Consider the following 57298-nt stretch of genomic DNA (forward strand, 5'->3'; position numbering starts at 1 on the left):
GCCGACCTCACACCCACCCAGGGTCGGGTCTACGCCGACGAACTCGAGGGCCGCCGGTACGAACTCGAGCGGGGGCTGGCCGAGCCGCTGGTGGTCATCGACAACGGCGGCACGCTCTTGCTGGCCGATGGCCACCACCGCGTGCTGGCGGCCGACCGGCTGGACATCGACGAAATGGACGCCTACGTCATCGTCATCGATCACGAGATCGATCTGGGAATGGCCCGCACGGCGGAAAAGGAAGACTTGGAACGGATCGACGACATCGACGTCGTCGACTACGCGCGTCACCCGCTCGTCCAGACGACGAAGCGACTCCAGTCCGACGGCAGCGGAACGGACGACGAGCAATAGCGCGGGACTTAGCCCTCGAGTTCGGCCCGCAGCAGCTGGTTCACGTCGCCCGGATCCGCACTCCCGCCGGTCTTCTGCATGACCTGCCCGACCAGGAAGTTGATCGCGCCGTCGTCACCGCTCTCGTAGTCGTCGACGGCGTCGGGGTTCTCGTCGATGGCCTCGACGACCGCTTGCTGGACTTCGTCCTCGCCGGTCTTGCCAAGTCCCTCCTCGGCGACGACCTCGTCGGGGGTTCGGCCGTCGTCGAGCATCGACCGCAGGACGGTCTCGCGGGCGTTTTTCGCCGTGATCTCGTCCTCGGCGACGAGTTCGACCAGACGTTTGATCTCCTCGAGGCGGCCCTCGATCTCCGTAATTTCGATGTCGCGGTAGTTGAGTTCACCCAGCAGGTTGTCCGCGACCCACGTCGCCGCCAGATCGGGGTCGAACTCGCCGGCGACGTCCTCGTAGAAGTCCGCGACCTGCTTCGTGGAGGTGAGTTTGGAAGCGGCCTCCTCGCTCAGGCCGTACTCCGCCTGGAACCGTTCCCGGCGGGCCGAGGGAAGTTCCGGGATCTCGATCTCGTCTTTCCAGTCCGAGACCCGAAGCGGCGGCAGGTCGGCCTCCTCGAAGTAGCGGTAGTCCTTCTCCTCCTCTTTCGACCGCATCGAGACCGTAATGCCGCGGGACTCGTCCCAGTGACGGGTCTCCTGCTCGACCGCGCGGCCCCGTTGGATGGCGTTTTTCTGGCGCGTCTCCTCGTAGGCCAGGGCCTTCTCGGCGCCCTTGTGACTCGAGATGTTCTTGACCTCGGTTCGGTTAGCCGACTCGAGTGCGTCGATCCCGATCTCGTCGGTGTCGTCGCCCTCGATGTCTTCCTCGGGAATGATCGAGAGGTTGGCGTCGATCCGCAGGCTGCCGTCGCGCTCGGCGTCGAAGACGCCCAGGTACTCGAGGACTTCCTCGAGTTCCGCGAGGAAGGCCCGGACCTCGCCGGGGCTGCGGAAGTCCGGCGCGGTGACGATCTCCATCAGCGGCGTCCCGGCGCGGTTGTAGTCGACGAGGGTGTACTCCGCGGAGTCGATGCCGCCACCGCCGCCGACGTGCTGGAGGCTGCCGGGGTCTTCTTCCAAGTGGGCCCGTTCGATCGCGACGGTCCGACGCTGGCCCTCGACGGCGATCTCGAGCGCGCCGTCCTGACAGATCGGCTCGTCGTACTGGGTGATCTGGAAGTTCTTGGGGAGGTCGGGGTAGTAGTAGTTCTTCCGGTGGAACCGGGTCTCCTCGGGAATGTCGGCGTCGATCGCCTTGCCGATCTTGACCGCGGCTTCGACGGCCCCCTCGTTCAGCACCGGGAGCGCCCCCGGCAGGCCGAGACAGACCGGGCAGACGTTGTCGTTGGGCTCGTCGCTCGGCTCGGTCGAACAGCCACAGAAGATCTTCGTGTCGGTCTCCAGCTGGACGTGGACCTCGAGGCCGATGACGGTCACGAGGTCGCCCTGCTGGACGGTCTGGGCAGTCATTAGAGGCGATTCGGCCCCACAGGGGTAAAACGTAACGGGACGCGCTCGTTTCGTCGCCGCTCAAGTAGTGTGCCACCACACTATATTTGTGCCTTCAGCGACTAACATCGAGTATGAGTACCGATCGGGTCGACGCCGAAAGCAAGGTCTCCGGGAATCAGGCCAATATTCCCGCGCGAATCCGTCGACAACTCGATATCGATGACGGTGATCGACTTCGGTGGCACGTCGGAGATGACGGAACGGTCCGAGTGGAGGTCGTTCACCGCCGCGGTGGCTCGTTCGCTGATTTCACCGGATACGACGGTGACGAGGAGACCGACGCAACGACGGATCACGACGCCTGGGGAGTCGAATAGATGCCGCGTGCGGTCGTCGATACGTCGGTGCTGTTTGCCGCGAGTTACCGCCGAGACGGGGCACACGAAGCCGCACTTCCGATTCTTCGCGGGATCGACGATCAGTCCCTGCCCGAGGCGATCGTCCTCGATTACGTTCTCGCGGAGACGCTCAATGGACTGACGACACACGCTGGTCACGAGCCGGCCGTCGATTTTCTCGACCGTATAGAAGAAAACGCCAGATTTCACCTCGTTTCGATATCAGCTGATACGTTGGCGACAGCGAAATCGCTGTTTCGCCGGCATAGCGGCCTTTCGTTCGTCGACGTTTGTATTGTCGCGTATATGCAAGCCAACGATGTCGAATGCCTGTACGCGTTCGACGACGATTTCGATCGCGTCGACGAGATCACTCGACTCGGGACCGCGACGAATCCGTACGATCCGCGCTGACTACCGCGCGTCCTCGAGTTCCTCGAGCGCCGCCGGGTTCTCGATGCTGCTCATGTCGCCCAGGTCCTCGCCGGTGTAGGTGGCTTGGATGGCCCGACGAATGATCTTGCCCGACTGGGTCTTGGGGAACTCGTCGACGAACAGCACCTCGCGCGGGCGGAACGGTTTGCCCAGTTCCTCGCCGACCTGCGCGCGCAGTTCCTCGCGGAGGTCGTCGGTCTCCTCGTAGCCGTCCTCGAGGACGACGTAGGCGACGACGGCGGTGCCGGTGGTATCGTCGGGCGCGCCGATGGCGGCGGCCTGGTTGACCGCCGCGTGGTCGATGAGCGCGCCTTCGACCTCCGCGGGCCCGACCTTCCGGCCGGCCACGTTGAGGGTGTCGTCGGCCCGGCCGTGGAGGAACCAGAAGCCGTCCGCGTCCTTCTGGGCCCAGTCGCCGTGGTCCCACATGTCCTCGAAGGTCGACCAGTACTCGTTGAGGTAGCGCTCGTCGCCCGACCACAGCGATTTGGTCATCGAGGGACAGGAGTCACGCGCGACGAGGTAGCCGCGTTCGTTGTCCTCCTTGACCGAATTGCCCTCGCGATCGACGACGTCGATGTCCATCCCGAGGCCGGGCCCGCCGAGCGTACAGGGCTTGAGCGACTCGGTCGGCATCGGCATCAGGAAACAGCCACAGATCTCGGTGCCGCCGGAGATGTTGATGATCGGGGCCTCGCCGCCGCCCACGTTCTCGTGGAACCAGTGCCAGGACTCGGGATCCCACGGCTCGCCCGTCGAGCCCAGAATTCGCAGCGAGGAGAGGTCGTGGCCCTCGAGCCACTCGTCCCCGTGCTTGCGCAGCGCCCGAATGGCGGTCGGCGAGATGCCGAACTGGGTGAGCTTGTGGCGGTCGATCATCTCCCAGAACCGGTCGGGCTCGGGGTAGTCCGGCGCGCCCTCGTACATGAAGACGGTGCCGCCGAAGGTGTGGGTCCCGATCAGGCTCCAGGGGCCCATCATCCAGCCGATGTCGGAGACCCAGAAGAACCGGTCCGCGGGCTTGAGATCCATCCCGAAGTGGACCTCCTTGGGACACTGGACCTGCACGCCCGCGTGGGTGTGAACGATGCCCTTCGGTTTGCCCGTGGTGCCCGACGAGTACAGCAGCATCGACTCCTGACTCGAGGGCAGCGATTTCGTCTCGTAGTCGTCGGCGGCGGTTTCGACGGCGTCGGCCCACCACTCGTCGCGGTCGTCGTCCCAGGGGACTTGATGTTCGTTCCGCTCATCGCTCGAGCCCAATCGATCGAAGACGATCGTGGACTCGACATGGCCGGCCTCCTCGATCGCCTCGTCGGCGGCGGACTTGAGGAAGACCGGATCGCCGCGCCGGTAGAAGCCGTCGCCGGTAAAGAGGACCGAACACTCCGAATCCGCGATCCGGGTCGCGGCCGCGTCGACGCCGAAGCCCGAGAAGATCGGTACTGCGATCGCGCCGACCTTGAAACAGCCATAGAGGATCGAGACGACCTCCGGCACCATCGGCATGTAGAGCCCGACCGTGTCGCCGGTGCCGATGCCGCGTTCCTCGAGCGCGTTCGCGACCTGATTCGCTCCCCGGTGGAGTTCGTGGTACGTGACTTCGCGGACCTCGCCGTGTTCGCCTTCCCAGATCGTGGCGACCTTGTTCCGGCGCTCCTCGTCGAGGGCGGCGTGGCGGTCGACGACGTTGTGGGCGATGTTGAGTTCGCCGTCAGGGTACCAGTCGGTGAACTGCGGTCCCTCGCTGTCGTCCCGTACCTCGTCGTAGGGCTCGTAGAACTCGATCCCGAGGTAGTCGACCAGTTCGTCCCAGAACCACTCGACGCCGCTGTCGGGTTCGCCCTCGAGATCGGTCGTCGTCCGCTCGATGAGTTCCTCGTAGTCGTCGATCCCGTAGGTCTCCATGAACTCGGCGACGTTCGTCGACTCGACGAACTCCTGGCTCGGTTCGTGGGCGATCTCGTCGATGTCCTCAAGGCTTGGGCTCGTGTTCCCGGACATTGTCACTCGTAGGTTAGCGTCATGCCACCATCAAACAACAGGTCGCCGCCGTCCAGGTGCCGGCCGAGATCCGAGAAGCCGAGCAAAAAGAGGTTGGCGACGTCGATCGGTTCCATCATCTCCGTGACTCGAGACTGACCGAGCATCACGTCCTCGATCACCTCGTCGACCGAGATGCCGCGCTGTTCGGCGGTATCCTCGAGTTGAGCGGTCACCAGCGGCGTCTTCACGTAGCCGGTGCTGAGAGAGAACGCTCGGATCTGCCCCTCGCCCTCGGCGGCGATCGACTGGGTCAGTCCCCGCAGGCCGAACTTCGAGACGTTGTACGCGACCTTGTCGCTCGTGACGTAGTGACCGTGGACAGACGCCATGTTGCCGACACACCCCTGGCCGTCGTCGGTCTCTCGGAAGTGTGGGAGACACAGTTTCGAGAGATACAGCGGGGCCCGGAGCATGATTCGATGCATCAGGTCGTAGGTCTCCATCGGGAACTCGTCGATGGGGTCGATGTGTTGCATCCCGGCGACGTTCGCGAGGTACTTGAGATCGCCCAGCTGTGCGGCCTCGTCGACGATCCGCTCGATGTCGTCGTCGACCGTGAGATCGCCGGGGATCGCCTCGATCTCGCCCTCGAGGCCGAGGTCCTCGCCGCGAGCCACCGTCCCGTCGAGGCCGTCTTCGTCGACGTCGGTCGCCGCGACCGTGAGGCCGTTACCGGCGGCGGCCAGTGCGGTCGCTCGGCCGATACCGGAGGCTCCGCCAGTCACGAGACAGACGTTGCGGTCGGTAAACGAATCATCGGGGAACCGGTAGATCTCGTCGTCGTCGACCGTCGGTGCCGTGACTTTCGTCTGGGACATGTTTTCCGTCTGCCACTCACCGCGGACGGGCATAAAAGTATCCGCGGCCGCGGTTCGCTGGCCGCTCGCGCCGGCGAACGTCTTTTGCCGTTCTACGGCGTTCGACGTAGCATGAGTACCCGAGCCGGGACCGACGAGGGTGCCTTCTGGGGCGACGCCACCGACGACGTCGCGCTCGAGCGCTATCGGACGCTCGTCAACACGATCGACGACGCGATCTACCAGCTCGACACCGACGGTTGCTTCGTCGCGGTCAACGATGGCATCGTCGAGGCGACCGGCTACGCCCGCGAGGACCTCCTCGGCGAACACGTCTCGCTCGTCCTCGCCGACGACGACGTGGCCCGCGTCGAACGCGAGATCACGAACCGGATCGCCGCGAACGACGACGAGATCGCGACCTTCGAACTCGCCGTTCGAACTGCCGACGGCGACGCGATCCCCTTCGAACTCCGCGTCAACCTGCTGCTCGAGGACGGCGAGTTCCGGGGGACCATCGGCGTCGCCCGCGACCGCTCCGAGAAGCGCCGTCGACAGGACACGCTCGCGTCGGCGATCGCCTCCTACGAGTCGATCACGAGCGTCATCGACGGGGCCGACATCGGCGCCATCGTCCTCAACGAGCAGTGTGAGATCGAGTGGGCCGACGAGTCCGTCGAGGAGTACTTCGGCCTCGATCGCGCGAGTCTCATCGGACGGGACAACCGGACGGTCGTCGACGAAGTCCTCAAACACCGGGTCGACGATCCCGGGTGCTTCGCAGCGACCGTCCTGTCGTCGTACGACGACGAGCGCTACGTCGACGGGTTCGAGTGTCGGATCACTGGCGACGGCGACCACGAGGACCGCTGGCTGTCCTACCAGAGCAAACCGATCGAATCGGGAGAGTTCGCCGGCGGACGGGTCGAGTTCTACTACGATATCACCGATCAGAAGGAGTCGAAGGGTGCGCTCCGGGAGAGCGAAGCGGCGTTCCGGTCGCTGGTCGACGCCGTCGAGGAGTACGCCATTTTCCGGCTCGATACCGACGGACACGTCGTCAGCTGGAACGAGGGGGCGCGCCAGATCAAGGGCTACGAGCGCGCGGCGATCCTGGGCGAACACTTCTCGCAGTTTTACACCGACGCGGACCGGGCCGCGGGCGTTCCCGCACGGAACCTCGAGCGGGCCCTCGAGAACGGCTCCGTCGAGGACGAGGGGTGGCGCGTTCGTGCGGACGGGACGCGGTTCTGGGCGAACGTCACGATCACGTCGGTCCGGGACGACGACGGTACCCACCGGGGCTATCTGAAGGTGACGCGGGACATGACGGACCGCAGGGAGCGCGAGCGCGAACTCGAGAGCGAACTGCAGCGTATCCTCGGGCGGATCTCCGACGCTTTCTATGCGGTCGACGACGAGTTCCGGTTCACCCACGTCAACGATCGTGCGGCGGAGTTGCTGGAACGCTCCGAGGAGGAACTCCTCGGGGAACGCCTCTGGGACGTGTTTCCCGACCTCAACGAGATCGACGAGGTCTGGGACGCCTTCCATACGGCCCTGGAGTCCCAGGAGCCGACCAGCTACGAACTCTACTACGACACGCTCGATTTCCGGGTCGAGGCGAACCTCTATCCTTCCGAGACCGGGATCTCGGTCTACTTCCGGGACGTTACCGAACGGCGGGAACGGGAACGCGAACTCGAGCGGACCGAGCGGCGCTTCGAGGCTATCTTCGAGGACCCGAACATCCTCGTTGGACTGCTTGAGCCCGACGGGACGGTGATCGACGTCAACGGAACCGCCATGGAGTACGTCGACGCGGAGCTGACGGACGTGATCGGCGAGCAGTTCTGTGAGACGCCGTGGTGGGGCGGGGAGTCCGCGGACGTTCGAGAGGACGTCAGGGAGTGGACCGAACGAGCCGCCGCCGGCGAGTACGTCAACTTCGAGGCCGACCTCTCCAGACCGGACGGGGAGCGATACACCCTGAATGGTGTCTTCCGGCCGGTCACGAACGACGACGGCGACGTCGTCTCGATCGTCGTCTCGGACCGGGACATCACGGAGCGCAAGAAACGCGAGCGCGAACTCGAGGAGTCCGAACAGCGCTATCGCACGCTGGCCGAGAACTTCCCGAACGGCGTCGTCACGCTGTTCGACCACGACCTCGAGTACACGCTGGCGGCGGGCCAGGGCTTCGAGAAGATCCCGGTCGACCCGGCCGACATCGAGGGCAACCACTACGCGGACGCCTGGGACGCGGCGACCAGCGACGCGCTCGAGCCGGCGCTTCGGGGCGCGCTCGAGGGCGAGCAAGGGGCGGTCGAACTCGAGTACGCCGACCGCGAGTGGGTCGTCTACACGGTCCCGATCACCGATACCCGCGGCGACGTCTTCGCCGGCGTGACGATGGCCCACGACATCACCGAGCGCAAGGAGTACCAGCGCAGACTCGAGGAGACGGTCGAGCGCCTCGAAGAGTCGAACAAACGGCTCGAGCAGTTCGCCTACGCGGCCTCCCACGACCTGCAGGAACCCCTGCGGATGGTCTCGAGCTACCTCCAGCTGATCGAGGGCCGCTATGCCGATGCCCTCGACTCGGACGGACGGGAGTTCCTCGAGTACGCCGTCGACGGGGCCGAACGGATGCGCGACATGATCGACGGGCTGCTTGCCTACTCGCGAGTCGAAACCCAGGGCGAGCCGCTCGAGCCCGTCGCCCTCGAGACCGTCTTCGACGACGTCCTCGAGGACCTGCAGTTACGGCTCGAGGAGACCGACGCGGCGCTCGAGGTCGGGGAGTTGCCCCGCGTCGAGGGCGACGCCAGCCAGCTCCGGCAGGTGTTCCAGAACCTCCTGAGTAACGCCCTCGAGTACAGCGGCGACGAGCCGCCCCGCGTCCGCGTCGACGCCGAGCGCCGCGGCGAGGACTGGGTGGTCTCGGTCCACGACGAGGGGATCGGGATCGACCCCGACGATCAGGACCGCATCTTCGAGGTCTTCGAACGGCTGCACGGTCGCGAGGCCCACGCCGGCACCGGGATCGGGCTCGCGCTCTGTCAGCGCATCGTCGAACGCCACGGCGGCGAGATCCGCGTCGATTCCGAGCCGGGCGAAGGGGCAACGTTTTCGGTCGTGTTGCCCGCGGCGGACGCCGAGTGAGCGACTCAGCTTGCGTCCGCCCGCCGCCGCTCGAGCGTCCGTAACTGCTCGATCCGGGCCTCGGTCGACGGATGCGTCGCGGGCCGCCATCCGAGCAGCCGACGAACGGCTGCGACCGCCGGGCGGACGACGCGCACGTGGAGCCAGACCAGCCCCCGGTTCAGTCCGCGGGGATCGGCCGGCCCCTCGAGCGAGACCGGCGGCAGAAACCGTTCGACCCAGTGGTCCTCGCCGTCGTCATCGTCCGCCGAGACGGGCAATGGCCGCGACACGATCCCCAGCGTCGCGCTCGCGTGCAGTCGGGCGTCCCGTTTCGGGCGCGAGTCCGCGAGCGTCTCGAGGGCGCTCGCCAGCGCGGCCGGGTCGCCGATGAGTTGACTCGCGCCGCGGTCGGCGGCGTACTCGCGGGCCTTTGCAAACAGTCCGAGCGCGATCGCGTTCACGCCGAGCAGCGCCCGTGCGACCGCGCTCACGACGAGGTACACGACCCCGGTCACGAGGATCGGCACCGCGAGGATGAAAATACCGACCCCAGTGAAGAGACCGAGCATCACCGCGTTCTCGAGGACGCGACGAAGCAGCCGTTCGCGCTCGAGCAATCGATCGCCGATCGCGACGGTCGCCGCGACGGCCGTGACGACCGGGAGGTCCCGGTTCGCGATGTGTGCGACCTCGTGGGCGAGGGCCGCGTCGAGTTCGTCGTCGTCGAGTTCTGCGAGCAGCCCCCTCGTCACTACGATCGTCGGCGAGCGGCGGCTCCCGACGGTCAGACAGGTCGGTTCGGTACGGTCGGCGATGGCCACCGAGGGCACCGGGACGGCCGCTTGCGTCGCCAACCGCTGGACGCGTCCGGCAACGTTTCTCGGACCGTCGCCCTCGGGCACCGTCAACTCGAGCCCGGCGACGGCGGATCGCGAGCCGTATCGCGCCTGCAGGGCGACGAGACCGACCGCACCGAGGAGGACCGCACCGACGACGAACGGAACGCCGACGACGGCCGGGCGGGACCAGCCGCTGACCGCCGCCACGCGGAGCCCGCTCCAGACGAGGACCGAGAGGACGCCGACGTTGACGCCGACCACCAGCGCGAGGGCACCGACGATCCGGAACTGGAGCCGTCGATCCGGCGAGAGTGCCATACTGTCAGTTCGATACCGTGTTTCCAACAGTGTTGCGGTCGTCGTCGGACCGAGGGACGACCGGCGGCTTCTGGGGTCGGCCCACATATGAGATTCTAGATATGAGTCTGACGTACGTTTATGTGGCCGGCCGGGCCCCTAGTGGATATGTCGAACGATCGCGTCGAGCAGCTCGAATCGACGGTCGCGGAACTCGAGTCGACGGTAGAGGGCCTGACGGACGAACTCATCGAAGCCAAGGAGCGAATCCGGGTCCTCGAGGCCGAACTCGACGCCGAAACGCCGACACGGGTCCCCGATCGGCGGGGCGACGAGGCGGGAACGGTGGCGGGAGACGAGACGCCGGAGGCCGAACCCGACGAAGTCGCCGAGGCGGCGGCCGACGCCGAGGACGAGACGGAGACGGCCGACGAGGAAACGGAAGACTCAGGTAGCGACGACATCATCGTCGCATAACTGCAGCGGCGGCCGCGGTCGGGGAACGGACAACCCGGCAGACGGCCGCGTGTGTGACGGAGGGCTCGGATCAAGAATGTATATCAAGTCGATCGTTCTCGACGATTTCAAGAGCTTCGGCCGCAAGACGAAGATCCCGTTTTACGAGGACTTCACGGTCGTGACCGGGCCCAACGGCTCCGGCAAGTCAAATATCATCGACGCCGTATTGTTCGCGCTCGGGTTGGCCCGAACGCGGGGGATCCGCGCGGAGAAGCTGACCGACCTCATCTACAATCCCGGTCACGAGGACGGTGACGGCGACGCCGGCGGCTCCCGGGAGGCGACCGTCGAGGTCGTCCTCGACAACGCCGACGGGACGCTGACCCGCTCGCAGGTCGTCAACGCCGCGGGCAGCGAGGACGTCGGCGACGTCGACGAGATCCGCATTCGTCGCCGGGTCAAAGAGACCGAGGACAACTACTACTCCTACTACTATCTCAACGACCGCTCGGTCAACCTCTCCGACATCCAGGACCTGTTGGCTCAGGCAGGGATTACCCCTGAGGGGTACAACGTCGTCATGCAGGGCGACGTCACCGAAATCATCAACATGACTCCCCACGCCCGCCGGGAGATCATCGACGAAATCGCGGGCGTCGCCGAGTTCGATGCCAAGAAGGAAGACGCCTTCGAGGAACTCGAGACGGTCCAGGAACGGATCGACGAAGCCGAACTCCGCATCGAGGAGAAACGCGACCGGCTCGAGCAGCTTGCGGACGAGCGCCGCGAGGCGATGCGGTATCGCCGGCTCCGCCGCGAGAAAGAGGAGTACGAGGGCTACAAGAAAGCCAGCGAACTCGAGGAGAAACGCACGGACCTCGAGTCGGTCGAGGCGGAGATCGACGACCGCGAGGACGAACTCCGGGAACTGCAGCGCGAACTCGACGAACGCGAGGGCAAGGTCGTCCGGCTCGAGGAGGACCTCGCGGACATAAACGACGAGATCGAGCGCAAGGGCGAGGACGAACAGCTGCGGATCAAAAGCGAGATCGAGGAACTCAAAGGCGAGATCTCGCGACTCGAGGACAAGATCGAATCCAGCGAGGCCGAGATCGAGGCCGCCGAGGCCGACCGCCGCGAGGCCTTCGTCGAGATCGACCGCAAGCAAGAGCAGATCGACGACCTCGAAGACGAGATCCGCGAACACAAGCTGGAGAAAGCCTCGATCAAGACCGAGATTCAAGAGCGCGAGGCCGAACGCGACGACCTCGAGGCCGAGATCGAGGCTGTCGACACCGAGTTCGACGAACTCAAGGCCGACCTCGACGAGCGCAAGGACGACCTCGAGGCCGCCAAGACCGAGAAGAACGACCTTCAGCGCGAGCAGGACCGCCTGCTCGACGAGGCCCGGCGGCGCTCGACCACCATCGAGGAGACCGAGGAGACGATCGCGGAAAAGCAGGAGACGTTGCCCGAGATCGAGAACCAGCGGGCCGACTTAGAGCGGGAACTCGAGAAGGCCGAACAGAACCGGTCGAATATCGCCGCCGTCGTCGACGATCTGAAAGGCGAGAAACGCCGGCTCCAGTCGGACCTCGACGAACTCGACGACGACATTCAGGCCAAACAGCAGGAGTACGCCGAACTCGAGGCAAAGGCCGGCGAGAGCGGCGACTCCTCGTTTGGCCGTGCGGTGACGACGATCCTCAATTCGGGGATCAACGGCGTCCACGGTGCAGTCGCCCAACTCGGCACGGTGCCCGGCGAGTACGCCGTCGCCTGTGAGACCGCTGCCGGGGGTCGACTGGCGAACGTAGTCGTCGACGACGACGTCGTCGGCCAGCAGTGTATCGAACACCTCAAATCGCGCAACGCCGGTCGGGCGACCTTCCTGCCGCTGACCGATATGAGCCAGCGCCGGCTACCCAACGCCCCCAGCGATCCTGGCGTCGTGGACTTCGCGTACAACCTCGTCGACTTCGACGAGGAGTACGCCGGCGTCTTCTCGTACGTCCTCGGGGACACGCTGGTCGTCGAGGACATCGAGACCGCCCGCTCCTATATGGGCGACTACCGGATGGTCACCGTCGACGGCGACTTGGTCGAGAAAAGCGGCGCGATGACCGGCGGCTCCGGCGGCGGCTCCCGGTACTCCTTTACCGGCGGCGGCGAGGGCCAACTCGAGCGCGTCGCCAAGCAGATCACCGAACTGCAGGAGGAACGCGAGGAACTGCGCGAGGAACTGCGCGGCGTCGAGGAACGACTCGACGACGCCCGCGACCGTAAGACCGACGCCGCCGACGAGGTGCGCTCGATCGAGGCCGAACTCGAGGGACTCGACGAGAAACGCGAACGGGTCGAGAGCGATATCGACGACCTCGAGGCCGAACTCGAAGAGCTGCGGGCGGAACGGGAGTCGGTCGACGAGCGGATGAACGAGATCTCGGCGACGATCGACGAAAAGACGGCCGCGATCGAGGAGATCGAGGCCGAGATCGACGATCTCGAAACCGAACTCGCGGACTCGAAGATCCCCGAACTGACCGATCGGATCGAGGCCCTCGAGGCCGAGATCGACGAGCGCGAGGACCGCATCACCGAGATCGACAGCGAGATCAACGAACTCACCCTCGAGAAGGAGTACGCCGAGGACGCGATCGATGACCGCCACGACGACATCGAGGCGGCCCAGAACCGCAAGGCAGACCACGAGGAGCGAATCGAAGAGTACGAGGCCGAAATCGAGGGCAAGCGCGAGGGTCTCGAGGAGAAACGCGCGGCCGTCGCGGAACTCGAGGAGGAGCTGACGGAGCTGAAAGCCGATCGCAGCGACCTGAAGGAGGAACTCTCGGAAGCGCGGACGAAACGCGACCGACAACAGGATCGGGTCAACACCGTCGAGAGCAAACTCGAGGATGCCCGCGAGCGGGCCGACAGCCTCGAGTGGGAAATCGAGTCGCTTGAATCGGCGGTCGGCGACTACGACCCCGAGGACGTGCCCGACCACGAGACCGTCCTCGAGACCATCGAGTTGTTGCAGTCCGACATGGACGCGATGGAGCCGGTCAACATGCTCGCGATCGAGGAGTACGACGAGGTCCGGGACGATCTCGACGACCTCGAGGAGGGGAAGGCGACGCTTGTCGAAGAAGCGGAGGGTATCCGTGACCGGATCGAGCAGTACGAAACCCAGAAGAAACGGACGTTCATGGACGCCTACGAGGCGATCGCCGGCCACTTCACCGAGATCTTCGAGCAACTCTCGGAGGGGACCGGGAGCCTCCATCTCGAGAACGAGGACGACCCGTTCGACGGCGGACTGACGATGAAGGCCCAGCCGGGCGACAAGCCCATTCAGCGACTGGATGCGATGTCCGGCGGCGAGAAGTCCCTGACCGCACTCGCGTTCATCTTCGCGATCCAGCGACACAACCCCGCCCCCTTCTACGCGCTCGACGAGATCGACGCCTTCCTCGACGCGGTCAACGCCGAGCGAGTCGGTGAGATGGTCGAGGAACTGGCCGGCGAGGCGCAGTTCGTCGTCGTTTCCCACCGCTCGGCCATGCTCGATCGCTCCGAGCGGGCCATCGGCGTGACGATGCAACAGGACAACGTCAGCGCGGTGACCGGGATCGATCTCAGCGATAGCGACGACGGTGGTGAGGAGGTGCCCGTGAGTGACTAGCGAGTCGCCACGCGACTCGGATGATCTGAGCGGAGCGCGGCGCGACGCGCCGCGGAAAAGCGAACGGGGAGCGGAGCGATCCGTGAGCGGGGAACGAAGTGACCCGCGAGGTAGCGATCCGCCATGCGGCTCGGAGACGGAACGGGACCGCGACGAGTTCTATACCGACGGCGGGGACGAGATCCCCCTCGATATCACGGGCCACGAGGACCGCGAGCGGCCCGGGGACGCGGACTCGAGCGGTGACGACGAGACGAACGCCGGGAGCCACGCACCCAGAGCCGACGACTCCGTCCTCGAGTTCTCCGAGGACGAGGTGGACGCGGGGGCCGGAGACGACGAGGAGGTCGAACCCGTCGAACTGCTGGTCCAGCTCGCCGAAGAGGGCGAGATCGATCCCTGGGATATCGACGTCGTCCGGGTCACCGACAAGTTCCTCGAGGCGATCGAGGACGCGGACCTCCGGACGTCGGGCCGGGCGCTGTTCTACGCGAGCGTCCTCCTGCGGATGAAAAGCGACGAACTGTTCGCGACCGACGAGCCCGAGGAGGAGGAGGAACTCCCGCCGTGGGAGGCACCGTTCGCCGACGATCCCGCGATGGACGCCGAGGGCGAGGAGCGCCACCCGCAGGGATTCGATCCCGTCGAGAGCCTCGAGGCGGAGATGGAGCGTCGCCTCGAGCGCAAGCACGCCCGCGGGAAGCCGGAGACGTTGGACGAACTCGTTCGGGAACTGCGGACTGCCGAACGGGACACCCGGTGGAAGGAGTCGCGCAGTTACGACACGAGCGACTCGCCGTCGGGGTACGACCGCGGTATGCAGGAACTTGACTACCGCTCGGGCGACGATTTCCGGGTCGACGACGAACCGACCAGCGACGACGTCACCCACACCACCCACGAGGAGGACATCGAGGCGGTCATCGACGACGTCGAGGGCGAACTCGAGGTCCACTACGAGAACGGGCGCGAGGAGGTGCTGTTCGCCGAGATCGACGCGGCCGGTGGCTCGCGCGTGATGTCCTATCTGGCGCTGCTCTTTCTGGCCCATCGGGGCCGGATCGCGCTCGAGCAGGACGAACTGTTCGGCGACCTCTGGATCAGGGAGGCCGCGGTGGAAGCGGACGCGAGCGAGGCGATCGCCGACTGAGAGCGGGCCGTCTCGGCTCGAGGAAACGGGGAGTGAGGACGCGGGGGCATTCGGGCCCGACGCTCAGAGACTTCGCTCGATCGCCGTCCGGAGTCGCCGCTCGAGGTCGGACTCGTCACCCGGCCGGAGCGAGAGGCGCTCGTGTCGCTCGTCGGCGTCGAACTGTTCGGCGAGCAGGCCGCCGCGGCGGTCGATCTCGAGCAGCAGATCGAAGCCGTCGCCCTCGGGCAGCGTGACGACCTCGAGTTCGTCGAGGTCGTCCACGAAGGGGCCGGACCGGGGAACGAACTCGAGTTCCTGAACGAAACGGTGGTCCGCGAACAGCGATTCCGTGGCCTCGCACGTCGCCGTTTTGCGGGCGAACCCGAGTGACTCGAGGGCGTCGAACAGCGTCTCGCGGAGCGGGTCGGGTTCGATCTCGATCGGATCACGGTCGTCCGGATCGACCGCCCAGTCGATGTCGAGGCCGGTATCGAGCCAGACGTCGGTTCGATCCGACGTGACGGGCGTGTGGTAGGGGATGTCGATGGTGACAGTAAACGAGCGTTCCTCGTCGGGGTCGATCGTAAACGAATTCGAGAGGGCGTCCGTCTCGAGCTTCGCGGTTCCGTAGCTCTCGTCGGTCTCGTACCGCGTCACCAGGGCGACGTAGATGCTCTCAACGTCCTGACTGTCGTTGCCGCCGGTAACGTCGACGCGCGCGTCGACTGATTCGCCCGCCGTGAGGGTCGGCGGGAGGACCGTCTCGACCGTCGCCGAACCGATGCCGAGTCTCGATAGGACTCGTTTCATGCGGTCGAAAGGCCGCAGCCGTGGCATAAATATTTTGTTAGGTTAGCGGCGTGAGACGACGGCGAGAAAGCGAGGTTCGGAGCGATCCGCGAGCGTGGCAGCGTTACTCGCCGGCCAGCGCCCACTGGTCGTCACCGACCGACTCGAGGACCTCGCGGCGTTCCATCTCGGCGAGGACCTCGGGGAGGCGGTCGGGCTGGGCGATCTCCATCTCGATGCGTTCGATGCCGTGGTGGTCGGTCAGGGCACGGCGGATCGCCTCGTCCGTGAACGTCTCGCGGTCGCTGGCCTCCATGGCACCGGCGATCAGGTCGACCATGTCCTCGATGAAGTTCCACGGGTAGACGACCCAGGTCCACTCCTCCAAGCGCTCGCCGACGTAGTCGGGCTGGAACTCGCTGGTGCCGAGCAACTGCAGCGTCGCGGTACGGACCTCGCCGGCGTCGCGGTCGGCGACGTAGTCGTACGCGCGACTGATCGAGCCGCCGGTGTCGGCGATGTCGTCGATGATCAGCACGTCCTTGCCCTCGACGCTGCCTTCGGGCATCGGGTAGCGGACGCTCGGCTCGTCGGACTTCTCGGCGGCACCGACGTAGTGTTCCATCTTCAGACTTGTCAGGTCGTCGAGCCCGAGGAAGTCACAGAGACACCGCCCCGCGAACCAGCCGCCGCGAGCCAGCGCGACGACCACGTCGGGCTCGAACTCGTCGTCGCGCACGTCGTCGGCGACGTCCCGACACAGTCCGTAGATGTACTCCCAGTTGGTTATCGTACAGTCGAAATCGTCCGGTAAGTCGGACATCTGGTGGCCACCTACGCGACCCCTCGAGCCCGCGCCCCTTAAGTCGGCTGAAACTGGTTTCACCCCCGATCGAGCGATTGCGGCCCCGTCGCCGGGACCACTGCGAGACGTCGAACGGATCGACGACCGTGAGGGACCGACGTATCCCCGCCCCTCGAGCGGGCGGTCAGCGACGGAGATAGCGCCGAGCCGCGGGAGCGGGAGAGTTTTATAACCTAGTAGTACAACCTAGTTATCGATGTCGAAAACGCAGATGCAGGCCGCCCGCGACGGGACGGTCACGCCCGAAATGGAGCGGGTCGCCGAGCGAGAGAACCGCGATCCGGAGTACGTCCGCGAGCAGGTCGCCGCGGGCCAGGCCGTCATCCCGGCCAACCGACACCACGACACCCTCGATCCGATGATCATCGGTCGCGAGTTCGCGACGAAGGTCAACGCCAACATCGGTAACAGCGAGACGACCAGCGACCTCGAGACGGAACTCGAGAAACTCCACACCGCGGTCCACTACGGCGCGGACACGGTGATGGATCTCGGGACCGGGAGCGACTTAGACGAGATTCGGGAAGCCCATATCGATCACTCGCCGGTACCAATCGGGACGGTGCCGCTGTACGAGGCCGTCAAGCAGGCGGGCAGTCCCGAGGCGATCACGAGAGACCTGCTGCTCGAGATCATCGAGAAACAGGCCGAGCAGGGTGTCGACTACATGACGATTCACGCGGGGATCCTCGCCGAACACTTGCCGTTGACCGACGGCCGGAAAACGGGAATCGTCTCGCGGGGCGGCTCCATCATGGCCAAGTGGATGGAGGAACACGGCGAGCAAAACCCGCTGTATCAGGTCTTCCCCGAGATCTGCGAGATCTTTGCCGAACACGACGTCACGTTCAGCCTCGGCGACAGCCTCCGTCCGGGGTCGCTGGCGGACGCCTGCGACGAGGCCCAGTACGCCGAACTCGACACGCTGGGCGAACTGACCCGCGTCGGCTGGGACCACGGCGTCCAGGTAATGGTCGAAGGGCCGGGCCACGTCCCGATGCACAAGGTCGCGGAGAACGTCGAGCGCCAGCAGGAAGTCTGTGACGGCGCGCCCTTCTACGTCCTCGGACCGCTGGTCACTGACATCGCACCCGGCTACGACCACATCACGAGCGCCATCGGTGCCGCGATGGCCGCACAGGCCGGGGCCGCGATGCTGTGTTACGTCACACCCAAGGAACACCTCGGGCTCCCCGAGGAGGACGATGTCCGCGACGGCCTCGCGGCCTACCGGATCGCCGCCCACGCCGCCGACGTGGGCAACGAGCGGCCGGGCGCACGCGACTGGGACGACGCGCTTTCCGAGGCGCGGTACAACTTCGACTGGCGCGAGCAGTTCGACCTCGCGCTCGATCCGGATCGCGCCCGGTCGTTCCACGACCAGACCCTGCCCGGCGACAACTACAAGGAAGCCCGTTTCTGCTCGATGTGTGGCGCGGAGTTCTGTTCGATGCGGATCGACCAAGATGCGCGCGAGGATGGTGAGATGGAAACCATCGAGGGCGAGGACGGTACCGATCTCGAGGCCTCGCCGGCCGCCGCGGTCAACCGCCCGCCCGTGGGGACCCACCGGTCGGGCGACCTACCGCCGATGGCCGATCACGAGGGTGACGAGCCGCTCGAGGAACCGAGCGACGACTGACCCCTTGGTTCCGATTACAGTCACGGAGAATCGACAGTGTGCTTATCCGACGGACCGTGGTCGGTTCGGTATCGATGGCACCCCGACGACGGACCGTACTGGCGGCGGTATCGACTGCGACAGCGTCGGCAGTGGCCGGCTGTGCCGGCTTCCTCACCGACGAAACGAGCGGCGACGACGAGGACGATCCGGCAGCCGCAACCGACGTCGCGACGGCGCTCGTCGAGGACCTCGCGGACGGGCGGTTCGAGCGCGCGAGCGAGCGGTTCCGGTCGGACCAGCGCTCGAGATACGGCGATCCCGGTCGCCTCGAGCGGCTCTGGCTGGCACTGACGACTACGAGCGGTTCGTTCGAGGAGATCCTCGAGACGGAAGTGACGGAGGGCCAGCAGCTACGTGCGGTCGAAGTGACCGCGGCGTTCGACGGCGGCGACCACGACTGTACCGTCGTCATTGACGGCGAGACGCGGGTGCGAAATTACGGGCTCAGCGACGAGTACGAGCGGCCGTCGTACGTCGATCCGGACGCGATAACGACGCAGTCGGTGTCCCTCTCGGTGCCCGACTGCTCGCTGCCGGGGACGGTGACGACGCCCGCAGCGGGCGACGGCGTTCCGGGAGTCGTCCTCGTCCACGACGACGGGCCGATGACGGCCGACACCCCGCGCGGGGGCACCAAGACGTTCGCCGATCTGGCCGAGGGACTCGCGATGGAGGGCGTCGCGACGCTGCGATACGACAAGCGGGTTCCGGCTTGTGAAGTCGCGCCCGAGGCGTACACGCTCGATCGCGTCACCGCCGACGACGCCGCGGTCGCGATCGAGCGACTCCGGAACGTCGACGGCGTCGATCCCGACCGGATCGTCGTCGCCGGACACGGACTCGGCGGCCGGGCAGCGCCTCGAATCGCCGAACGGGACGGAAGCCTGGCCGGCGTCGTCGGGCTCGCACCGCCGGCGCGTCCCTACCCCGAGTTCACCTTCTCGCAGCTCGAGTACAAGGTCTCGGTCGGGACCCACGAGTGGGCGGACCTGACGGCCACCTACGAGACCTGGGGCGACGAGATCGACCGAGTCCGGTCGGGTGAGTACGAACCCGCCGAGCGGCTCCTCGGCAAACCCGGCGCGTTCTGGGACAGCATCGGCGACTACGATCACCTCGGGGTCGCGGCCGAGACCGACCTTCCCGTCCTGCTGTGTCAGGGCGAACGGGACTTTCAGGTGTCCGTTGCCGACGACCTCGAGCAGTGGGACGATTCGTTCGCGGGCGCGACCACCGTCGAAACCTACGCGGACTGCAATCACCTGTTCATGCCCGGCGAGGGCGAGCCGGTGGCGGTCGCCTACGCCGTCCGGAACAACGTCGCCGAGGCGGTCGTCAACGACATTGCGACGTGGGTTCGCGGGTTGTAGCCGCCGTGGGTCCGAGGATTCATACGCCGCTCGCCCGACCCACGTCGTATGGAGACGACGCGAGTCTTGCAGGTCGATGCCTTCACCGACGAACCGCACACGGGGAACCCGGCGGGAGTCGTCCCTGACGCCGACGAACTCTCGGCCGACCAGATGCAGGGAATTGCCGCGGAGATGGCAGTCAGCGAGACCGCCTTCCTGCGCTCGAGCGAGACCGCCGACCGCCGGGTCCGGTATTTTACGCCGACGCAGGAGGTCGATCTCTGTGGCCACGCGACGATCGGGACGTTCGCACACCTCCACGACGAGGGGCTCGAGCCCGGGACGACGACCCTCGAGACGAACGTCGGCGTTCTCGAGATCGACCTCGCGGCCGACGGCACGGTCTGGATGCGACAGGACGCCCCGACGATCCGAGAGGTCGACGTGGGCTACGACCGGGTGGCCGACGCACTCGGGGTCGACCGGGCCGCGCTCGAGGGTGCGAGCGCGGACATCCCGCTCGCGGTCGCCTCGACCGGACTCCCGTTCCTGATCGTCCCGATCACGTACCTCTCGGACGTCGGGGACGCGGACCCCGACATGGCCGCGATCGAAGCGCTGACCGACGACGTCGACGCGACCGGCGTCTACCTCTTTACCTTCGACGCGCTCGAGCCCGAATCGACGCTGCATGGCCGCATGTTCGCGCCGGGAGCCGGCGTCCCGGAGGATCCGGTCACGGGCACCGCGAGCGGCGCCGTCGCCGCCTACCTCGATCGGTTCGGCGCGTTCGACGGCGATCTCCCGGACGAACTCCGGCTCGAGCAGGGCCACTACGTCGACCGGCCCGGCGCGGTCCGCGTGCGGCTCGCGGACGGCGTGCAGGTGGGGGGCCGCGGCGTGACCGTCCTCGACGGCTCGATCGCCGTCCCCGCCGCCGACGAGGACGACATCCTCGAGGCCTGATCAGGCCAGCGGGTCGTCCGCGTCGTCGCCGGTTTCGTCCGCCGGCTCGGTATCGTCGTCGAGCCCCGTCGCGGACCGGTCGTTCGCGGGGCCATCGTCCGCGGACTCCGTCCTCGGATTGTCGGATGGGCTCGACGGCGGCGGGTTCGTCTCCGCAGTCGCCGGCTCCAGCTCCGAGGGCCGGTCGGTCTCACCCTCGAGACGGTCGGTCTCGTCGAAGGTCGTCGTTTGCCCGTCGCCCTCCAGCGCCCGAACGGCGCGTTTCGTCTCGGCGAGGTCGTCCTCGAGGTCCGAGAGCCGGTCGTCGAGTCCGTCCTGTACCTCGCTTGCGAGTTTGGTCGCGTCGAGTTGCCGGCCGGCGGCCCGACCCGCCGCGCGGGGCAAGGTCACGAACAGCGCGTAGGTTTTGCCGAGTTGCCAGACGACGATCCCCGCGGCCGCGAACAGCAGGGTGATGATCGGATCCGACTGCTCGATGGCGGACTCGGCGTTGCGCGGGTCGGTAAACAGCGTGGTGACCGCGGAGCCGAAGCCGGCGAGCAGCCCGGCACCGACGAGCGCCAGCCCGAGTACCAGCGACCCGACGGTGATTCCCCGATAGACGATCGTCCACTTGAACGAGTTGCGAAGCCCCATAGCGATGACAGTCGCTGGAATCGTATAGTCGCTATGGGAAGACGATCGCCAGTACTGCTAAAGCGGCGGTTCCGACCGACCCAGTCAGGAGCGGACAGCGGCGGCCGACGGAACCGTGCCGTAAATTACCTCGCGGCCGAGTTGCGATCCGGCGCGACTGTTCGCAACCTTCTTTATCGGTTCCAGCGAGTGACTCACTAGAGATGGCTGTACTCTGGCTGGACGAGATCAGTGCCGGCGACCTCGAGAAGGTCGGCGGTAAAGGTGCTTCCCTGGGCGAGCTGACGGGTGCGGGGCTGCCCGTTCCGCCGGGATTCGTCGTAACTGCCGGGACCTATCGATCGTTCATCGAAGAGGCCGAGATCGACGAGGAACTGTTCGCGGCCGTCGACGTCGACGTCGACGACTCGAGTGCGCTGGCCGAGGCCGCCGATCGCGCACAGGAACTCATCCTCGAAACGCCTTTCCCCGACGAGCTTCGCGCGGAGATCCTCGAGAGCTACGGCGAGGTCGGCGACGGCGAAGCGTTCGTCGCGGTCCGGTCGTCGGCGACGGCCGAGGACCTGCCCGACGCCTCCTTCGCCGGTCAGCAGGAGACGTTCCTCAACGTCACCGAGGAGGACCTGCTCGACCGGGTTCGGGAGTGTTGGGCGTCGCTCTTTACCCAGCGGGCGATCTACTACCGTCAGGAGCAGGGCTTCGACCACTCGGCGGTCAACATCGCCGTCGTCGTCCAGCAGATGGTCGACGCCGAGAAGTCCGGCGTGATGTTTACGAGCCACCCCTCGACCGGTGAGCCGACGATGATCATCGAGGCCGCGTGGGGCCTCGGTGAGGCCGTCGTCTCCGGGGCGGTGTCACCGGACAACTACGTCGTCGAGCGCGAGGACCGCGACGTCGACGTCACCGTCGCCGAGAAGAAGGTCAAACACGAGAAAGACGAGGCGACCGGCGAGACCGTCGAGCGCGAGGTGCCACAGGACAAGCGCAACGAACGGGTCCTCGCCGACGACGAGATCGACGCGCTGATGGATCTCGGCGAGCGCGTCGAGGACCACTACGGCGAGCCCCAGGACGTCGAGTGGGCCATCGTCGGGGGGGACGTCTACATGCTCCAATCCCGGCCGATCACGACCATCGACGAGAGTTCCAGCAACGGAGCCGACGCGGCCGGCGGCGTCGACGCCGCGGCCGGACTGACCGACGGCAGCGGGAGCGTCCAGAGCGCCGAGGGCGCGAGTACCGGCGCGGACGCGAGCGGCTCGAGCGAGGTTCTGGTCGACGGACTCGGCTCGAGCCCGGGGACGGTCAGCGGCCCCGCGAAGATCGTCACCAAACTCGACGATCTGGCCAAGGTCGGCGAGGGCGACATCATCGTCACCGAGATGACGATGCCCGACATGGTGCCCGCGATGAAGCGGGCCTCGGGGATCATCACCGACGAGGGCGGCATGACCAGCCACGCCGCCATCGTCTCGCGCGAACTGGGCGTGCCCGCCATCGTCGGCACGACCAACGCCACGACCGTCTTGGAGGACGGGCAGGTCGTCACCCTCGACGGCGACAAGGGCTCGGTCCTCGAGGGCTCTGCGGTCGAACCCGAGGAGGAGACCGAACCGGTCGAGGAGGTCCGCCCGCAGTCGCCGGTCAAGCCGATGACCGCGACCGAGGTGAAGGTCAACGTCTCGATCCCGGAAGCGGCCGAACGCGCGGCCGCGACGGGTGCCGACGGCGTCGGCCTCCTTCGGACCGAACACATGATCCTCTCGCTGAACCAGACCCCCGAGAAGTTCATCGAGGAAAACGGCACCGACGCCTACACGAAGGAACTCGTCGAGGGCATCCGCGGCGTCGCCGACGAGTTCTACCCCCGACCCGTCCGCGTGCGCACCCTCGACGCCCCCACCGACGAGTTCCGTCAGCTCGAGGGCGGCGCCGACGAGCCCGAGGAACACAACCCGATGCTGGGCTACCGGGGCATCCGACGCTCGCTCGATCGCGCCGACGTGTTCGCCCACGAACTCGAGGCGTTCCGGCGGCTCTACGAGATGGGCTATGACAACGTCGAGATCATGCTGCCGCTTGTCAACGACGCCGAGGACGTCTATCGGGCCAAAGAGTGCATGAAAGAGGCCGGCATCGACCCCGAGAAGCGCAAGTGGGGGGCGATGATCGAGACGCCCGCGGCCGCACTGTCGGTCGAGGAGTTGGCCGAGGCCGGCATCGACTTCGCCTCCTTCGGGACGAACGACCTGACCCAGTACACGCTCGCAGTCGACCGGAACAACGAGAACGTCGCCGACCGGTTCGACGAACTCCACCCCGCCGTCTTGCGCCTGATCGGCGACGTCATCGAGACCTGCCGCGAACACGGCGTCGACACGAGCATCTGCGGGCAGGCCGGCTCCAAGCCCGAGATGGTCAAGTTCCTCGCCAAGGAGGGCATCACGTCGATCTCCGCGAACATCGACGCCGTCCGTGACGTCCAACACGAGGTCAAACGCGTCGAACAGAAGCTCCTGCTCGATTCGGTCCGCTAACGGCCCGTTCGTTTACGCTCTTTTTCGGTCACCCGCGCCTCGAGTAGTCTCCAGTAGCTCCGTCGCAGTCCCCGATGGCCGCCGTCACCACGAGTACGCCTGTCCCGCGAAGACGAGGAAGCCGAGGCCGACGCCGGGGGCCGCGACCGCGATCGCCGGGCCGAGCCAGCTCGGGGGCCAGTGGGACGGCCGGTGACCGATAGCCTGTGGCCGGGGAAAGGCCCATGCCGACGGCCGCCCTCCGTTCGAGCATGAGCGATCGCTCGGACGAGGTGACCGAGAGTCGGGACCCCGCCGCCACCGACGACCTCCTCGAGGAGACGGACCGACTGCTCTCGGACTCGGGCGCGGACGTCGGCGACGCGGGGACGGCAGCCGACGCCGCCGGGAGCGAGCCGGCAGCCCCGATCGACGACCCGCTGGGTGACTCGTCGCTCGGTCCCAGCACCGGGACCGACCGCGACGCCGAACAGGCGGCCGACGACGGCGACGACTCGCGGTCGTGGCTCGCGCCGATCACGTCGCGGCTTTCGCTGGGTCGATACTTTTCACCGAAGGAGTACCTCGCACTCGTCGCATTGCTGGGGGTCGGTCTGGTGGGCGGTTCGACCGTGCTGCCCGTCGCCGGCCGACTGATCGGGATGTTCGGCGTCGCCTTCCTCGTCGGCCTCGTCGCGTCGAAGCGGCGCTATCTCGAGGTGGGAATCGCCGGCGTCTCGGTCGGGGGTATCGCCGCGGTGTTGAACAACGCCGTTCTCGCAGCGGTCGGCTCGGGCCAGTCGCTGGTCGCCGTCGGCGCGACCGTCGGGCTACTCGCGGCCGTCGTCGGCTACTACTTCGGTCGCGACCTGCGCGACGGACTCGCACGAGATATCTAACCGTTCGTCGTCAGCTCCCAGCCGCGTTCGGTCCGCCGAACCACGCCGTTGTCGGCCATCACCTCGAGGAGTTCGGCGACGACCTCCCGCGGGGCGTCGATGTCGTCGCTGAGTTCGCCGACTGACTTGGGTTCGGTCCGGATGCTCGCGAGCAGGTCGGCGTAGATCCGACTCTCCGGGCCGGCGCCGACGGTTTCCGACACGTGATCGAGGACTTCACAGAGCTGTCCCTGTACCCAGCGCTGGGCCAGCGACAGTTCGTTCTCCAGTTGTTCGAGGTCCTCCAGCGCCGCGAGCAGCTCGCCGAGGTCGTCCGTATCGTCCCAGGAGACGTCCATCGAGAGGTGTCGACAGGTCGTGATATCGAAGCTACTGTTGGCCGGATACGCGCTCTTGCTGGCGAAGCCGTACGGGGAGACGTTCACTTCCAGCCGGACGTTCCGAGCGATATGAAAGTACTTTCGCCGCTGGTCGTCGACCCGGCTCTCGACTAACCCCGCTTCCTCGAGTTTCCGCAGGTGTTCGATGACCGCCTTGGGACTTACGCCGATGTACTCCGAAATCTCGGTTACGTAACACGGTTTGCGGGCGAGCAACCGAAGGATCCGTCTCCGGTTTTCGTTCCCGAGTAAGTCCAACAACGCGGCGGAATCCATCGAGCGTGGGTAAGTGGTCACCGCTGAAAAGCGTGTCTGCTTGCCGGATCCGCGACGGCGAGCGGCTCAGGCGGAGCGACGACGCTCAGTCGTCGGAATCCGTCGACTTCGAACCGCTTGCGGACTCGCCGTTGGCTCCTTTGTCAGGAGTCTCCCCCGAACCGGACGCCGGTGGGGTCGTTTCGGGTGGTCCACCGCCGTCGCCGTTCCCGGCGGACTGACCGCCGGACCCGTTCGCAGTCGCGTTCCCGGCGGAGCCGGCGTTATCCGGTCCGTTTCCCGGTGACTCCTTGCCCGGGTCGGCCGCCGGACCGTTCGAACCGCCGCGATCGCCCGGCGGGCCGGCATCGTCCGGCGGGCCACCGCCGTTGGCTAGCCCGCGAGCGACGCCGCGAACGCCGGGCCCACCGCGTTCCGCCGCGCTCTGTCGAGCCGCAGAAGCGTTTCCGCGGAGATCAGCGAGGCGGTCCGCCGCGACGCCAGCCTCGGTGGCGTGGCGTTCGGTCCGTTCGATCGACCGCTCGAGGCTGGCGAGTTCGACCGTCAGCTTCGCCATCCGGGATCGATAGGCACCCTTCGTGATGGTGCCGTTCTCGTAGTCGGCCTCGAGGCGATCGCGTTCGGCCTCGAGGTCGGCCAACCGTGACTCGAGGTCGGCCGTCCGGTCGGTAAGCAACCGGCTCTCGTTGGCCGCGTTCTCGAGGGCGGCTTCGAACTGCTCGGAATCGACTGTGCTTTCCGTATCGGCCGCGCTCGCCTGCAGAAGCGTTCCGACGGAGGCGTTCCCCGCTACCGACTCGTTCTGGCCAGCGGCGGGCTCGGCGAACGGACTCACGACGGCACCGCTCGCAAGCGGCGCGACCGTGAGGCCGACTGCGAGGGCCACCAGGAGGGCGACCGACCGAGTGGTTGTCATCGTGTGTGTTGTCTGCGGGAACATAGTAAAAAGACGGACCTTCGTTCGGACCGTTTAATCGATCTCATCGTCGGTCGAGGTACCGTTTGAGCGTTCAAGGCGGGCGGAGTTGTCGTCGTTTCCGGTCGACCGTCGCCGCCGATCGGGTCTCACGAACGGTTCGGTCACCAACCGTTCGAACCGTTTCACGGACCGCGGAACCGTCGGCGGTAGCGTCGACGTTCCCTACCGGACCGCCGAGCGGCCGCGACCCGGAACCGCATCATGCCCCACCGACGGACCGGTCTGTTAGCGCGTCGATTTAAACCTGTCCGAAAAGGGTTATATCGGTGCGTCCCCTGTCACCAAACACCATGTTCGAGGTGTTCTCGCGGAGCTACTATCTCGGACGACTCTACGTGACTCCCACGGAGGGCGATCACGCACTCATGCACAGCGAGCAACACGAGCGGCTCAACGAGGAGGTCTACGCCAGCGGCGACGGCCTCGAGCGGCTCGATACCCCGCTCGTAATGAAACTCGAGTCGCGACACTTCGCGGTCCACGGGGGCGAGAACGTCCCGACGAACACGCTGGCGCTCCCCGAGTCGATGCTCGAGGGGACCGATATCAGGAACCCGCCGTCGCTCCGGGAGGTGTTTCTCGCCCGGCGCGACTGCGCCCGTCGGTTGCTCGAGTTCGCCGGCGGCTGGCAACCCGACCCGGCCGGCACGGACCTGTCCAACGCCGGAACCTAGAAGTAGGCTCGCTTCCCGTTTTCCGCCGAATGATCGACGAGCTGCTCGGCCGTGCGTCGCTCAAAGAGCGCATCGAGGACCTCGAGGACGAAAACGAGCGGTTACGGGAGCGCTACGAGGCCGAGTCCGACCGCCGGGCCGAGGCGGCCACGGCGAGACAGGAGGCCGAACAGCGGGTCAACCGTCTCGAGGACCGGATCGCCCAACTCGAGGGCGAACTCAAGCAGGTCGACGACGCCGACGACGGCGTCGCCGTCCGTCACCGGACACAGGTCCGGGGACGACGTCTCGAGGCGATCCTCGACCGACTGGACTCGTTCCGGACGGGGCCGGAGGGCGCGCTGACCGTCGCGGTCGATGAGTCTGGGTTACCCGAATCGGTCCGGTCGACCCTCGAGGAGCCGCTCGGCGACCGAGTTGCGCTGCTCGAGGACGCCGCGCCGTGTCTGTGCTGTGTCGACGACGCCGGCCTGATCGCGGTGGCCCTGTCGCCGCCGGTCGAGCCGACGCTCGAGCCGACATGGGACGACGGGTTCGCCATCGACCGCGAGACCTTCCTGCCGACCGGCCGCCACGCCCTTGCGCTGGTCCGGACGGACCTGTTCGCGCTCGGGGTTTACGATGGCGACGAGCGGATCGACTACCGCGGGTTCGAAAGCGATGTCAAGGGCACCCACTCGAAGGGCGGGTTCTCACAGGCCCGGTTCGAACGGATCCGTGACGAACAGATCGACGACCACCTCGAGCGCTGTCGCGAGGCCGTCGCGACACGCCGTGGCGACGTGGATCGACTGTTCGTCGTCGGCCAGCGCGGCGTCGTCGACACGCTCGTCGCTGAAGTCGGCCTCGAGCCGGCGGGAACCGCCGCGGTCGACGCGACCGGCGATCCCGAATCCGCGCTCGAGGACGCCTATCGGTCGTTCTGGACGACGGAACTGCGAGTCCTCTAGTAGCCGCCGTCCTGCGGGTTACCGGAAACCGGTGCCAATAGTACGTCTGGGTCAGTAGCCGCCGCCGTCCTCGAAGCAGCGGCCACAGCGGTTCGCGTCGTCGGCCTGTTCGACGGGGATCAGTCGGAGATCCTCGTGGGCGACGTGGGCGGTCGCGCCACAAGTCGTCTGAAAGTCCGAACGACCGTGTTCGTGCTTGTGGATCTTGTTCGTCGTCTCGTTGAGGACACCATTCATGACACATGGTGCCACGCCCCACAGTGATAAGTCTACCGACCGTTGCTGATCGATCGATCGGTCCGGGAACCGAAACGGTGGGTCCGTGAACGGGACCGTGACCGAAAGAAGGGCTTACGGGGGCGGCCGCCGGACCGCCCCGATGCCGATCCCGATCGCACTACTTTAATCACCACCCGTCTAGGTCCCAATATGCGCGTCGCAATTCTTGCCCACGAACAGTTTCCCGACCGAGCCAAGACCGCGCTCGGGGTTCTCCGATACGCCGACCACGACATCGTCGCCGTCCTCGACCGTGACAGCGCCGGCCGACGAGTGTCGGACTTCGTCCCGGACGTCCAGGACGCACCGATCGTCGAAGGCATGGACGACCTCGAGGCCGACGCCGTCGACGCCTTACTGATCGGGATCGCACCGATCGGCGGCGATCTCGAGGAAAGCTGGCGTGACGATATTCGAGTCGCGCTCGAGAACGGCTATGACGTGATCTCGGGGCTGCACTCTTTCCTGTCCGATGACGAGGAGTTCGCCCGATTGGCGGCGGAAAACGACTGCGAACTGCGCGACGTCCGGAAGCCGCCCGAGGGCCTCACGGTGGCTGAGGGCGTCGCCGATGAGGTCGACGCCGAAGTGATCCTCACCGTCGGCACGGACTGTTCGGTCGGCAAGATGACGACGACGATGGAGTTGGCCCGGGACGCCCGCGCGGCCGGCCACGACGCCGCCGTCGTCCCGACCGGCCAGACCGGCATCATGATCGAGGGCTGGGGCACCCCGATCGACCGCGTCGTCAGCGACTTCACCGCCGGCGCGGTCGAGGAGATGATCCTCGAGATCGGCGACGACCACGACTACCTCTTCGTCGAGGGGCAGGGAAGCATCGTCCATCCGGCGTACTCGCCGGTCACGCTCGGCATTCTCCACGGTTCGATGGCCGACAAACTCGTCCTCTGTCACGAGGCCGGCCGGGAGGCGATCCACGGCTACGAGTCGTTCGCGCTGCCGTCGATCCCGACGTACATCGACCTCTACGAGAGCGTCGCCGCGCCGGTCGCGGACGGGCAGGTCGTCGCCGGCGCGCTCAACACGTCCGGGCTGGCGGACGACGCGGCCGCCAGCGACGCAGTCGCCGAATACGCCGACGCCCTCGGCGCGCCGGCCGACGACGTCATCCGGTTCGGAACCGACGACGTCCTCGAGGCGCTGCTATGAGCCTCGAGACATCGTTCGAGCGGCGCTCGCTGCCGCTGGAGTACCCGTTCGGAATCTCCCGCGGCACGACGACCGAGACCGAGGTCGTCTACGTCCGGATCGAGGACGACGACGGGACGACCGGTCTCGGGGCCGCCGCCCCGTCGACACACTACGGCGAGACCGCGGCCACCGTTGCGGCCGTCTTGCCCGACCTGCTCGCAGTCGTCGAATCGGTCGGCGATCCCCACCAACTCGAGCGGATCGAACGCCGCATGCGCGAGACGGTCCGGAAGAACCCGGCCGCCCGCGCCGCAGTGAGCATCGCGCTCCACGACCTCGTCACGAAGCGACTCGAGGTGCCCCTCTATCGCTACTGGGGACTCGACCCGGCCGAGACGCTCTCGACCTCGTACACGATCGGGCTCGACGACACGGATCGGATGCGGGAGAAGACCGAGACGGCCCTCGAGCGCGGGTTCGACACCCTAAAGGTCAAACTCGGGACCGACCGCGACCTCGAGATCGTCCGGACGATTCGATCGGTCGCACCCGACGTGCGGCTGTTCGTCGACGCCAACGAGGCCTGGACCCCCCGCGAGGCGGTCCGAAAGATCGACCGGCTCGCCGAGTTCGACCTCGCGTTCGTCGAGCAGCCGGTCGCCGCCGAGGACCCCGAAGGGCTGCAGTTCGTCTCCGAGCGCTCGGCGCTACCGATCGCCGCCGACGAGTCCTGTCGAACGCTCGCGGACATCCCCCGTATCGCGGACCGCTGTGACATCGCGAACCTGAAACTGATGAAATGCGGCGGGCTCCGGGAGGCGAGACGGCTGATCAGCGCCGCCCGGGCCCACGGCCTCGAGGTCATGTGTGGCTGTATGAACGAGTCGAACGCCTCGATCGCCGCGGCCTGTCACCTCGCGCCGTTGCTCGACTACGCCGACCTCGACGGCTCGCTGTTGCTCGCCGACGACCCCGTCGACGGCGTCCCCCTTGCGGACGGTCGGATCGACCTCGCCGCCCTCGAGCGGTCCGGGACGGGTGCCGGCTTCGGTTCGTCCTGATCACGGGACCGTCCCGCCGACGGCCGGACCGTCCCCGAATCGGCAGCGGCGCTCCTTCGATGGCACCCAGCCGGACCGGCGGCTGCGTTCGCTCGATGGTCCATCACCGGAAAATGAACGTACAATTAGGGTGTTTGCGTTCCGAGTCGGACAGTGGCAAGCAAGCGGTATCGAGAGTGCGAGACTGCGACGCATGCCCATCGATCCGGCCACTGCCGGTTCGCGTCCGAATCGACATCGCCCACTCGGTCGCCGACGGCGAAGCCGTCCTCGAGTCAGCGTTCAACTGCGCGCATCACACCACTGTCGGCGACTGTCTGGACAACTCCCAACGGGGTTTCATACCGATCGTCGGTGTGGAACGTGTGGTATGTCCGATAGCGACGACGATCGAACCGTGTCCCGACGAACGCTCCTGCGGGCCTCGGCCGGAACGGCCGCACTCTCGGCCATCGGGAGCGCCCGCGCCGACGACGGCAACGAGCGGGACGACCTCGTCCGACGGTTCGATCGTGACTGTCCCGACGCGACGATCGAGCCCAGTATGGCCCACTGCGAGGGTGCGAGCATGGAGGGGTGTGCGGACGACCACCCGAGGACGGTCGCCCTGCAGTCCGCGGTCGCGGACGCCCTCGAGCGCCGGTACCCGGACGTCGATGCACTGCTCGAGGCGGGCTACAAACCGTACTTCGATACGCTCGAGACCGGCGACGACAGCTGGTCGCACTGGCTCAACCCGGCGTTCATCGGCGACGGCGACCTCCTCGAACCCGAGCGACCGGAATCGGTGCTGGTCGACAACGAAACGTGGCGCTCGATCGGCGTCATGTTCATCGCGACGCAGGACGGCACGGCCGTCGCGCCGCCGGCGGTGTACGGCGAGGACGCTGACGCCGAACTGTGTTCGCCGTGGCACGCCCACACCGGCCTCCCCGGTCGGTTCGCGTGGTGGTTCTACCGGCAGACCTACGAGGGAGCGGCCGCGGACGGCGACCTCGAGTTCCCCTGTCGGACCCCCTGTATGCTCCACGTCTGGACCGTCGACCATCCCGAGAGCGTCTACGCCCACGACGCGCCGCCGCGGGAGGACCGCGACGTCGACCCCGCCGACGAACCGACGTTCGACACCGACGCGGTTCCCGGCGAGGACGACCTCGGCTGGGCGGCGCTCCCGGAGGCTGTCGTCCCCGACGAACTACCCGCCGATCTCGCCCCGTTCGACCCGTCCGGATTCGACCCGTTCGGCATCGATTTGGGGCCGTGATCGCTCCGGAACGACTCGCGGAACGTCACTCGAGCCAGCCCTCGATCGCGGCCGCGACCCGATCGGCCGCCGCGTCGGGGCCGCAGCGGTCGGTATCGATCTCGAGGGCAGCGTCGGGCGCGTCGAACTCCCGGTAGACCACGTGGACGCCCCGTTCGTCGATCGAGTCGGGACGAGCGCGATTGCGCTCGAGGCAGGTCTCGAGGCTCGCGGTCAGGCGGACGAACCGGACATCGCCAAGCGTCCGAAACCGGGTCTGCCAGGGTCGCCGATAGAACGTCCCGTCGACCAGCGTCACGCCCGTCGCGGGCGCGTCGGCGACCCGCTCGGCCAACTGCTCGTCGGTCCGACTCGAGAAGTCGTCGGAGTGGACGGTCCGGACGGGAATCGAGCGCGTCTCGAGGCGGTCCCGAACGCGGGCCGTCACGGTTGACTTGCCCGTGCCCGGCGGCCCGCAGATGACGACGATCACGGTCCCCGGTAGCCGCTGGGGGGATACGAACCCCGGGGGTCGACCACGGACTAATGGTCGTCGGTATCGCCTTCGCGCTCCGTGACACCGTTCGCGATCGTCCCGTCGCATATTCCCGGTTCCCAACCTCGCGAAGTGGACGCGGCGATCGGGCCGTTCATCCGCCGAGAGACCGGTCGTGGAGCCGACGCGGACCGGGAGTGATCAGCGGTCCTCGCCGGCGGTCACGTCGAACGGTCCCTCGTCGGGATCCTTCTGGGGGACGAACGGACCGACCGACGCGGTCCGGCGGGTAATGGTCGTGATCCGGAGGATGTAGGAGACCAGCAGGGACAGCGGCGAGAGGACGACGACGATCAGGGCAGCGACGACGTAGGGGAGCGCAACGACGCTGAGACTCGGCCCGGCGAAGTCGGCGTAGAGGAGGCCGACGACGATCGCCGACAGGATCGACGGGACGCCGCAGTAGACCGTCAGCTGCGAGAACCGGGTGAGTTCCCGTTGCAGATAGGTCGTCTTGAACTGCTCGCGGGCCACCCTGAACAGTTTCAACGTGCCGATCAGGTCGTCGAACTGCTCTTTCGCCGTCGGCGACAGCGACTCGTTGTAGTCGTTGCGCAACTGGGTCGCGACGTACAGCTGCCAGGCCTCGTCGTAGTTGATTGCCGCCCAGACGGCCGCAAAGGTGTCGGCGTCGGAGTCCGAGCGCTCGAGCGTCTCGTCGACCCGGTCGGCCCGCTCCCTGACGCTGTTTGTGTACCGAACGACCGTCTCCCGCACCTCGTCGTCGTGATCGGCGACGATGTCGGCGAGTTCGGCCGCGTCGCGTCGGACCGACTCGATGAGCAGTTCGAGGACACTCATGGGCGCGGTCGGCGTCGCGGAAACGGCCGCCGTCTCGGCGACGTCCTCGCGGAACGCCACGACGCCCTCGAATCGGTCGCGGGCCTTCCCCGCCGCGCCGAACTCCTGGGAGAGGATGAGCTGGTTGACCGAGACGACGAGCGTCACCAGCGAGAACGTGCCCGCGATCATGCCGCTTGCCACGCTCGTCACGGAACTCCCGTTGACGAAGTTGATCACGCCGAGTTCGTACAGGCCGACGATAAGCGCGAAGATGACCGCCGAGAGCAACGCCGCGACGACCAATCGGTTCCCCTGAATCAGCACCCACTCGTGGAACCGCGTCAGCGGCCCCTCCGGCCCGCCCACGTCGGCCCCGTAGGACTCGAGCGTCTCGTCGGTCTCGGAGGACATGGCGACACGTTCAATCGACCCGACAATAAGGGCCTGCGTTGCATACACCGCCGAGCGCTGTCGCTTCAGGGCCTACACTGAAATGCGTCGGCGGTGTTCCCGAAGACATGCTCGGCACCGGAATCGACTCGCGGACGACGGGCAGGTCCCGATGACGCGCTCGGAGACGACGAGCAGACGACGACTGCTCGCGTCGCTCGGCGTCGGGATGGCGACCGCGGCCGCCGGCTGTACCGGCAGCGACGCGCTCGGCGGCGACCCCAGCTACGAGAGCGGTAACGTCGGCCCGATAAACGCCAGCAACGCCTCGAGCAGGAACGCAAGCGAGATGTCCACGGCCTCGTCACTGGCCCAACAGCAACCGACCAACTCGGTGACGCCGCTCGATTCCCTCGAGCTGGTCGAACACGAGTTCGTCCTCGAGAACGGCTACCTCGGCTCGACGGTCCAAGGGGTCGTGACCAACACGGGATCGGACCGGCTCCAGACCGTCGAGGTCCGGACCCGAATTTACAACGACGCCGGCAACCTCCTCGGCCGGTATCTCGCCAGCACCGGCGACCTCGGGGCCGGCGACGCCTGGGAGTTTCAGGTCGTCGTCCTCGAGGCTCCCAGCGACGTGGCCGACTACGACATCACGGTACTCGGAACACCCTCGTGACCGGCGTCGGAACCGGCGATCGCGACCATCGTTCCCCCGACCGCCGCGGCGTCAGTCCCGCGTCCCCTCGACCAGTTCGTCGACGACGCCGTCGTAGACCGCGTCGGACTCGACGGCGAGGGCGTAGGCCGGTCGCCCCTTCCCCGTCGGCGACGTCTCCGCGGGCGGGACCTCCTCGACTAACTCCTCCTCCTCGAGCCGGTAGAGCGATCGGATGACGTCGGCCTCGGAGATCGTCCCGACGACCTCCGTATCGACATCCGAGAGCCGCTGTTTGCAGTGCCGTCTCACGTCGTGGGTCTGAACCGGCGTCTCCCCCTCGCCAGCGAGATCGGCGAGCCCCAGCAGGACGGCCTGATTGGTCAGGGAAATCGAGTCGAACCGCGAGACGTTGCTCATACTACCCCTTGACCGTGAACAATGGTAACAGTTTCTCCCGACTACAGCAGCGGAGACCGAGCGTCGGCTCGAGACGCTCGCGGTCGCTGTGACGCAGTCGATCCGTCGGTGGCTCAGGCGCTCTCTTCGTCCTGCAGTTCCGCGAGTTCGGCCTCGACCTCGTCCTGGTCCTCGCCCTCGAGGTCGGTCAGCTCCGCCTCGTCGGCCTCGCCGGTCTGCTCGGCCGCCGACTCCGCGTCGTCGGCACCGACGTCGGATTTCAGCGTCTCGAGTTCGGCCTCGACGCCGCTGTCGGTCGAGAGCTGCTCGAGTTCGCGGTCGATGTTGTCCTTGTCCGAGAGGACGTCGTCGAACGCGCCCGACTCGTGGAGTTCGTCCATCGCGGCGGCCCGGGCCTCCATGTCCTCGGTCTGTTCCTCGGCGCGTTCGATGGCGCGGCCGACGTCCTCGAACTCCTCGCCGGTCGCGGTCATCGCTTCCGATACCGTGGAACTGGCCTTGGCGGCCTCGTGGCGGGCCTTCATCGTCTCCTTTTTCGTGCGGAACTCCTCGATACGGCTCTGGAGTTCGTTTTTCTGGTCGATCAGCCGATCCTGCTGGTTCTGCAGGTCCGAGATCTGGCGCTCCAGATCCTCGATCTGGTTCATCTTCGTCTTCTTCTTCTCGAGTGCGCGTCGCGCCAGATCCTCCCGACCCTGCTGGACCGCAGTGCGGGCCTGATCGTTGTGTTTCTCGACGTTCTCCTCGAGGCGGCGTTTCTGCATCTCGAGGCGCTTTTTCTGCGTGGTGAGATCGGCGATGCCGCGTTTGACCTGCTGGAGCTGGTCACGCATCTGCTCGTAGGAGTAGTCGAGCGTCTCGGTCGGATCCTCGGCCCGGTTGAGCACCGAGTTGAGTTTCGACCGGATGACGTAGGAAGCCCGAGAGAGGATGCCCATACTCGCTACGTATTGCTCGCGGGCCTTAAAAATGTCACTTCAGGAATATCCAATGTTCGCGAGCGCGGGGCCGGTGGCGCTGCCGACGGCGGAACACACCGCGGACTAGCGGTCGGTCTCGACCGATCGGACGGCAAGCGAGTCGTCGACGACGATCGTCGCCGTGCCGGCGTCGCCCGCAACCTCGAGGTGGATCCGGACCGGGACCCGGGACTCGACCCTGGTCGTCGGCGCGGGGAGTTCCCAGTCCGGACGCTCGAGGTCGATTCCGACGTCGGAAAGCGCCGCGGCGACGCGACCGTCACTCAGCAGCGCCGAGAGCGGCTCCACGCCGACGAGAAACGTACAGGTGTCACACGTGATCTCGACGATGTCCTCGCCCTCGCGCTCGAGGCGCGAGTCGACGGTCGTCGTCCCGGCACAGAAGGGGCACTGACCGGTACGGGCCAGTCCGACGTGAAAGCGGGCACGACGTGCGGTTTCGCGTGCGACGTCGTCCGCGCTCCGTCCGGCGAAGCCGTTCGCCGGGAACGGATAGGTGAAGCCGGACCACTCCTCGCAGGCCGAACACGCGACGGTGACGAACCCCCGTTCGTACCGTAGGACCGCCCCCGTACCGCAATCCGGGCACTCGGAGTCGATCGGCGTCGGCTCGGACGGTGTCCAGTCCCTGACCCCTTCGGCCGGCCGGTGAGCGAGGACGGCACGGTACAGCGCCGTCACGGCCGCCGTCGGAACGTAGCCGTCCTCGACCTTGCGGACGTAGACGCCCCGGAGCTTGTCGAGGTGGTAATTGAACTTTCCGCTGTCGCGCATGCCCACCGCATCCATCAGCTCCGCGTACGACCGCGGCTCCGTGTAGACCGCGTGCCAGTCCTCGAGCAAGGCGAGCAGGATCTCGAGGCGGATCTCGTGACCGAGCAGGGAGAAGGCGTCCCGAACCGCGGCCGCCGACTCGTCGTCCGGACTCATGTGCCGACGTTGTCTCGACGCCCCATTGACCGTTCCGACTGTGCCGCCGAAACCTGCCGTGACAACCGCCCTCGTGAATTTCAGTTCACAAAGTGATTACGTGTTCTCGGCACCACCATTACCCTATGACAGAGGGGATCCGAACCGCCGAATCGACGACGATCGCCGCGCGAGTCCGGCGTCGGCTGCGATCGTTCGAACCGCTGTACCTAGCCCTGCTCGGTCTGCTGGCGGTTCCCAGTTACGTCTTCGACTCGCTGGCCGTCCTCGAGGTCTTCGAACTCTTCTTCCTCTTTTTCCTCTGGCCGTTCGTCTCGCCGCTGTTGGATCTGGTGCTGCGACGCGGGGCCGGCGAGGAGCGCGCGGAGCCGACCGACTGGCTCCACATGGGGAACTGGCGGGAGTACGCGGCGTGGTTCCTGACGATGCCGCTGACGTTCGTCAATCCGCTCGTACTGGCACAGGACCTCTCGCAGTGGCTCGGCACCGGCGTGGCGTTCGTCCGCCACCGCGGCGCGTTCCCCGACCCCGAGAACTACGACCAGCGGGTCTCCTACCGGCTCCCGTTCGACGGGACCTGGACCGTCGTTAACGGCAGCTACGACCACGATTACTCCCACTCGTGGCTCCCTGCCACCCAGCGATACGCCTACGACTTCGTGATCACCGACGCGGACGGTCACACCGCCCCCACCGAGTCCGGGTCGGCAGTGGACTCGTACTACTGCTACGACGAGCCGATCCTCGCTCCCGCTGACGGGGTCGTCGTCGACGTCTTCGACACCGACTTCGAGTCCCCCCGCGGCGGCGGCCTTTCCCACCCGCTGAAACGGGACATCCGTGGGTGCTACGTCGTGATCCAGCACGCCTCCGACGAGTACAGCTGTCTCGCCCATCTGGTCCCCGGCAGCCTGACGGTCTCCCCCGGAGACCGCGTCGAGCGCGGGCAGGAGGTCGGTCGCTGTGGCCACTCCGGGAACTCCTCGGAGCCACACCTCCACTTCCAGCTGCAGGACCACCCCCGCTTCGAACTCGCGGCGGGGCTCCCGATCGCCTTCGACGACGCTGACGCCGAATGGCCGGGCGCTCGAGCGGATATCGACGAACCACGCTCCGACGGCACCGGGGACGCTCCCGACGACGGCCGAGCATACCTCAGCGCCGGCCAGCGCGTCGCCCACGTCGGGGCGGCCGACGCGGCCTCGAGCGGGACCCGCGAACCCGACGCGATCGCGGCCGGGGGCGACGCGGCGACTGAACGCGACGCGGGGCAGTCCCGCTCGAAGACCGGCATCGACGGGGGAATCGCCGCCCTCCAACGCGCCGCGTTCGGGACCAGCGTCGGCGGTGCCGTCGCGTTCGTCGGGTCGATCGTCGTCGCCCGACACACCGTCGTCCTCCTGTTGGTCGCCGGCGTCGCCCTCGCGGCGGGGTGGCGGCTGTGGGCCACGGTCCGAACGGACGCCGCCGAGCGCCGTCCCGGCGGCCTCGGCATCGCGATCGGTCTCGGACTCGTCGCCGCGGCCGTCCGCTCCACCGGAGCCGGTGCGCCCCTCGAGGTCGGACCCCAGTCGCTCGGCGGTCTCGCCCTCCTCGGTGGCTTCGTCGCCTACGCCGTCCTCGGCGAATACGAACGGTCTCGCTTGCGCGAGTCGTTTACCGCCTCGTCGGTCCGGTCCTGAGCGTGGCTCGAGGCCGCCGGCGACGCCGGGTTTCATTAGCACCGGTTCGGAACGAACGCCCATGAGCGACGTCTTAGTTCCGGGCGGCCGCGACGTCCGGGGCACGCTCGAGGAACCGACAGCGGAGCCGCGGGCGATCGTCGTCGCCTGCCCGCCCCATCCACAGCATGGTGGCTCGCGCAGCGACCAGCGGCTCCGGGCGGTCTCGGACGCACTCGTCGAGGCCGGCATCGCCTGCCTGCGATTCGATTACGGCGCGTGGGACGAGGGCTACGGCGAGCGGGAAGACGTCCGCAACGCCGTTCGCTGGGCGCGCGACGAGTACGACGGGGGCCGCGGCGACCTGCCGGTCGGCCTCTTCGGCTACAGCTTCGGCGCGTCGCTGGCGCTGCTCGCCGCGGCCGAGGCCGACCCCGACGCCGTCGCCGTCCTCGCGCCGACAGCGCAACTTGCCGACGATCTCGACGCGCTCGCGGCGCTAGACCGGATCGAGCGCCCGACTCACGTCCTCTACGGCGAACGCGACACCACCGTCGACTGGGAACAGGTCGTGGAACGGGCGCGAGAACGCGGCGACGAGACCACGTCGCTGCCCGCCGACCATTTCTTCCTCGGCACGCGCGACGAAATCGCGACCGCGGTCCGGGAGTACTTCGAGCAGACGCTGTGTGAGGCGACCTGACGGGCGGGACCGAAATCGACCCGTGAGAGGTCACAGCGATAAGTAGGGGACAAGCAGTTACCGAAGCGGCTATCTATTTGTCTGAAATATGCAAAATTCACCTACTGAATGCAGAGTGTAGATACAGCAAAGATCGTCTGGAGCCGCCTCACACTGCACCGCCGCGCAGCTGTTCGAGTGTCCGGTCGGCAGCGTCGCGCTTGTCGTCTTCATCGGCGCCGTCCCGGATCGTCTCTAATCGGGGTTCTGCCGGCGCAACTCTGTCGGGCGCCTCGCTCGCAAGGGCCTGGAGCAACTTCACGTCAGCCGTCGTCTCGGTTCCTGCTTCGACCGCCCGGACTGCCGGTTCGAGCGCTCCGAGGGCAGCGTCCGGGTGGTCGTCGGCGAACCGGGCCAGTTCGTGCCGGACGCGCTCGTAATAGGGGCCGCGCTCGTCGTACGCGTACTCCACGAGCGTGGGGACGGCGTTGGGTTCGCCGTCGAAGGCCCCGGCGAGTACGATTCCACGGTCGGGTGTCTCCGAGCTGGATTCCGCTGCTGCTTCGGCGACTGCCCGTGCGAACGCCCATCGGTCTTGGAAGTCGAGACGATCTCTCGTAATCGGCCGGAGGATGTTGGCGGCGGTGAACTCTGGAATCGTCTCGTCGGTCACCGGGACGAACTCGTCGGTAATGGTGACGGCACGCTCGCGGACACGGATGTCCGAATCGCTCATCAGCTCCCGAAGCGCCTCGTAGAACGGCTTGACCACGCCGTCGAACGCCACATCACCCTCTATCTTGCCGCCGATGACGTCTTTCTGAAGATGCCCCAGAACCATGCTCGCACCCATGATGGCCCCGACTCGGAGTTCCGGAACGGGGTCGTCGACCAGGTCCAGAAGCGCCGTCAGCAACGAGGGGGCCGGGGGTTCGTCGTCAGTCAACGGTGCTGGGTCCCACAACTTGGGAGCGATGAGCGCTTTCGTTCGCTCGTCGACTGTCCCCAACGCTGCGAGCAGTTCCTTGTACTGGTCGGTGTCATCGGTACCGCAAGCCCATGCAGCCCTAACGATGCGTGCTCGCTCTGCGTCGTCGGGCTCGTCGAGCTGGTCGAAAAGCGACTCAGCACTGTCCCCAGTCACCCAGGTTCGGGCTTGGCTCGCGAATAGGTGGCCGGCCACCCGATAGTAGGGGTCGTAGTCGAGCAGTGTACGGATGGTCTCGGGGTCCAGACCGTCCGGAGGATATCCGTCGAGCCACGCTCCCAGTTCCTCAGGCGGCATCGGGGGGCTTTCATCTCCGGTAGATAGAATGGAGTGCCAGTCCTCACGCCCGGGCCGACTCGTCTGGCCGACGTTCGGCGTCTCTTCGTAGCCGTATCGTGGGACGATGCCGTAGTTGATGCGGAAGAAGTCGCCGACGTAGCCGCCGTAGCGGCCCTCCTGGTAGGGAGATTCGACGTTCTCGACCTGAATGAACCGGTCGCCGATCCGCTCGTGCAGGTTCCCGGCACCGGCATCGACGGTGTCGTTGAAGGTCGTCCAGATGACGCGCGGCACGTCGACCCCGGACAGGTCTTTCGGCCGGTAGCCCCTGGTCGCGGCGACGTTGCCGTGGTGTTCGTACACCTCCGGGTAGCGGGATTCCTGGTCGTCGTCCGCCGCTTGTAGCGCCGCCTCCACCTCCTCTTTGACCTCCGTGACGGGCCTCACTCCCGTCTCTATCGTGAGGTGGGCCATACTGCTCATACTTGTCGTGGTGGCGGGCAGTCAATTAGGTCTTTTCCGGAGGGTGTAGGGGGCGTTCTCGCCAGAGCCGTTCGCCTGGTCGTCCGGAAGTTCGGACGAATCGATTCGAGATTCGCGCCTTGTATGCAGCACGCCTCGCTATACACGACCCTAATCTGATAGAAACACCGGTACTCACTTCGCAGACGTAGTGAGCGGTGCGTCCACTAAATCCAACTCCAGACAGACGATATTTTGGGCTCAGTCTCGGCCGTGTCTGGTCAAACACTTCGGGAGCCCGATGAGTTCGACCGGCTCGGAGTTGTCCGGCGAGTAAACGACCATCTGGCCTTTCTCCATGTAGGGGACTTTGGACTCGAGGTTACTCGGAATATTCACGCTCTTGATCGCGTCCTCGTCGCCGAGGTTGAGGACGACGGTAGTGTTGATCTGTTTGAAGACGGCGTCGTGGATGTCCTGTGGGTCCTGGGTGATGAGAAAGAGGCCGAGCCGTTCCTTGCGGCCCTGTTTGGCGGCCTCGGTGAACTTGCTGATGACCTTGCCAGCCTGCACGCTGTCGGCGTCGGTCAGGAAGTTGTGTGCCTCGTCCATCCCCAGCAAGAGCGGGGTCTCCTTGATCCGGTCGTAGTCGGGGTCGTTCGAGAGCTTCTGATCGATGAGCAGCGAGGAGACGGCGAGGACGACGGTCTCCGTCGCCCGGCTGTCGTTGATGTGGTAGGTCGGGACGACGGTCAGCCCGCCGGGGCGGACGAAGTCACTGACCAGTTCGGTGATCGGCCGGGCGTCCTGATCGAAGACGTTGTCGAAGCCCAGCACGCGCCGGCGAACGGCATCGAAGGTCGCCTCGTGGACCCGGCCGGACTCGTCGAGTTCCTCGCGCAGGGCGGGGTCGTCGAGGAACGTGGTGAACTCCTCGTAGGTGCCGTCCGCGCCGTACTGCTTCCGGAACCGCGGGAGGAGGACGCTGACGAGCGCGCCGTACTGGTTGTCGTTTAACCCGCTGCCCGCGACCAGCCACGGGTTGTCGTGGACCATCGCGAACGGAATCGTGAACTCGACCTGCTGGGCGCGGTGGTGTCCCGCCGCGTACGACGCCGACCCGACCTTCGGGACGAACGCGGTCGTATCGTCGTGGCCGCCGTAGGCGATCCCCTCGCGCTCGAGGCGGCGCGCGAACTCGTCGTCCAGGTCGGGGTTGTCGTCGTGCATCTGGGCGTACTCGTCCTGGGGGTCGAACTGGACGACTGCGGGGGTGACCTCGCGGCCGTCGGCCATCGGGTAGGTCCGCTCGTCCGCGAGGTACTGGCGGAGGATGTTCTTCGCCCCGTGGGTCTTCCCCGATCCGGTCCCGCCGGCGATCAGGGTGTGGCGGAAGACCAGCGGATCGCCCGCGTCGTAGTCGTCTTTGAGCCGGTAATCGATCGTGGGCGGCGAGGCCGCGGTCCGGACCTTCTCGCCGCCGACCGAGAGATGGCCCAGAAAGACCCCGTCGTCGGGCATCTTCAGCCCGGTCTTGATCTCGGCGGTGTCGTCGGCCTGCCGGATCACCGTCTGGGGTTTCGGCACGCGGTCGGTCATCCGCCGTTTGAGTTCGCCGTCGTCGCCGGACTGCGTCCGGCTGCCAGATGAGCTTTGCTCATCGCTGTCGTCGTACAGCACTGCGACGGGCTCGAGTTCGGCGACGAACTTGTAGTCGGACTCGTCGATGTCGTCGGTCCGCATCGCCCGACGGGCGTGGATCTCGGTCGCGTCGTCGGCGTGGTACTGCTGGGCGTACTCCAGCCCCGTGATCCGGCAGAACAGCGTCTCGCCGTCGGGGTAGGGCGCGAGCAGGTAGCTCCCGATGCGGACCGACGAGCGGTTGCCGCGGGTGACGTAGGCCCGGAGGGTGGTGTCGTCGCCGTCCTCGGCGACGCGCAGCCCCTGCGAGACACAGATCGTCCCGATCCCGACGTCCTCGCCGCTGGGTTCGACGTTCGTCGGTTCGAACCCGTCGTCCGCGTCGGTCGTCGAACTCGTTGCCGCGCGCTCGCCGTCCGACGACGCTGGCGACGAGTCCGCCGCGCCGTCGTCGGTGTCGGCGTCGGCATCGAAATCGCCGAAGTCTCCCAGATCGCTCATATCAGTCCCATCAGACCGGGCCCCCAAACGCGTTTCCCTCCAGTCGGACGGACTGTTTATCCGCGCCGACGGTCACGGGCGACCGCCAGAGCCGCCGTTCCCAGCGCGAGGGCCGCGAGCGCGGCCCCGACAGTCATGCCCGGAACCGGCGCGCCGCCGTCGCTCGCGGCCGCGTCGGTTTCCTCCGCGTCCCCGCTCGAGTCGAACTCGCCGTCGCGCTCGAGGCCGTCCGGATCGGGGTGGTCGAACTCGCCGAGCGACTCGTTTCCGCCGGCGATGGCGACGGTTGCGGACTCGTCGACGACGGCCGGCGGATAGTCGCCGGTCAGCGACACGGTGCTTTCACCGAACGAAATCGGCGTCGTGCCCGTCGGCGCGTCCGCGGCGACGCGGACGGTCAGCGTCGCGATCGTCCCCGAGCCGGTCGTCCCGCCGGCGGCCGGCTCGCGGCGCTGCTCTATGATCGCCGTCCCGGCCCCGTCGGCGAGCGTCGACCGCGTTTCGACTTCGGTATCCTCCCCCTCGAGCCACGGCCCTCGCTCTATGTCGGTGACGGTGAGATAATCGGGATTGTACTGGGCGATCAACGCGACTGCCGTGACGCCCTCGCCGCCGTGGCCGCCCCGACTCTCGAGCGCGACGGTGATCTCGACCGTCTCGCCGGGGTCGGCCTCGAGTTCGGTCCGGTCCGGCGAGACGAAGGCGACCTGATCGATCGCGGCGACGCTCGCAACGGCGGTGATCGACGCGAGCGAGAGGAGGGCGGCGACGACGATGACGGCGACAGTTCTGCGGGCGTCGCTCGACGGTCCGTGAACGCGGTCGCCGTCGGCCGATGTCATGGATCGAGCGGAGCTACGGCCGAGGCCCGCTTACAGGTTCCGGATGTGGCGGCCGAGAGGGCCGAGCGAGGAGCGAGACGGTCCCCTCTCGCCGGTCAAGAACGCAATCGGGAACGGAACGGGATAGGGAGAATCGATCGGACGGACGCGATCGAATCGGCGGTTACTGGACGATCGAGACGGCGTCGGCGTATCGGGTCACCAGCCCCGACTCGGGGTCGTAGTTGAGGACGTCGACCGCCGCCATCGCGGGGAGGTGGGAGTGATGCAGCGCGATCGCCGCGCGGTCGGGGTCGACGAAGGGGCCGCCGTCGGGGGTGGCGAGCCGACCAGCCAACTGCTCGACCGACTGTGGTCGGTCGCTGTCGGCGAGGACCGAAAGCAGGCGCATCCGGGCGGGATCGACGAGCGTCTCGAGCAGTTCCGCGCCGTCGCCGTCCCCGCAGAGATCGAGCAACACCGAGAGGTCGGCGGGGTGAACCGGCGACTCGTCGACGAGCGCGACGCCGTCCTCGTCCCACTCGAGGATGTCGTAGTCCGCGAGCCGCGGCAGGTGGTTGTGGACGAGGCTGATCCGGACCTCGCGTCGCCGTTGGTCAGTGTGGTCGTCCGTCGCGGCCCGCTCGAGCAGCGCGGTCGTCAGTTCCGACAGGGAGAGTCGCGTCCCGCGAGCGCCGAGGATCTCGAGGACGCGGAGCCGACGGGGATGGCGGAGGATCTCGTAGCACTCCGTCGGGACGTTCGCGAGTGGATGGGATACGTCGTCGCCGAGGTGAGCGTCCGAACTCATTACCCCCACCAACCCCTGCAACGGGGATAAGCCCGTTTCCAAAACGATTTGGGCCGCAAGTCAGCTGTTACTCCCGTAACCTCGTAGTACTGGGCTCAGACAGCCGACAATGGCAGATACAGCGGACCTCTGATGAAAATACGAGTCTCAGCGTCCGAAAACAATCACCGCACCGGAAGGCTCAGAAGACGGTTACTGTCGCTCGAGCGGTGTGGTACGAGCTGATTACGTCGGACGGACCGAACCCAGTGTCATCGTACCACATGATTACTGGCCGAGTGACGGACCGGTGACGCGGGTCGGCCTGACAGCGGCCCTTCGAGACCCGTCCTCGGCCGACCGCCCGCGGGGTCGATCGACGCGTGGAGACGCTCAGTCCGGATCCCGATGCGCCGTGTTTTTGCCGTCAGGAGCCGTAGACTAGGTCATGCTACTGGTACGCGGTCACGCGGGCGGGACGGAACTCACGGGGACGCTGTACGAACGGGGTGAGCGGGCCCCGACCTTCAGCGGCGCGCCCGACGAGGACGCCGCGTACGTCTGGGTCTGCGACGAGTTCTACGAGGTCGACAGCGGCGGCTCGACGCAGTTAGTCGACGGCCGGGAGGTCAATCTGGCCTTCGAGTCGCCGATGCCGCGGGGGTTCGACACCCGCGAGCAGGCCCTCGAGGGAGCCAAAGAACACGTCCGGACGCAGTTCGCCCGGATCGGCGTCGATCCCGACGACGTCGACCTCGCAGTCGAGAAAAGCGACGGCTAGGTCGCTCGAGCGGCTCAATAGGGCTGCTCGTCCCACCGGTGATCGTCGTACGTTCGGTCCTGTGCGGCGTCGAACCGATCCTCGAGGGTCTCCCGGAGCGATGCCTTCTCGGCATTGCTGATTCGGGCGAGTTCGTCGGCCTTTTCGACGATAGTCGGCGGCCCGTGAGCGACGGCGACATCCTGTAACAACTGCATCGTCAGCCGCTCGCGGGTGTCCGGATCCTTCGTGAACGCGTAGGGGGCCTCGATCCGGTACAGCAGGTCGTCGCGGGGGTCGTAGATCACGAAGAAGGTGACCTCGTAGGCCGCGCGCTCGAGGCGGCGTTCGACGCCGAGGGCGTCGCCGTCGGTCGATAGCGGCCGGTCGACGCCGCCCCGCGATCGGAACCAGTTGGTGTAGGAAAGCGCCGAGTCGTCCCGTTCCCAGCGGTCGCCGTCGACGTCGTCGACGTACTCGCCGCGCTCGAGCAGGCGGGTAAACAGCGCCGAATCGTCGGCCCAGGGGACGCTGACTTCCCGTTCGGACTTGAGCGAGCGCGTGATGACCCGCGTCGCGGGGTTTTTGACGAAGCCGACCAGCGGCACCGAGCGATCGACGAACTCCTCGACCAGCCGGACGTAGTTCTCCAGCACCGTCGTCGGACGGGGGTCCTCGAGCAGGAAGTCCGCGAGGTCGGGGTGTTGGTCGGCCCAGCGCAACAGGCCACGGGGGTAGAGCGGGCCGTCGAGGACGAGCAGGTCCGAGACCGTTTGGGCGTGGTCGCGAGCGTGTTTGCTCTCGGCGAGATAGAGTGCCAGCGCGTGGACGACGCCCTCGGCAAAGCGCGGCAGCGGCGGCACCTTGACCGCCCGGCTCTTGCTGTAGCCCGCGTCGAATTTGCCCCAGGATTCATCGACGGCCATCGTCTCGTCGTTGGAGTGGACCGTCATCACGGTCGTCCGCGACCGGTGGAGGTCGAGGTCGCTCGGCGTCGCGCTCATCGCCGCCTGCGCGATGTCGATCACGAGTCCGTTCTTGAACGTCGTCGGATTGATCGTTCCCGCGTCGAGGCCGTGTTCGGTCGGGAACTCCCGGTCGCGTAAGGCGACGGCCTCGCAGTCGACGAGCCGTCGCGCTCGCTCATCGAGGGGCTCGAGGATCGGCCGGCCGTCGACGACCAGCGGATCCAGGAACTCCTCCCAAACGGTTTCGGCGAGGGCGCGGCGGTCGCGCTCGTCGGTCCCGTGGTCGATCCGCCCGGCGAGTCGCGCGATACCGTCGAAGTGGACCGGATCGAGCGTCATGCACGGTGGGACCGACCCGACCGGCAAAAAGCCAGTGATCGCGGTGACGGAGACGTTCACTCGATCCCGTGTAAATTACTATCAGAAAGCGTATGTATGGGCGGTTCGAGGGTCGGCATATCTCGATGTCCGAGCGAGAGTCGGCGGCAGTCGACCGCGGGGACAGTCCAGTCAACTGGCGACAGACCGGTTCCGGCGTCACCCTCTACGAGGAGGGCAACGCCGACGCCTGGATCCACGCCGAGTTCGAGGCCGGCATCGACCCCGAACACCGGCTGTTCATGATCTGTGACGAGTGTGGCGCGGTGTTCGCCCAGCGGAGCAAACCCGGTAACGGCACCGTTTGTGGCGACTGCGGCACGGCGTTCGATCACGCCCCGCGGGGCTGATCGGACGACCGAACGCGACTCGAGCGACGTACCGAACCGACGCGGGACGGGTGCGGACGGCGTCCGCTCGAGTCGGCCCCATCGAATGACACTGTTCTGGGTGGTCCGTCGATATTGGCGTCGCGACGACGAACAACGACAGCTAGTTACGGGACGGCGAGTTGCGATTTCGTATGGAAGCTGCGCTGATCGTCCTCGACGGCTGGGGACTCGGTGACGGCGGCAGAGACGCGGTCGCGGCGGCCGAAACACCGGTCTTCGACCGACTCGCGGAATCGGGCGCGGACGGTCGACTCGAGGTCGCGGGCCGACGTGTCGGGCTGCCCGAAGGCCAGATGGGCAACAGCGAGGTCGGTCACCTCAACATCGGTGCGGGCCGGGTCGTCTATCAGGAGTACACGCGGATCTCGGATTCCATCGCGGACGGCTCCTTCCGCGAGAACGACGCGATCAACGCGGCCTTCGACCGCGCGAGGGACAACGACGGTCGCGTCCACTTCGTCGGCCTCGTCAGCGACGGCGGCGTCCACTCGGACCAGGAACACCTGCACGCGCTGATCGAACTCGCCGGCGACCGCGACGTCGAGGCGGTCACCCATGCGATCACCGACGGCCGTGACACCTCGCCGACCGGCGGTCGGGACTACCTCGCGACGCTCGAGGACGTCGTCGACGACCACGGCACCGGCCACGTCGCGACGGTGTCGGGCCGCTACTACGCGATGGACCGCGATCAGAACTGGGAGCGGACGAAGCGGGCCTACGACGCGATCGTGAACCGCGAGGCCGAGTGGAGCGCGGAGTCGGCGGTCGAGGCCGTCGAGAATTCGTACGAGCGGGATGTGACCGACGAGTTCGTCGAGCCGACGCTGATCGCCGACGAACCGGCGCTCGAGGACGGTGATTCGGTCGTCTGGTTCAACTTCCGCTCCGATCGAGCGCGACAGCTGACCCGGATGCTCGCGGACATCCGCCCGGGAGACTGGGCCGACGAAGTCGAGACCAGCCCACCGGACGCCGAGGTCGTGATGATGACCCAGTACGACAAGACGTTCGACCTCCCCGTGGCCTACCCGCCGAACCAGCCCGAACAGGTTCTCGGCGAGGTACTGGCCGACGCGGGCCGGACGCAACTGCGGATCGCCGAGTCCGAGAAGTACGCCCACGTCACCTACTTCCTGAACGGCGGCCGCGAGGTCGAGTTCGACGGCGAGAGCCGGGAAATCGTCGAGAGCCCCGACGTGCCGACCTACGACCTGCAGCCGGAGATGAGCGCGCCCGGAGTTACGGATACCGCTATCGACGCTATCGAAGCGGACGATCCCGACGTCCTCGTCCTCAACTACGCCAACCCCGACATGGTCGGCCACACCGGCGACTACGAGGCCGCGATCGAGGCCGTCGAAGCCGTCGATACGCAACTGGGACGGCTCGTCGAGACGCTCGAGGCCGCCGGCGCGCACGTCTTCATCACCGCCGATCACGGCAACGCCGACGACATGGGGACCGAAGACGACCCCCATACCGCCCACACCTACAACGAGGTGCCGCTCGTCTATCTCTCGCCGGGAGCGAGGTCGCAAAGCGACCTCGGAGATGCGAACGGGGAGGAACGACCCGTGAGCGACGGTACCGACGGGGGACGGACCATTCGCGAGGGTGGCACGCTCGCCGACATCGCACCCAGCATTCTCGAGGTCATCGACCTCGACCAGCCCCCTGAGATGACCGGCGAGTCGCTGCTCGAGTAGCGAGGGAGCCGTTGGCGATCGCTCGGGGGCCGCAACACCGAAGTCGCTGTGTTCGTACCCTCGAGTAGCGTGCTTTCGATCCCGTGGCCGGCGGCCGGCTCCCTGCTGTCCGGCGTCGGCACCGCGCTGTTGCTCTGGTGTCTCCGCGAGCATCGCGGAACCCCGAGCGCCGACTGGTTGCTGCTGACGCTCGTCGCGCAGGCGGTGTGGTGTTTCGCCTACGGGGCCGGGCTGCTCGTGTTCGACCCGACGCTTCGCTGGGCGCTCGAGGCCCTGACCTGGATCGGCATCGTCTGGACCGGCGTCCCGTTCCTGGCCTTCGGCCTCTCCTACACCGGCCGCGGGGCCCTCGTCAAGACCCCGTGGTTCGGGCTGCTCGCGCTCGTCCCCGCGGTGACGACGGTCCTGGTCGTCACGAACCCCCTCCACGAACTCGTCTGGACCGGGTTCCGACTCGAGCCGGTCTTCGGCGCGGCGACGGTCGCCTACGAGCCCAACGCGTGGGCCTTCTTCGCGATCATGACCGCGACCGTCTTCGCGGCCTCCGGGACGCTGTTGCTGTTCGATACGGTCGTCAGCTACGGCCCGCTCTACCGGACGGAAGCGCTCGCAGTCGGACTCAGTACGCTGCCGCCGGGCGTTGCCCTACTGGTCTGGCTGTTCGAACTCGGTCCGGTCCCCCAGCTCAACCTCTCGGCGGTCCTGTTCCTGCCCCACGTCGCCCTCGACGCCTACGCCTTCGTCGGCGGCGATCTGTTCACCTACAGCCCTTCCGTCCGCCGGACGGCCGACCGGTCCGCCATCGAGGATCTCGAGAACCCCTTCCTGGCCGTCGACACCGACGAGCGGATCGTCGACTGCAACCCCGCGGCCGCCTCCCTGTTCGGCGTCGCGAAACCGACCGTCCTCGGCGACCCCCTCACGGCCGTGACCGAACTGCGGATCGACGATGCGGACGGCCGCGTCATCACCCGCTCCGACGGCGGCGAACGCCGCGAATTCGCCGTCTCGACCTCGCGGCTCCGAAACGACTCCGGACGGGTCGTCGGCCACACCGTCATCCTCCAGGACATCACCGACCAGCGGCGACGCGAACAGCGCCTCGAGATCCTCAACCGCGTGCTGCGTCACAACCTCCGGAACGATCTGACCGCCGTCCGGGGATACGTCGGCCTCGCCGCCGATCGAACCGACGACGAGGACGTCCGGGCGAGCCTCGAGACGGCCGCCGCCGACGTCGACGGCGTGATCGGAATGACCGAGAAGGTCCGGGCCTTCGAACGAGCGGTGGAGGCGACGCCCGCTGCAGGGGCGTTTTCGGCCCGGAACGTCCTCGACGCGGTCGCGGCCGACCTCGAGGGCGAGACTGGGGGCCGCGTCGCGGTGACAGTTCCGACCGACCTCACGCTGCGAACGAATCGGGACCTGTTCGAACTCGCCGTCTCGAACCTCGTCGAGAACGGGCTCGTCCACGACGACGAGGATCCCCACGTCACAGTCGCGTTCGAGGGTGTCGATCCGGATCGGACCGCCGTCTTTACCGTCCGCGACGACGGCCCGGGGATTCCGGACCACGAACTCGCCGTCCTCGAGCGCGGCGAGGAGACGCCGCTGGAACACGGCAGCGGACTCGGGCTGTGGATCGCCTCGTGGGCGGTCACGGCCGTCGGCGGCGATCTCGCGTTCGAAACCGACGAGGGCGGAACGCGCGTCACGGTTCGGCTCCCCGGCGTCGTCGACTCGTCAGCGGCGCAGTCGGCCGATGGGACACGCGCCGACCGACCGGCGGCTGCGGACCGTCGGGCGAACGCGGACCGATCGCGGTGAGTCGCGTCGCGAACCGACCGGAGCCGAACGGAGCGATCCCGAGCGCTATATACGTCACATACGAAGGTTCAATGGGCCGACACGCCTGCGTGCAGCCGAACGCCATGACCCAGTCAGCCACCACCCAGGCGGAGTCGATCGTCGACGAGTACGTCCTCGGCGTCCGGATCGTCGAAACCGAGTCGGCCGACGGCGATCCACGGTATGAGTTCGTCGCACCGAACCACACCGCCATCGACTTCGACGACCTCGAGACGGCCCGGCTCTACGGGGCCGTCTACTACGACGTCAACGGCTTCGTCGAGGAAGACACCGGCACCCGCGGCGTCCCGCCGGAGGTCGTCCAGGCCGGCAAGGACACCCTCGCGGCCTACCTCGTGACCTGCCCGTGGGCCGACGTCAACTGGGTCGCCTCATTCTACGGGACGACCCCCGAGGAGATCGAGCGCTACTGCTCGTGGGTTCGCGACCGCGCCGACGAGATCCGCTCCCGTGCCGACGCCCACGGCCTCGAGTAGGGCGCTCGTCCGCAGCGTCTCGGTATCGTCGCCGCTGAAACGATTGACACACTGATCGCACCGCTGTCGTGCGATCGGGTCTGCAGTGACTGTCAGTGGCGACTATAGTCGCGCTCTTTTCGATCCGTCTCCAGCACGGGGGAGTACTGCGGTCGGTTTCCGTCTCAATAGCCGTACAGAGCGGTCGGTTTCCGTTCGTTTCTCTCTGACCGGCATAGTATTCCTTCGCCAAAACAATTCAGGTAAAGAATACTATTATAAAATCTAACCATATGTCGGGTGTCTCTCCCCACACGCATGGTCGAATTCACCAGGCGGAAACTGATGGCGTCGTCCGCGGCGGCGGCGCTCGGTATCGGTGCGATCGGGACCGTGAGCGCGGACGATACGGACACACCGGGCGCGCCGACGATTCGAGGGGACATCGACCGACTCGCGACCACGGCCCGCGGGGCCGAGGTCACCGGCCCGTTCGTCTTCGAGAACGGCGAGGTGCTGTTCAGCCTCCAGCACCCGAGCCGGGAAAACGCCGCCCCCTACGATACGGCGGCGGTCGGCGTCCTCGCCGGCCATCAGTTCGAGTTCAACGGCCGCAACGACGAGTTCGACGAACTCGAGGCACCGCGTTCGAAAGCGGCCCGAGAGCAGGTCCAGGTGGCCGGCGGCGAGTACGATATCCTCGTCCAAGAGGGCGAGGAGATCAACGGTGGTTCGGAACGGTGGGGCCACCCCCAGACGCCCGACGGCACCGACGTCACCGAGTTCGTCGGGAGTCGGTACGGCGACGTCGGCTACAACCCCGACATGAACTTCTTCGTCCCGACCGACGACGAGGGGCTCGAGGGATACCTCTTCACGAACAACGAGACGAGCCCCGGCTGTATTACGCGGACGCCGATCAGCCGCGGCGATGACGGCTGGAGCGCCGACGCGGCGAACGCGATGGAACTCGAGAACCGCGAGGCGTTCCGCGAGATCGGCGGCACGCGGATCAACTGCTACGGCGACCTGAGTCCGTGGGGGACGCCGATGTCGTCCGAAGAGGACTACAGCCACCCGCGCGTGTCCGGGTCGGCGACGGTCGGCGACGTGGTCGAGGCCGAAAGCGGCGTGGGGGTCCGGGGCGCGGCGGCGTTCTGGAACCGGCCGAACCCGACCGAGATCGCGGGCGTACTCGGCGACGACGGCGACCTGTTCGAGGAAAGCTGGTACCCGCAGGGGACCTGGGCGCTGGGCGGCGTCGAGATGCAGGCCTACTACCTCGGTGCCGAGCCGGTCGATCAGGACGGCGACGCCAACACGACCGAGCCGATCGGCGAGGGGTACCCCAACCGCTACCGGTACGGCCACATCGTCGAGGTCACCGAGCCGACGGCCGCGGAGCCGACCCCGGTCAAACACTACGTCATGGGTCGGGCCGCCTTCGAGTGTCCCGAGTTCATGCCCGACGAACGGACCGTCTACCTCGCCTCAGACGGTGCGAGCAAGGGGCTCTACAAGTTCGTCGCCGAGGAACCGATCCCCAGCTACGACGACCGGATGGATGTCCGCGGCACGCTGTTCGCCGCCCGCGTCACGAACGACGAGGCCGCAAAGAACAACCCGCCGGCCGAGGTCGACCTCGAGATCGAGTGGGTCGAACTCGGCACTGCGAGCAACGCCGAGGTCGCGTCCTGGATCGCCGACTACGACGACATCACGCAGGTCGACTACCTCGAGACCCACGCGGACGTCGACTGGGAGAGTGATCTCGCGGCGGCGCTGGCGGCGGCCGACGAGGAGGTCGCGATCAACGGTAATCGGGACTACATCACCGACGCGGAGATCGTCGAGTGGGCCCGCCAGTACGAAGAGTACGGCCCCGACGGCGTCGACGAGGAGTTGCGCCGGATCCCGTTCCTCGAGACCCGTGCCGCTGCGAAGGCGATCGGTGCCACCGTCGAGTTCCGCAAGGCCGAGGGGATCGACTCGCTCGACGACGCCGAGCCCGGCGACTTCCTCTATCTCGGCATCTCGGAACTCAACGACGGCATGAGCGACGACGAGGGCGACGTACGGATGGACCGGGTCGACGGCGGCGTCGTCTACCGGGCCGAACTCGAGGAAGACTACGACGTCTCGACGCTCGAGCCGGCGGTCGTCGGCCCCGACGCGACCGACCGCGAGTCGATCGTCGACGCCGCGCCGATCAACGTGGACAACGTCATGGTACTCGACGACGGCCGCGTCCTCCTCTGTGAGGACAAGGGCAGCTTCGGCCGGTCGTACCCCAACGACGCGCTGTGGGTCTACGAGCCGCCGACCTCGGTCCACATCGACTCCGTCGCGGTGCGACAGGACGCGACCGCCGCGGCCGAACTGACCCTGTCCGCGGTGCCGGACGGACTCGCCGGCGGGACGGTGTCCGTCTCGGTCGATCACACCGACGTCGCCGAGATCACGGGCGCGACCTACCACGACGCGCTCGAACTCACCGCCGGCCCGACCGTCAGCGACGACGGCTCGACGGTCGAGTTCCGGTTCGCCGATATCGACGAGGAGATCCAGCCCGGCGCGACCGACGTGTCGGTGGCGACGGTCGAACTCGAGGGCACGAGCATGGGGACGACCGACATCTCGGTGACGGTCGACTCGCTCGACGACGACGACGGCGCGCCGATCGAGTCCCGGCCGCACACGGGCGTCGTGGTCACCGGGCCGCCGCCGATCGACGGCGGCGCGGGCGGAAGCGGGGCAGTGCCGACCGATCCCGACGGCGACGGTCGCTACGAGGATGTCAACGGGAACGAGCGGCTCGACTACGACGATATCGTTCTCCTGTTCGAGGAGATCGAGGACGACTCCGGGTCGTTGACCGTCGACGCGTACGACTTCAACGACAACGGCCGCATCGACTACGACGACGTCGTCGAGCTGTCCGACGAGCTGTAATCGATGGCCGCAGACGACACCGTTGCGACGAGTTCGTCCGACCGGGCCGACACCGCGGCGTCGGCTCCCCGACAACGATGGTGGCGACGGCCCGCCGTCGCCCTCGTCGTCGCCCTCGCGATCGGGGCGGCGTTCGCACCATCGTCGGTAGTTGCGGCGGCCGCGAACGGGGGGACGGCCCCCGCGACGGCGACCGGCGGCCCGTCCGCGTCGACCGGGGATGCCCTCGTCATCACTAACGCGACGGTCGAGCCCGGTGGGACCGCCGTCCACCGCATCGTACTCACCGACGCGCCCGACGGGCTCGCCGGCTTCGAACTCACCCTCGAGCTGTCGGGCGACGCGGCGGCAGTCGAGAACGCCGGCTATCCCGACGACTACCGGATGACGACCGACCCCGTCGTGAGCGACGACGGGGAATCGGTGACCGTCGAGGCCGTCGATCTCGACGACGCGGTCACCCCCGGCGCGAGCGACGTCACGCTCGCGACGGTCACGGTCAGCGGGACGGAGCCCGGCACGGCGGCGCTCGCGGTGACCGACGCCCGGCTCGACGCCGACGGCGGCAGCCGGATCGACCCGACACGGGAGCCGGGAACGCTCACCGTTCAGACGGACGCGACGGCGGCCGAATCGACAGGCACGCCGGACGACGGGAGCGACGCGGGCGACGGAGTGGCCTCGAACGAGGAGCCAGCCGGCGGGACCGACGGGTCGGACGATGACTCGGCGTCGAACTCGGAAGCGGTTCCGGGCTTCGCGGGCGGCACTGCGTTGCTCGCGCTCGCTGTCCTCGCGGGCGGCCTGCTCGCACGACGGCAGGATCGGAGCCGCTGACCCGATTCCCCCGCTGATGCAACCCGACGGCGTCCGGCGTTCGTGTGGTTCAGTGGCTGCGATGGCGACCGCGGTTCCGCCGCAGCGACGCGACCGACGACGCGGTCGATCGTTTTATCAATCGGTCGTTTGAACTGACCGTCATGTTCGCGGTCGCGACGCTGCTGGGACTTGCCGCCCTCGGAACGGCGATCGTCTGGAAAGGCAGCAGCTGGCTCGAGGATTCGGCGAACAAACTCGCGGTCGCGTACGGACTGCCGGCGGTCGTCCAGGGTGCCGTCATCGCCGCGGTCGGCTCGAGTACGCCGGAACTGGCGAGCGTATTGCTCGCGACGCTGGTACACAGGGAGTTCGAACTCGGAGTCGGATCGATCGTCGGCTCGGCGGTGTTCAACCTCCTCGTGATTCCGGGGCTCGCAGTCGTCGTCGGCAACGGCGGGGTCGAGACGACGCGCGAACTCGTCTACAAGGAGTCGCTGTTTTACATGCTCGCGGTCGCGTCGCTCCTGTTGACGTTCTCGCTGGCGGTCATCTACAACCCCGCCGACGCGGCCGGCGTCCGGATCGGCGGCACCGTCTCGAGGCCGCTCGCCCTGTTCCCGCTCGCGCTGTACGGCCTCTACCTGTTCACACAGTACTTGGACGCTGCGGAGTCCGGGCAGCAGGCGGACGGCTCGATCGCGCTCGCGCGTACGTGGTTCTGGTTCGTCGTCGGGCTGGCGTTCATCGTCGTCGGCGTGGAGGCGCTCGTCCGGGCGGCGATCGGCCTCGGAGACGCCTTCGGGACTCCCTCCTTTCTCTGGGGGATGACCGTCGTCGCCGCCGGCTCGAGTCTGCCGGACACGTTCGTCAGCCTGACGGCCGCGCGGGCCGACCGACCGACGGTCACGTTGGCGAACGTCCTGGGCAGCAACACGTTCGACCTGCTCGTGGCCGTGCCCGTCGGCGTCATGGTCGCGGGGGCACTGACGGTCAACTTCGCCAACATCGTCCCGATGATGGGGTTTCTGGTTCTGGCGACGGTCGCGTTCTTCGCGATCTCCCGAACCGGGATGGCCCTGTCCCGGCGCGAGGGGTGGCTGCTCCTGGGGCTGTACGGGGCGTTCGTCTGCTGGCTGCTCGTCGAGAGCCTCGGCGTCGTCAGCGTTCTCTGACGCGGCCGGCCGCCCTGCGATCCACAGTGCTTCCCAGCAGAAGCCATACGTCTAGTGGTTTTACTTAGGCCGCCTGCGACGGGGCGGGTATGAGCGACGATTCAGATTCCGAGGGGAACCGATTCGCCACTGACAGCGTCCACGCCGGGCAGGAACCCGATCCGACGACCGGGGCTCGCGCGCCGCCGCTGTATCAGACCACCTCCTACGAGTTCGACGACACCGACCACGCCGCCGCCCTGTTCGGCCTCGAGGAAACCGGAAACATCTACTCGCGGATCATGAACCCGACGAACGCGATGTTAGAGGAACGCATCGCGACGCTCGAGGGCGGCGTCGGTGCGCTCGCGACCGCGTCGGGGATGGCCGCGTTCGACCTCGCGACGTTCATCCTCGCCGACGTCGGCGACAACATCGTCTCCTCGTCGGCGCTGTACGGCGGGACCTACACCTACCTCACCCACACCGTCGCAAAACGCGGCGTCGAGACCAAGTTCGTCGACACACTGGACTACGAGGCCTACGCCGAGGCGATCGATGACGACACCGCCTTCGTCCACCTCGAGACGATCGGCAACCCCGCCTTGGTGACGCCGGATATCGAGCGGATCGCCGACATCGCCCACGATCACGACGTGCCGCTGTTCGTCGACAACACCTTCGCGACGCCGTACCTCTGCCGGCCGCTCGAACACGGCGCGGACCTGGTCTGGAACTCCACCACCAAGTGGATCCACGGCGCGGGCTCGACCGTCGGCGGGATCTTAGTCGACGGCGGCTCCTTCCCCTGGGAGGACGGCGACTACCCCGAGATCACCGAGCCGAACCCGGCCTATCACGGCATCAACTTCCGCGAGACGTTCGGCGATGCGGCGTTTGCCTTCACCGCTCGCACCCGCGGCCTGCGCGATCTGGGCAACCAGCAGTCGCCGTTCGACGCCTGGGTCACACTGCAGAAACTCGAGTCGCTGCCGCTGCGCATGGAGAAACATTGCGAGAACGCGATGGCTGTCGCGGAGTACCTCGAGGACCACGAGAAGGTCGCGTGGGTCAACTACCCCGGCCTCGAGAGCCACGAGACTCACGAGAACGCCGAGAAGTACCTCGAGGGCGGCTACGGCGGCATGATCACGTTCGGACTCGAGGGCGGCTACGACGCCGCCGAAACGGTCTGTAACGAGGTGAACCTCGCGAGCCTGCTCGCAAACGTCGGCGACGCGAAGACGCTGATCATCCACCCCGCGAGTACGACCCATCAGCAACTCACCGAGGAGGAGAAGCTGGCAAGCGGCGTCACCGACGACCTCGTGCGGCTCTCGGTCGGCATCGAGGACGTCGACGACGTGATCGCGGACCTCGATCGCGCGATCGAACAGGCCTGATCGATCGCCGCCCGCGGCCGGCCGACGTTTTCACTGCGCTGTGACTAGCCCCCGCGGTTAAGGGACCGGCGTTCGACTGGTCGGATATGGCAACCGGGATACTCACGGACGATGCGG

50 protein-coding genes (2 of these 50 running past the window's edge) are annotated in these 57298 nt (G+C 67.0%); 30 read left to right on the plus strand and 20 right to left on the minus strand.

Translation table 11 applies throughout. The annotated features are described in order from the left end of the window. Nucleotides 1–354, plus strand: partial view of a CBS domain-containing protein gene (locus tag ACERIM_RS03430; protein ID WP_373631241.1) — the 3' portion only. 474 nt of this gene lie to the left of the window's left edge; 354 of the gene's 828 nt are visible here — the last part of the coding sequence; its start codon lies beyond the left edge, outside the window; its stop codon occupies nucleotides 352–354. An 8-nt stretch (nucleotides 355–362) separates the two neighbouring features. On the opposite strand, the gene gatB is transcribed toward ACERIM_RS03430, so the two are convergent. Then, entirely contained in the window at nucleotides 363–1859 is a 1497-nt protein-coding gene (gene gatB, locus ACERIM_RS03435; RefSeq protein WP_373631242.1) for an Asp-tRNA(Asn)/Glu-tRNA(Gln) amidotransferase subunit GatB, read from the minus strand. A gap of 113 nt (nucleotides 1860–1972) precedes the next feature. Between gatB and ACERIM_RS03440 the strand changes: the two genes are divergently transcribed. Together ACERIM_RS03440 and ACERIM_RS03445 are read left to right on the plus strand one after the other, a co-directional pair. After that, complete coding sequence (locus tag ACERIM_RS03440) at nucleotides 1973–2218, plus strand: AbrB/MazE/SpoVT family DNA-binding domain-containing protein (protein ID WP_006650269.1); 246 nt, start codon at nucleotides 1973–1975, stop codon at nucleotides 2216–2218. Next, nucleotides 2219–2653, plus strand: coding sequence for a type II toxin-antitoxin system VapC family toxin (locus ACERIM_RS03445; protein ID WP_373631243.1), 435 nt, complete (start codon nucleotides 2219–2221; stop codon nucleotides 2651–2653). It begins immediately after the preceding gene. Here ACERIM_RS03445 and ACERIM_RS03450 read toward each other — a convergent pair whose 3' ends face one another. After that, on the minus strand, nucleotides 2654–4678 hold the full coding sequence (locus ACERIM_RS03450) for an AMP-binding protein (RefSeq protein ID WP_373631244.1): 2025 nt from the start codon (nucleotides 4676–4678) through the stop codon (nucleotides 2654–2656). A gap of 2 nt (nucleotides 4679–4680) precedes the next feature. Continuing rightward, complete coding sequence (locus ACERIM_RS03455; protein WP_373631245.1) at nucleotides 4681–5538, minus strand: SDR family NAD(P)-dependent oxidoreductase; 858 nt, start codon at nucleotides 5536–5538, stop codon at nucleotides 4681–4683. Nucleotides 5539–5649: 111 nt separating this feature from the next. On the opposite strand from ACERIM_RS03455, the gene ACERIM_RS03460 reads away from it, so the two are divergent. Then, nucleotides 5650–8682 (plus strand): PAS domain S-box protein, encoded by a 3033-nt coding sequence (locus ACERIM_RS03460; protein WP_373631247.1) that lies wholly within the window; start codon nucleotides 5650–5652, stop codon nucleotides 8680–8682. Nucleotides 8683–8687: 5 nt separating this feature from the next. Here ACERIM_RS03460 and ACERIM_RS03465 read toward each other — a convergent pair whose 3' ends face one another. Next, nucleotides 8688–9821, minus strand: a complete 1134-nt coding sequence (locus tag ACERIM_RS03465) for a M48 family metallopeptidase (RefSeq protein ID WP_373631248.1) — start codon at nucleotides 9819–9821, stop codon at nucleotides 8688–8690. A gap of 147 nt (nucleotides 9822–9968) precedes the next feature. Between ACERIM_RS03465 and ACERIM_RS03470 the strand changes: the two genes are divergently transcribed. From ACERIM_RS03470 to ACERIM_RS03480, 3 genes are all read left to right on the plus strand, one after another. Then, complete coding sequence (locus ACERIM_RS03470) at nucleotides 9969–10277, plus strand: hypothetical protein (RefSeq protein ID WP_006650263.1); 309 nt, start codon at nucleotides 9969–9971, stop codon at nucleotides 10275–10277. Between the two features lie 76 nt (nucleotides 10278–10353). Next, the gene (smc, locus tag ACERIM_RS03475; protein ID WP_373631250.1) at nucleotides 10354–13944 is read left to right on the plus strand and encodes a chromosome segregation protein SMC; all 3591 of its coding nucleotides are present in this window, start codon (nucleotides 10354–10356) and stop codon (nucleotides 13942–13944) included. Next, complete coding sequence (locus ACERIM_RS03480) at nucleotides 13937–15094, plus strand: segregation/condensation protein A (RefSeq protein ID WP_373631251.1); 1158 nt, start codon at nucleotides 13937–13939, stop codon at nucleotides 15092–15094. The genes smc and ACERIM_RS03480 overlap by 8 nt, the downstream gene beginning before the upstream one ends. 63 nt (nucleotides 15095–15157) lie before the next feature. On the opposite strand, the gene ACERIM_RS03485 is transcribed toward ACERIM_RS03480, so the two are convergent. Beyond that, nucleotides 15158–15886, minus strand: coding sequence for a sporulation protein (locus ACERIM_RS03485; RefSeq protein ID WP_373631253.1), 729 nt, complete (start codon nucleotides 15884–15886; stop codon nucleotides 15158–15160). 103 nt (nucleotides 15887–15989) lie between these two features. Continuing rightward, nucleotides 15990–16688, minus strand: a complete 699-nt coding sequence (locus ACERIM_RS03490) for a phosphoribosyltransferase (RefSeq protein WP_006650259.1) — start codon at nucleotides 16686–16688, stop codon at nucleotides 15990–15992. A 238-nt stretch (nucleotides 16689–16926) separates the two neighbouring features. On the opposite strand from ACERIM_RS03490, the gene thiC reads away from it, so the two are divergent. The 3 genes from thiC to ACERIM_RS03505 all read left to right on the plus strand — a co-directional run bounded on the left by thiC (nucleotide 16927) and on the right by ACERIM_RS03505 (nucleotide 20732). Next, nucleotides 16927–18372, plus strand: a complete 1446-nt coding sequence (thiC, locus tag ACERIM_RS03495) for a phosphomethylpyrimidine synthase ThiC (protein WP_373631255.1) — start codon at nucleotides 16927–16929, stop codon at nucleotides 18370–18372. A 74-nt stretch (nucleotides 18373–18446) separates the two neighbouring features. After that, nucleotides 18447–19784 (plus strand): alpha/beta hydrolase family protein, encoded by a 1338-nt coding sequence (locus ACERIM_RS03500; RefSeq protein WP_373631257.1) that lies wholly within the window; start codon nucleotides 18447–18449, stop codon nucleotides 19782–19784. Nucleotides 19785–19832: 48 nt separating this feature from the next. Further along, nucleotides 19833–20732, plus strand: a complete 900-nt coding sequence (locus ACERIM_RS03505; protein ID WP_373631259.1) for a PhzF family phenazine biosynthesis protein — start codon at nucleotides 19833–19835, stop codon at nucleotides 20730–20732. Here ACERIM_RS03505 and ACERIM_RS03510 read toward each other — a convergent pair whose 3' ends face one another. Beyond that, nucleotides 20733–21368 carry a hypothetical protein gene (locus ACERIM_RS03510; protein ID WP_373631261.1) on the minus strand — a complete coding sequence of 212 codons (636 nt, stop codon included), beginning with the start codon at nucleotides 21366–21368 and terminating at the stop codon, nucleotides 20733–20735. Nucleotides 21369–21571: 203 nt separating this feature from the next. Between ACERIM_RS03510 and ppsA the strand changes: the two genes are divergently transcribed. After that, nucleotides 21572–23908, plus strand: coding sequence for a phosphoenolpyruvate synthase (gene ppsA / locus ACERIM_RS03515; RefSeq protein WP_006650254.1), 2337 nt, complete (start codon nucleotides 21572–21574; stop codon nucleotides 23906–23908). A 251-nt stretch (nucleotides 23909–24159) separates the two neighbouring features. After that, nucleotides 24160–24786, plus strand: coding sequence for a DUF456 domain-containing protein (locus tag ACERIM_RS03520; RefSeq protein WP_373631264.1), 627 nt, complete (start codon nucleotides 24160–24162; stop codon nucleotides 24784–24786). Here ACERIM_RS03520 and ACERIM_RS03525 read toward each other — a convergent pair. After that, nucleotides 24783–25442, minus strand: a complete 660-nt coding sequence (locus ACERIM_RS03525; protein ID WP_006650252.1) for a metalloregulator ArsR/SmtB family transcription factor — start codon at nucleotides 25440–25442, stop codon at nucleotides 24783–24785. The two genes, ACERIM_RS03520 and ACERIM_RS03525, sit on opposite strands and share 4 nt — an antisense overlap. A gap of 85 nt (nucleotides 25443–25527) precedes the next feature. Further along, nucleotides 25528–26358, minus strand: a complete 831-nt coding sequence (locus ACERIM_RS03530) for a hypothetical protein (protein ID WP_241429944.1) — start codon at nucleotides 26356–26358, stop codon at nucleotides 25528–25530. 353 nt (nucleotides 26359–26711) lie between these two features. On the opposite strand from ACERIM_RS03530, the gene ACERIM_RS03535 reads away from it, so the two are divergent. Further along, the gene (locus tag ACERIM_RS03535) at nucleotides 26712–27095 is read left to right on the plus strand and encodes a DUF5802 family protein (RefSeq protein WP_006181286.1); all 384 of its coding nucleotides are present in this window, start codon (nucleotides 26712–26714) and stop codon (nucleotides 27093–27095) included. A 29-nt stretch (nucleotides 27096–27124) separates the two neighbouring features. Beyond that, nucleotides 27125–28045, plus strand: a complete 921-nt coding sequence (locus ACERIM_RS03540) for a Vms1/Ankzf1 family peptidyl-tRNA hydrolase (protein ID WP_373631265.1) — start codon at nucleotides 27125–27127, stop codon at nucleotides 28043–28045. 51 nt (nucleotides 28046–28096) lie between these two features. On the opposite strand, the gene ACERIM_RS03545 is transcribed toward ACERIM_RS03540, so the two are convergent. Then, complete coding sequence (locus tag ACERIM_RS03545) at nucleotides 28097–28282, minus strand: hypothetical protein (protein ID WP_006181288.1); 186 nt, start codon at nucleotides 28280–28282, stop codon at nucleotides 28097–28099. Nucleotides 28283–28474: 192 nt separating this feature from the next. Between ACERIM_RS03545 and ACERIM_RS03550 the strand changes: the two genes are divergently transcribed. The 3 genes from ACERIM_RS03550 to ACERIM_RS03560 all read left to right on the plus strand — a co-directional run bounded on the left by ACERIM_RS03550 (nucleotide 28475) and on the right by ACERIM_RS03560 (nucleotide 31801). Next, nucleotides 28475–29494, plus strand: a complete 1020-nt coding sequence (locus tag ACERIM_RS03550) for a DUF1611 domain-containing protein (protein WP_006650249.1) — start codon at nucleotides 28475–28477, stop codon at nucleotides 29492–29494. Next, nucleotides 29491–30537, plus strand: coding sequence for a dipeptide epimerase (locus ACERIM_RS03555; RefSeq protein WP_006650248.1), 1047 nt, complete (start codon nucleotides 29491–29493; stop codon nucleotides 30535–30537). Before ACERIM_RS03550 ends, ACERIM_RS03555 begins: the two co-directional genes overlap by 4 nt. Nucleotides 30538–30907: 370 nt before the next feature. Beyond that, entirely contained in the window at nucleotides 30908–31801 is an 894-nt protein-coding gene (locus ACERIM_RS03560) for a hypothetical protein (protein WP_373631268.1), read from the plus strand. 25 nt (nucleotides 31802–31826) lie between these two features. Here ACERIM_RS03560 and ACERIM_RS03565 read toward each other — a convergent pair whose 3' ends face one another. Further along, nucleotides 31827–32273, minus strand: coding sequence for an AAA family ATPase (locus ACERIM_RS03565; protein WP_373631269.1), 447 nt, complete (start codon nucleotides 32271–32273; stop codon nucleotides 31827–31829). Nucleotides 32274–32477: 204 nt separating this feature from the next. Continuing rightward, entirely contained in the window at nucleotides 32478–33530 is a 1053-nt protein-coding gene (locus tag ACERIM_RS03570; protein WP_373631271.1) for a hypothetical protein, read from the minus strand. A gap of 151 nt (nucleotides 33531–33681) precedes the next feature. On the opposite strand from ACERIM_RS03570, the gene ACERIM_RS03575 reads away from it, so the two are divergent. Beyond that, entirely contained in the window at nucleotides 33682–34191 is a 510-nt protein-coding gene (locus tag ACERIM_RS03575; RefSeq protein ID WP_373631273.1) for an FxLYD domain-containing protein, read from the plus strand. A 51-nt stretch (nucleotides 34192–34242) separates the two neighbouring features. Here ACERIM_RS03575 and ACERIM_RS03580 read toward each other — a convergent pair whose 3' ends face one another. The 3 genes from ACERIM_RS03580 to ACERIM_RS03590 all read right to left on the minus strand — a co-directional run bounded on the left by ACERIM_RS03580 (nucleotide 34243) and on the right by ACERIM_RS03590 (nucleotide 36500). Further along, nucleotides 34243–34590 carry a hypothetical protein gene (locus tag ACERIM_RS03580; RefSeq protein ID WP_373631275.1) on the minus strand — a complete coding sequence of 116 codons (348 nt, stop codon included), beginning with the start codon at nucleotides 34588–34590 and terminating at the stop codon, nucleotides 34243–34245. Between the two features lie 113 nt (nucleotides 34591–34703). Then, on the minus strand, nucleotides 34704–35528 hold the full coding sequence (locus ACERIM_RS03585) for a PspA/IM30 family protein (protein WP_006650242.1): 825 nt from the start codon (nucleotides 35526–35528) through the stop codon (nucleotides 34704–34706). A 105-nt stretch (nucleotides 35529–35633) separates the two neighbouring features. Then, entirely contained in the window at nucleotides 35634–36500 is an 867-nt protein-coding gene (locus tag ACERIM_RS03590) for a winged helix-turn-helix domain-containing protein (protein WP_373631277.1), read from the minus strand. 125 nt (nucleotides 36501–36625) lie between these two features. Between ACERIM_RS03590 and ACERIM_RS03595 the strand changes: the two genes are divergently transcribed. Further along, nucleotides 36626–38182 (plus strand): M23 family metallopeptidase, encoded by a 1557-nt coding sequence (locus ACERIM_RS03595; RefSeq protein ID WP_373631279.1) that lies wholly within the window; start codon nucleotides 36626–36628, stop codon nucleotides 38180–38182. Nucleotides 38183–38243: 61 nt separating this feature from the next. After that, complete coding sequence (locus tag ACERIM_RS03600) at nucleotides 38244–38864, plus strand: alpha/beta hydrolase (protein WP_373631281.1); 621 nt, start codon at nucleotides 38244–38246, stop codon at nucleotides 38862–38864. Between the two features lie 148 nt (nucleotides 38865–39012). Here ACERIM_RS03600 and ACERIM_RS03605 read toward each other — a convergent pair whose 3' ends face one another. The 4 genes from ACERIM_RS03605 to ACERIM_RS03620 form a co-directional block, all read right to left on the minus strand. Next, nucleotides 39013–40593: a hypothetical protein gene (locus ACERIM_RS03605; RefSeq protein ID WP_373631283.1), complete on the minus strand. Its 1581-nt coding sequence runs from the start codon at nucleotides 40591–40593 to the stop codon at nucleotides 39013–39015. Between the two features lie 240 nt (nucleotides 40594–40833). After that, nucleotides 40834–42714, minus strand: a complete 1881-nt coding sequence (locus ACERIM_RS03610; RefSeq protein ID WP_373631285.1) for an ATP-binding protein — start codon at nucleotides 42712–42714, stop codon at nucleotides 40834–40836. A gap of 56 nt (nucleotides 42715–42770) precedes the next feature. Then, a complete protein-coding gene (locus tag ACERIM_RS03615; RefSeq protein WP_373631287.1) occupies nucleotides 42771–43556 on the minus strand; it encodes a cohesin domain-containing protein in 786 nt (261 codons plus the stop codon). A gap of 163 nt (nucleotides 43557–43719) precedes the next feature. Next, complete coding sequence (locus ACERIM_RS03620) at nucleotides 43720–44346, minus strand: hypothetical protein (protein WP_006650235.1); 627 nt, start codon at nucleotides 44344–44346, stop codon at nucleotides 43720–43722. 427 nt (nucleotides 44347–44773) lie between these two features. Here ACERIM_RS03620 and ACERIM_RS03625 point away from each other — a divergent pair, with 427 nt between their 5' ends. Continuing rightward, nucleotides 44774–45106, plus strand: coding sequence for a hypothetical protein (locus tag ACERIM_RS03625; protein WP_006181304.1), 333 nt, complete (start codon nucleotides 44774–44776; stop codon nucleotides 45104–45106). Between the two features lie 14 nt (nucleotides 45107–45120). Here ACERIM_RS03625 and ACERIM_RS03630 read toward each other — a convergent pair whose 3' ends face one another. Then, the gene (locus tag ACERIM_RS03630; protein ID WP_006650234.1) at nucleotides 45121–46392 is read right to left on the minus strand and encodes a DNA double-strand break repair nuclease NurA; all 1272 of its coding nucleotides are present in this window, start codon (nucleotides 46390–46392) and stop codon (nucleotides 45121–45123) included. Between the two features lie 92 nt (nucleotides 46393–46484). Between ACERIM_RS03630 and ACERIM_RS03635 the strand changes: the two genes are divergently transcribed. The 9 genes from ACERIM_RS03635 to ACERIM_RS03675 all read left to right on the plus strand — a co-directional run. Continuing rightward, entirely contained in the window at nucleotides 46485–46781 is a 297-nt protein-coding gene (locus tag ACERIM_RS03635) for a hypothetical protein (protein WP_006181306.1), read from the plus strand. A 173-nt stretch (nucleotides 46782–46954) separates the two neighbouring features. Beyond that, complete coding sequence (gpmI, locus tag ACERIM_RS03640) at nucleotides 46955–48532, plus strand: 2,3-bisphosphoglycerate-independent phosphoglycerate mutase (protein WP_373631289.1); 1578 nt, start codon at nucleotides 46955–46957, stop codon at nucleotides 48530–48532. Nucleotides 48533–48580: 48 nt separating this feature from the next. Continuing rightward, complete coding sequence (locus tag ACERIM_RS03645) at nucleotides 48581–50359, plus strand: histidine kinase N-terminal 7TM domain-containing protein (protein ID WP_373631290.1); 1779 nt, start codon at nucleotides 48581–48583, stop codon at nucleotides 50357–50359. Between the two features lie 104 nt (nucleotides 50360–50463). Further along, nucleotides 50464–50877 carry a hypothetical protein gene (locus ACERIM_RS03650; RefSeq protein WP_049964866.1) on the plus strand — a complete coding sequence of 138 codons (414 nt, stop codon included), beginning with the start codon at nucleotides 50464–50466 and terminating at the stop codon, nucleotides 50875–50877. A gap of 297 nt (nucleotides 50878–51174) precedes the next feature. Continuing rightward, nucleotides 51175–53808 carry an alkaline phosphatase PhoX gene (locus ACERIM_RS03655; RefSeq protein WP_373631292.1) on the plus strand — a complete coding sequence of 878 codons (2634 nt, stop codon included), beginning with the start codon at nucleotides 51175–51177 and terminating at the stop codon, nucleotides 53806–53808. A 3-nt stretch (nucleotides 53809–53811) separates the two neighbouring features. After that, nucleotides 53812–54645, plus strand: coding sequence for a hypothetical protein (locus ACERIM_RS03660; RefSeq protein ID WP_006650228.1), 834 nt, complete (start codon nucleotides 53812–53814; stop codon nucleotides 54643–54645). Between the two features lie 143 nt (nucleotides 54646–54788). Next, complete coding sequence (locus ACERIM_RS03665; RefSeq protein ID WP_373631401.1) at nucleotides 54789–55799, plus strand: sodium:calcium antiporter; 1011 nt, start codon at nucleotides 54789–54791, stop codon at nucleotides 55797–55799. 89 nt (nucleotides 55800–55888) lie between these two features. Beyond that, nucleotides 55889–57181, plus strand: coding sequence for an O-acetylhomoserine aminocarboxypropyltransferase/cysteine synthase family protein (locus ACERIM_RS03670; protein WP_006650226.1), 1293 nt, complete (start codon nucleotides 55889–55891; stop codon nucleotides 57179–57181). An 86-nt stretch (nucleotides 57182–57267) separates the two neighbouring features. After that, on the plus strand, nucleotides 57268–57298 hold the 5' end (the start) of the coding sequence (locus ACERIM_RS03675; protein ID WP_006181313.1) for a hypothetical protein. It continues 359 nt past the right edge of the window; the window shows 31 of its 390 coding nt (coding positions 1–31); its start codon is at nucleotides 57268–57270; its stop codon lies beyond the right edge, outside the window.

The organism is Natrinema sp. H-ect1 (genome assembly GCF_041821105.1).
GTDB classification, from domain to species: Archaea; Halobacteriota; Halobacteria; order Halobacteriales; family Natrialbaceae; genus Natrinema; species Natrinema thermotolerans.

Coding starts and splice junctions, on each gene's coding strand:
- gatB (WP_373631242.1), bottom strand. CDS start 1,859: ATGACTGCCCAGACCGTCCAGCAGGGCGACCTCGTGACCGTCATCGGC.
- ACERIM_RS03440 (WP_006650269.1), top strand. CDS start 1,973: ATGAGTACCGATCGGGTCGACGCCGAAAGCAAGGTCTCCGGGAATCAG.
- ACERIM_RS03445 (WP_373631243.1), top strand. CDS start 2,219: ATGCCGCGTGCGGTCGTCGATACGTCGGTGCTGTTTGCCGCGAGTTAC.
- ACERIM_RS03450 (WP_373631244.1), bottom strand. CDS start 4,678: ATGTCCGGGAACACGAGCCCAAGCCTTGAGGACATCGACGAGATCGCC.
- ACERIM_RS03455 (WP_373631245.1), bottom strand. CDS start 5,538: ATGTCCCAGACGAAAGTCACGGCACCGACGGTCGACGACGACGAGATC.
- ACERIM_RS03460 (WP_373631247.1), top strand. CDS start 5,650: ATGAGTACCCGAGCCGGGACCGACGAGGGTGCCTTCTGGGGCGACGCC.
- ACERIM_RS03465 (WP_373631248.1), bottom strand. CDS start 9,821: ATGGCACTCTCGCCGGATCGACGGCTCCAGTTCCGGATCGTCGGTGCC.
- ACERIM_RS03470 (WP_006650263.1), top strand. CDS start 9,969: ATGTCGAACGATCGCGTCGAGCAGCTCGAATCGACGGTCGCGGAACTC.
- smc (WP_373631250.1), top strand. CDS start 10,354: ATGTATATCAAGTCGATCGTTCTCGACGATTTCAAGAGCTTCGGCCGC.
- ACERIM_RS03485 (WP_373631253.1), bottom strand. CDS start 15,886: ATGAAACGAGTCCTATCGAGACTCGGCATCGGTTCGGCGACGGTCGAG.
- ACERIM_RS03490 (WP_006650259.1), bottom strand. CDS start 16,688: ATGTCCGACTTACCGGACGATTTCGACTGTACGATAACCAACTGGGAG.
- thiC (WP_373631255.1), top strand. CDS start 16,927: ATGTCGAAAACGCAGATGCAGGCCGCCCGCGACGGGACGGTCACGCCC.
- ACERIM_RS03500 (WP_373631257.1), top strand. CDS start 18,447: ATGGCACCCCGACGACGGACCGTACTGGCGGCGGTATCGACTGCGACA.
- ACERIM_RS03505 (WP_373631259.1), top strand. CDS start 19,833: ATGGAGACGACGCGAGTCTTGCAGGTCGATGCCTTCACCGACGAACCG.
- ACERIM_RS03510 (WP_373631261.1), bottom strand. CDS start 21,368: ATGGGGCTTCGCAACTCGTTCAAGTGGACGATCGTCTATCGGGGAATC.
- ppsA (WP_006650254.1), top strand. CDS start 21,572: ATGGCTGTACTCTGGCTGGACGAGATCAGTGCCGGCGACCTCGAGAAG.
- ACERIM_RS03520 (WP_373631264.1), top strand. CDS start 24,160: ATGAGCGATCGCTCGGACGAGGTGACCGAGAGTCGGGACCCCGCCGCC.
- ACERIM_RS03525 (WP_006650252.1), bottom strand. CDS start 25,442: ATGGATTCCGCCGCGTTGTTGGACTTACTCGGGAACGAAAACCGGAGA.
- ACERIM_RS03530 (WP_241429944.1), bottom strand. CDS start 26,358: ATGACAACCACTCGGTCGGTCGCCCTCCTGGTGGCCCTCGCAGTCGGC.
- ACERIM_RS03535 (WP_006181286.1), top strand. CDS start 26,712: ATGTTCGAGGTGTTCTCGCGGAGCTACTATCTCGGACGACTCTACGTG.
- ACERIM_RS03540 (WP_373631265.1), top strand. CDS start 27,125: ATGATCGACGAGCTGCTCGGCCGTGCGTCGCTCAAAGAGCGCATCGAG.
- ACERIM_RS03545 (WP_006181288.1), bottom strand. CDS start 28,282: ATGAATGGTGTCCTCAACGAGACGACGAACAAGATCCACAAGCACGAA.
- ACERIM_RS03550 (WP_006650249.1), top strand. CDS start 28,475: ATGCGCGTCGCAATTCTTGCCCACGAACAGTTTCCCGACCGAGCCAAG.
- ACERIM_RS03555 (WP_006650248.1), top strand. CDS start 29,491: ATGAGCCTCGAGACATCGTTCGAGCGGCGCTCGCTGCCGCTGGAGTAC.
- ACERIM_RS03560 (WP_373631268.1), top strand. CDS start 30,908: ATGTCCGATAGCGACGACGATCGAACCGTGTCCCGACGAACGCTCCTG.
- ACERIM_RS03570 (WP_373631271.1), bottom strand. CDS start 33,530: ATGTCCTCCGAGACCGACGAGACGCTCGAGTCCTACGGGGCCGACGTG.
- ACERIM_RS03575 (WP_373631273.1), top strand. CDS start 33,682: ATGACGCGCTCGGAGACGACGAGCAGACGACGACTGCTCGCGTCGCTC.
- ACERIM_RS03580 (WP_373631275.1), bottom strand. CDS start 34,590: ATGAGCAACGTCTCGCGGTTCGACTCGATTTCCCTGACCAATCAGGCC.
- ACERIM_RS03585 (WP_006650242.1), bottom strand. CDS start 35,528: ATGGGCATCCTCTCTCGGGCTTCCTACGTCATCCGGTCGAAACTCAAC.
- ACERIM_RS03590 (WP_373631277.1), bottom strand. CDS start 36,500: ATGAGTCCGGACGACGAGTCGGCGGCCGCGGTTCGGGACGCCTTCTCC.
- ACERIM_RS03595 (WP_373631279.1), top strand. CDS start 36,626: ATGACAGAGGGGATCCGAACCGCCGAATCGACGACGATCGCCGCGCGA.
- ACERIM_RS03600 (WP_373631281.1), top strand. CDS start 38,244: ATGAGCGACGTCTTAGTTCCGGGCGGCCGCGACGTCCGGGGCACGCTC.
- ACERIM_RS03605 (WP_373631283.1), bottom strand. CDS start 40,593: ATGAGCAGTATGGCCCACCTCACGATAGAGACGGGAGTGAGGCCCGTC.
- ACERIM_RS03610 (WP_373631285.1), bottom strand. CDS start 42,714: ATGAGCGATCTGGGAGACTTCGGCGATTTCGATGCCGACGCCGACACC.
- ACERIM_RS03615 (WP_373631287.1), bottom strand. CDS start 43,556: ATGACATCGGCCGACGGCGACCGCGTTCACGGACCGTCGAGCGACGCC.
- ACERIM_RS03620 (WP_006650235.1), bottom strand. CDS start 44,346: ATGAGTTCGGACGCTCACCTCGGCGACGACGTATCCCATCCACTCGCG.
- ACERIM_RS03625 (WP_006181304.1), top strand. CDS start 44,774: ATGCTACTGGTACGCGGTCACGCGGGCGGGACGGAACTCACGGGGACG.
- ACERIM_RS03630 (WP_006650234.1), bottom strand. CDS start 46,392: ATGACGCTCGATCCGGTCCACTTCGACGGTATCGCGCGACTCGCCGGG.
- ACERIM_RS03635 (WP_006181306.1), top strand. CDS start 46,485: ATGTATGGGCGGTTCGAGGGTCGGCATATCTCGATGTCCGAGCGAGAG.
- gpmI (WP_373631289.1), top strand. CDS start 46,955: ATGGAAGCTGCGCTGATCGTCCTCGACGGCTGGGGACTCGGTGACGGC.
- ACERIM_RS03650 (WP_049964866.1), top strand. CDS start 50,464: ATGACCCAGTCAGCCACCACCCAGGCGGAGTCGATCGTCGACGAGTAC.
- ACERIM_RS03655 (WP_373631292.1), top strand. CDS start 51,175: ATGGTCGAATTCACCAGGCGGAAACTGATGGCGTCGTCCGCGGCGGCG.
- ACERIM_RS03660 (WP_006650228.1), top strand. CDS start 53,812: ATGGCCGCAGACGACACCGTTGCGACGAGTTCGTCCGACCGGGCCGAC.
- ACERIM_RS03665 (WP_373631401.1), top strand. CDS start 54,789: ATGTTCGCGGTCGCGACGCTGCTGGGACTTGCCGCCCTCGGAACGGCG.
- ACERIM_RS03670 (WP_006650226.1), top strand. CDS start 55,889: ATGAGCGACGATTCAGATTCCGAGGGGAACCGATTCGCCACTGACAGC.